A 56,216-nucleotide genomic window follows, 5' to 3' on the forward strand; every position below is an offset into this window, starting at 1 on the left:
GTCAAACCAGGTGATCACGCCCTGAAGTTTCACGCCGTTGATCAGGAAAATCGTTACCGGAACCTTGGTTTTCCGAACGTGGTTCAGGAATGCGTCCTGAAGGTTCTGTCTATCGGAAGCCATTCTTGTTACGCCTTTTTTTCGTTTATTATTTGCCGTTCGCGGCTCTTGCAGAATTAACGCATCGAGTATGGGGGCCATACGGGGAAGTTTCCACCCCCGATCTTTGGGTTTTCAATGCCCGAACGCGCGATTGCGTCAGTCCCGCCACAGGTCCGGGTTGAAAAGCGCCAGAATGGCCAGCAATTCCAGCCGCCCCATGATCATCACCGCACAAAGCGTCAGCTTGGCGGCGGTCGACAACTCCAGCAGGGCCACTGGTTCGGCGCCGCCCGTCACCGTCAGCTGCCCGGCATTGGCCAGGGCCGCGACCGACAGCACCGTGGCCTCCTCGAAGTTGATTCCGAAGAGCGCCAGCAGGGTCATCGAACTGGCCAGGACGATGGCGAAGAGCATGAAGAAGACCCAGGCCTGGAAGGCGCCGTGGCGGCGGATGCGGCGCCCGGTAATGCCGCTGCCCGAGACCGAGGAGGGGTGCACCAGCCGGTCCAACTCGCGTCGGCCCTGGAGGTAGAGCGTGTAGACCCGCAGGAGTTTGACGCCCCCTGCGGTCGTGGCCACGCCGCCACCAATCATCGACAGCCCCATCAGGACCATGCCGGGAGTCGTAAGCCCCGACCAGTCCTGCGCGGTCTGCCACTGCTGGCTTTCCCATCCGGTCGTCGTCAGGAAGGACAGCACGGTGAAGACAGCGCCCCAGAGCGCGCCGAAGCCCAGTCCCAGATCATCGGCGGCCTGGACGTCGAAGGCCCCGATCCAGTGACGCAGGAACAGCAGTAGCGGCACCACGGCGACCAGCGACAGGCCGACGCGGAACTCCGGGTCCTTGTGCAGTCCGATGCGGGCCGTGACCGTGTCCGAGGAAAACGCCACGCGCGACAGGGCGAAGAGCAGGAAGAGCGCGATGAAAACCTCGCCCAGCACGCCCGAGCCCGAGTGCGACGGTCCGCCCACAGGGCTGATGCCCGAAGTCGACATTGTGGCCATGGCATGCATCAGCGCGACCAGCGGCCGGTCGCCCGCTATCAGCAGCAGCACGCAAAGCGCGAAGGTCAGCCCGATGTAGATCGGCCCCAGCTGGATCGCACCGCGGACCACCCGGCGCATGACGCCGGCGCGCTGGAAACGGGCCATGCGGGTCGTCGTCTCGTCGCGGCCGGCGGCGGTGATCTCGAACCCGCCCAGCGACAGCGGCGCCATCACGGCGGCGGCGCAGACCCAGATCATGAAACCGCCCATCCAGGCCACTTGGGCCCGCCACAGGTGCAGCGGCGCGTTCAGCCGGCGCGGATCGTCGAAGAAGGTCATGCCGGTGGTGGTGAAGGAGGACACCATCTCCACGTAGGCGTTGATGAAATGGGTGTTGGGCAGGCTCTCGGCAAAGGGCACGGCCAGCAGCAGCGGCAGCACCAGGAAAGCCGCAAAAAGCGACAGGAGTGCCAGCAGATCGGCGCGTCCCGTCGTTTCTTCGGCGCGCGCGCCGCGCGCCAGGCCGATCATCACCGCCACTGAGGTGCCCAGAAGCGAGGTGTAGAAGAAGTGCCGCGCGGTCGAGAAATCCTCGACCCCCAGGGCCAGGGCCGCCGGCACCAGCATCGACAGCGACAGCAGCGCGAACAGGACAAGGAACAGCGGCTGCCCCTCCAGGAGGGGGCGCAGCCCGCGGGCATCGGACGGGGAGGCGGCGCGCACCGGCCCGTCCTAGAAGTAGTCGATGGAGACCTGCAGCAGGCGCTCCACCTCCGGCACGTCCGCCGACAGGGCGAAGAGGACGATGGTGTCGCCCTCGTCGATCACCAGGTCGGCCTGCGGGCGCACGACCTTTTCGCCCTTCAGCACGGCACCGACCAGCACGCCTTCGGGGAAGGCGATGTCGCGGATAGGCTTGCCGGACATGGGCGACGTCGACAGCACCTCCGCCTCGATCACCTCGGCCTCGGCGTCGCCGATGGAATAGACCCCGCGCACGCGCCCGTGGCGGATGTGGCGCAGGATCGAACTGACGGTGGTGGCGCGCGGGTTGATGTAGGCGTCGATGCCCAGGGGACCCATCAGCGGCACCAGCGTGGGGTCGTTGATCAGGGCGATGGCCATCGGGCAGCCCAGGTTCTTGGCCCGCACGGCGGCCAGCATGTTGGTCTTGTCGTCATCGGTGATGCACAGCACCGCGTCGGCGCGGGCGATACCGGCCTCGGCCAGCAACGCGCTGTCGAGCCCGTCGCCGTTCAGCACGATGGTCCGTTCCAGCACGTCGGCAGCCCGTTCGGCCACCTTGCGGCTTTTCTCGATCACCTTGGCGCGGATGCGGCGGCTCTGGCTCTCCAGCCGCTTGGCGACCGTCTGGCCGACGTTGCCGCCGCCCAGGATCACCACGCGATCCTGCTGCTTGTTCGACTTGCCGAAGACCTCAAGGCAGCGCGACACGTCCTCGGAATGGACGCAGACATAGCATTCGTCGGCGGGGAAGATCTGGTCGTCGGCCTCGGGCGCGAAGAGGCGCCCGTCGCGGCGGACGCCCACGACCACGGCGCGCAGGGTCGAGAAGAGATCGGTGAGCTGGCGCAGAGGCGTGTTCACGACGGGGCAATCGCCGTCGATCTGGATCCCCAGGAGCTGTGCGCGACCACCGAGGAACTGCTCCACGTCGAAGGCCGCGGGCGCCGCCAGCCGCTGCAATGCGGCCTCTGCCACCTCCAGCTCCGGCGAGATCACCACGTCGATCGGCATGTGGTCGCGGCGGTAGAGGTCGGAATAGATGGCGTCGAGGTAGCTGCGCGCCCGCAGGCGGGCGATCTTGCGCGGCACCGAAAAGACCGAATGCGCCACCTGGCAGGTGACCATGTTCACCTCGTCCGAGAAGGTGGCGGCGATGATCATGTCGGCGTCGCGCGCACCGGCCTGGTCCAGGATGTCGGGGTAGGAGGCAAAGCCCGCAATCCCCCGCACGTCCAGCGTATCCGTCGCGCGCCGCACCAGGTCGGGGTTGTTGTCGACGACGGTCACGTCGTTGTTTTCACCGGAAAGATGCCGCGCGATCTGCCAGCCGACCTGGCCCGCACCGCAGATGATGACTTTCATGGGTCCCGATCCCGTCTTGTCGCTCGTGTCGCCGAACGTCCGTTCTGAATGACCTGCATGGCAGGTTGCCCGAAAAGGGTCAATTCAATTCCCCCGACGCGGCGGGCGGGCGCGGCGGCGGGTCCAATGGATGGCCTGTGATGGGTCGGAAACAGGCGCAGGGCAGGGCGCTGGACGGCCAGTCGGGCGGGCGGCTAGCGCGCCGGGCGCAGGCGGGTGACACCCACGGCGGCGGCGCGCGCCAGGGCCTCGTCCAGTGACATGGGGATGTATTCCCCGCGCCGCCAGCGTTCGCCCAGGTCGTCGTAGTGGCGCGACAGGAAATGCCCCGACTGTCCCGTGGCGGTGATGAAGACCGAACTGTCGGGATCGGCGAAATCATAGACCCCGCGGTAGCCCGCGCCATGCACGTTCAGGAAGGGGTTCGGCCCGGTGCCCTTGGTCAGCCCGCGCATCAGCGTGTTGTCCCCGCCCGAGGTGCTTTGACGAATGTTGACGAAATGGCGCAGCACCGGCACCTCGCCCAGCACCGGGTGGTCGTGGGTGGCCTGGTGCAGGTCGCCCCAGCGGAGGCTTTCCAGGTTGTTGCCGTAGCGTTCCGAGATCTCCAGCAGGGCCGCATCCAGCGCCTGGCGCGAGACGTCGGCGCAGGTCTCTGTCACCGTGGATTGCAGGACATCGCACCAACGCGCCGCACCGTCGATGTCGCGGAAGACCCGTTCGATGAAGACCGGATCGACATGGGTGAAATCATCGGCCACCGGCCCCAGTTCATCGCGGATCAGCTTCTCCTGCAGGGTACGCAGCCAGGTGGCGTAAAGCAGCGGTTCGGGCAGATGTTCGTTCATCTCGCCGTTCCAGTTGGCCAGCAGAGTGAGGGCATCCTGGCGCAGCCGTTCCGGCGTGCCTTCGGGTGCCGCGTCACCGGTGAACCACAGGTCGCGGCCGATCAGCGGCAGCAGCGACCGGGCGGTGAAGGACACCGTATCCAGCTGCGCCTCGATGAAGCTGTCGCGGGTGTGCACCTGGCGCGTCTGCATCAGGCGCTGCCAGCGATGGATGCGCTGCGTGTCGCCCCAGTCGAAACTGACGTGCTCGGGGAAGGGGCGGTCGACGAACTTGTTGTTGGTATTGCCCAGCAGGCCCCCTTCGGGGTCAATGAACTCGGGGTTGTCCTCATAGGGCAGCAGCCCCTGCCAGCGGTTTTCCGGCTTCCAGCCCAGCGACGGCAGGCGGCCCTGGCTGTCGTGGCGGATATCGCGGGCGGGCATGGCGCCGATGGTCTTGAACCCGATCCCCGCGGCATCGGCCAGCGTCAGGTTCTGCGACGGAGCGACATGATAGCGCCCGGCGTCGATCGCTTCCTCGACATTGCGGGCATACATCAGCTCGACCCCGGCGGTGACCGTGGTGTCATCGGGCGACAGCGCCGTCCAGGCGACGGAGGCGACGTGGCCCGATGGCGTGACCGAGGCCAGCTTGTAGTGGCTGCCGGGCATGACGGGGCCGTTTTCCGTCCAGCGCAGGGTCAGGGTGACGGGCGCCGCGTCCTTCACGTTGATGATCGACTGTCGGGTGCGGAAGGGCGCCCAGCCGTCTGGCGTGCGGTATTCCTCCGGGTTTTCGGGGTTCACCTCTTCCATGTAGACGTCGAGATCGTCGAGGTAGGAGGAGGTCAGCCCCCAGCCCAGGAAATGCGACCGTCCCGACAGGATCGAGGGCAGGCCGGGGATGGTGGCGCCGATAACGCCGCCCTGTTGCAGCTCCATCCGCGCGAGATACCAGATCGCCGGCGCGGTGAAGCCCAGGTGCGGGTCATTGGCCAGCAGCGTGCCGCCGGTGGCCGACCGCGCGGGCGCGGCGGCAAAGGCGTTGGAGGCGCCGGCCATGTCGCGGGCCGGGAAGGGCGAGAGGCCGGTTTCCGGCAGGCCCTGGGCGGTCATCCCGGGCGCGGGGGCCTCCAGCGCGGCGAAGCGGGTCAGGCTGCCCTCGGGCATCAGCGAGGCATAGTCGGGCGCGGCGATCGCGGGCCCCGGCGCATCGGGCAGGATGTCGGCCAGCATGTCGGCGTCGGGCAGCGCCAGGGAGACGCGGGCGCGTTCCACCTCGCTGTCCAGCGCGCCCGACAGCTGCACGGCCATCAGCTTGCCGATGGCGATGGAATCGGCGGGCTGCCAGGGGGCCACGGGGGCGTTGAACAGGAACATCTCCGGCGCGCCGCGGCCTAGGGCATCCTCGTTGATCTCGGTCAGCCGGGCGTTGACGCCTGCCGCATAGGCGGTCAGGGCGGCACGGGTGCGTGCGTCCTGGTCGGGGACCGACTCGATCGCCAACCGGTAGAGGTCGAAGCGGCGCATGATGCGGTCGACGGGCAGGGTGCGCGCGCCGAAGACCTCCGACAGACGGCCCTGCACGGTACGGCGCAGGGTCATCATCTGCCACAGCCGGTCCTGTGCATGGGCGTACCCCAGGCCGAAGAAGACATCCTCGTCGCTTTGCCCGAAGATATGCGGCACGTCCGCCGTGTCGCGCACGATCTCCAGCGGCGCGGACAGCCCCTCGACGGTCAGCGTCTTGTCGTATTCCGGCAGAGACCGCGCGGCGAGATAGTAGATCCCCGCGATGGCCACGACGGAGAGAAAGACGAGGCCTCCGGCCAGGCGGAGCAGCCAGCGGAACAGGAGTGTCATGCGATCTTCAGCCCTTATGTCCTTGTCCCGTCCCGAAAACCGGTCCGGTCTGCGGCCTGCCTCGGCCCTTGCCTTCCGGCAGGCAGCCGGACAGTGTGGCGTCAGATGAGAACAGACCTGCCGGGGGATGACCCGGCGGGGGCACCAATACAGGGGAATGAGCCATGGTGAAAGTCGCCTTTCTGGGATTGGGCGTGATGGGCTATCCGATGGCGGGCCACCTGGCCGCCAAGGGCCATGACGTCACCGTCTACAACCGCACCACCGCCAAGGCGGAGGCCTGGGTGGCCGAACATGGCGGCGCCTTCGGGGCGACGCCCGCCGAGGCCGCGACGGGCGCCGAGATCGTCTTCACCTGCGTCGGCAACGACGATGACCTGCGCGCCGTCTGCGCGGGCGAGGATGGCGCCTTTGCAGGCATGGAGAAGGGCGCGGTGCTGGTCGATCACACCACGGTCTCGGCCAAGGTCACGGCCGAGCTTTACACCCTGGCCGCCGATAAGGGCCTGGGCTTCGTCGATGCGCCCATTTCCGGCGGGCAGGCGGGGGCCGAGAACGGCGCCCTGTCGGTGATGTGCGGCGGCGATACGGAGGTCTTCGAGCGGGTTGCGCCGGTGATCGACGCCTATGCCAAGATCTGCCGCCTGATGGGGCCCTCGGGCGCCGGACAGATGACCAAGATGTGCAACCAGATCGCCATTGCCGGACTGGTGCAGGGCCTCAGCGAGGCGCTGCATTTCTCCGAGAAGGCCGGGCTGGACGGCGAGAAGGTGGTCGAGGTTATCAGCCAGGGCGCGGCCGGATCCTGGCAGATGGCCAACCGCTACAAGACCATGCTGGCGGATGAATTCGAGCACGGCTTTGCCGTCGACTGGATGCGCAAGGACCTGGGGATCTGCCTGTCGACGGGTGACGAGATCGGCGCGCCGCTGCCCGTCACGGCCCTGGTCGATCAGTTCTACAAGGACGTGCAGGCCATGGGCGGTGGTCGGTGGGATACCTCCAGCCTCATCAAGCGGCTGAAGGCCTTCGAATAAGCCTTTGTCCGTAAATGAAAAAGGGGCGTTCTTCGCCCCTTTTCTGTCCGCTGAACAGGCCGCTCAGTGCGGTGAGGCGTTGGAGAAGACCTGGATCACCACGATGCCCGCGCCGATCAGCAACATGCCGAGAACCGCCGCCAGGTCGAGCTTCTGCCCGAAGACGACGAAGCCGATCAGCGCGATGAAGACGATCCCCATGCCCGACCACAGCGCATAGACCACGCCCACGGGCATGTGGCGCAGGGTCAGCGACAGGAAGTAGAAGCTGGCGCCATAGGCCACGACCGTGATGATCGCGGGCACCAGCCGGGTGAACTGCTGGCTGGCGTGCAGGGCCGAGGTGCCGATGGTTTCCAGCGCCACGGCGATGATGAGAGTGAGGTAGGCGGGCAAGGGCGTTGTCCTGGATTGGGGCGAGGCGGGCCAGCTGGCCCGTCAGGTGGCGACGTACCAGTCCTTGCGGTGGTTGATCGCGATGACGAAGTTCACCACCACGGCCCCCAGCAGGGACCAGAGGAAGGCACCGCCCTGCAGCACGAAGAAGGCGACGGTGAACAGGCACAGGTCGAAGGTCAGCTGGGTCCAGCCAGCGCGGAAGCCGGTCTTGTCCTGCAGGTAGAGCCCAAGGATACCGATCCCGCCCAGCGAGGCACCGTGCCGGAAGAGCGCCAGCAGGCCCGAGCCGGTGACGAAGCCGAAGAGGATGGCGCCGACCCAGGGCGTCAGCTCGGCGAAGAGGATCTCGGTGCCGAGGAACTTCGACAGCAGCGACAGCATGGCCACCGCGATGAAGGTCTTGATGGTGAACCGCAGGCCCATGCGCGAATAGCCCAGCCAGTAGAAGGGCAGGTTGACCACGAAGAAGACGGGGCCGAAGCTCCACCCGGTGATGTAGGAGATCAGCACGGCAAGGCCGGCGGTCTGGCCCGTCACCAGCCCGAGATGGGTCAGGATGACGATGCCGAAGCCGCACATCGTGGTGCCGTAGATCAGCCCCTGCGTATCTTCCAGAAGCGTGTGATTGCCCTTGCGCACAGCCACCTGGGCCTCGGCCTCGGTCGCGGTTTCCGTTCCGTTGCTCATGCAGATCTCCCCGTCGTCCCCTCCCGTGGGGCGCCTGTCGTCCCGTCCGTCCTAGTCCGGGGTCGGAGGCCTGTCCAGAGCCTGTCCGGCCCGCAGGCGGACGGGTCAGTCCGCGATGTAGCGGTCGCGGCGGTGGTTGAATGCGATGACGGTGTTGAGGATGACCGCCCCGAAAAGCGAGTAAAGCACGGTGCGCGTGTCGAAGAGGAAATAGGCCACCGCGAAAAGCACCGCGTCGACGATCAGCTGCACGTAGCCCGCGCGGAACCCGGTGCGATCCTGCACCATCAGCGCGATCACCCCCAGGCCGCCCAGTGACCCCTTGTGGCGAAAGACGCCCAGCAGGCCATAGCCCGTCAGCACCCCGAAGATCGCCGTGCCCAGGATCGGATTCAGGTACTCGAACTGCAGTCCCAGGGGGATGTAGTCCGCCAGGAGCGACAGCGCGGTGACGCAGAAGAAGCTTTTCAGCGTGAACTCGGCGCCGAGGCGTTTCCAGGCGAAGGCGTAGAACGGCAGGTTCACCAGGAAGAAGACCGTGCCGAAACTCCACCCCGTGACATAGGCGATGATCAGGGCCAGCCCCGCGGTCTGACCGGTGATGAAGCCCAGCGAGGAGATGAAGACGATCCCCGTGGCCGTGGTCAGAAGCGCGATGGCAAAGCCCTGCGCGTCTTCAAATGGCGTGTGGGACTGGCGATATTCGGTCGGGATCAGAAAGGGGGCCGGCATGGTCAACTCCGTGTTCGGACGGGCGAGAGGCGACAAAATAGGTCAGCAATGCTTCCTTTATATCGTGCCTTCGCCGCGAGAGACCAGAGGCCATGAGGGAGGGCCCGCCAGAACGGCGAGTCACCGGGACGATCTCTCCGGATCTGCCCAACAAACGGTCGCGAAAGCCTCGGGCGGCGGCTTTCCTCCGGCCCCGGCACGCGATGGAACCCTTACCGGGGGGCAGCGTGTTGATCTCATGAACGGGGATGAGACGCCCCAAAGACATGAGCCGAAAGGAGACATCCCGATGCCCAACATCGCACAATCCCGTATCCTGATCCTCGCGACCGATGGTTTCGAGCAATCCGAACTGGAATTCCCCCGCGACAAGCTGCGTGAGTGGGGCGCCGACGTGAAGGTGGCCAGCCTGGACGGCAAGCCGATCCGCGGCTGGGACGACAAGACCTGGGGCAACGAGGTCGAGGCCGACCTGTCGCTTTCGGATGCCCGCGCCCCTGATTTCGATGCCATCGTCCTGCCGGGCGGCCAGATCAACCCCGACGTCCTGCGCACCAAGCCCGAGGCGGTCGAGCTGGTGAAGGCGTTCCACGACGCCGGCAAGATCGTTGCCGCGATCTGTCACGGCCCCTGGATGCTGGTCGAGGCCGGCATAGTGAAGGACCTGCCGGTGACCTCCTTCCCGTCGATCCGCACCGACCTGGAAAACGCCGGTGGCATCTGGGAAGACAGCGAAGTCGTCTGCGAGAAAGGGATCGTCACCTCGCGCAACCCCGGCGATCTGGAGGCCTTCGTGTCGAAGATCGTCGAAGAAGTCCGCGAGGGGCGTCACACACGGCGGGCTGCCTGATACAGGCGCTCTCTACAGCCCGACCGTGGGGCCGGTCCTTCGGGGCCGGCCCTTCTGTCTTGCGCGGTGCCTTCAATTTTCATCATTTGAGCTGTCCGCTTAACCGCCCGGCAAGGGACGCCCCTTAGCGTCGCCCCGGTCAGCGAGCGAGAGGGCAGCATGATCCAGATTTTCGGCGGCAAGCGCAGTGAGGCGGCGGCGACCTGTGCCGATGAGATTGCGGCGATCGACGGCTCGCACCTGCTGGTGCGCTACGACATGCAGGGCACGATCCTGTCGGTCAACGACACCTTCTGCCGGGAAACCGGGCACAGGCGAGAGGAGGTCGTCGGCCAACCCTACCTGACGCTGGTGCGTCAGAAGGATCATGACCTGCCGGAGGTGCGCAACCTCTGGCGCGACATGGCCGAGGGCAAGGTCATCAACCGTATCGTGCCCCGTCTGAACGGCGAACAGGAAGAGGACTGGTTCGATGTGACCTATGCCCCCGTCGCCGCGCCCGAGGGCGGCTACAGCCACGTAATCTCCGTCGCGCGCAAGATATCGGCGCATCATTTCCGCCGCCGCGACAACCGCAGCCAGGTGGATGCGGTGAAACGCTCTATGGCCGTGGTGGAATACGATCTCGACGGCACGATCCTCGACGCGAACGAGATATTCCTGAAGCCCATGGGCTACGACCTGGGTGACGTGAAGGGCAAGCATCACCGCATCTTTATGGCCCCTGAAGAGGCCGGAGACGCCAATTACAAGGCCTTCTGGGAGCGGCTGCGCCAAGGCTCGTCCGAGAAGGGCCAGGTGCAGCGGCGCGACCGCATGGGGCGGATCCGCTGGCTGGAGGCCACTTATGAGACCCTGATCGACCCCGAAGGGCGCCCCTTCAAGGTCGTCGAATATGCCTTCGACGTGACCGAGGCCAAGAACCTGGAGGCCGATGCGGCCAGTCAGATCGACGCGATCCAGAAGGTTCAGGCGGTTATTGCCTTCGACACCACCGGCAAGATCCTCAGCGTCAATGACCGCTTCTGCGAGGCCATGGGCTACGCCCGGGAAGAACTGGTCGGTCGGCCCCACTCGATGTTCGTGCCCGCCGACTATGCCCGCTCGGATGAGTATCGTCAGTTCTGGGAAGACCTGCGCGCCGGGCGCGAGAACGCCGGCAATTTCCAGAGGATCGGCAAGGGCGGGCGGGTCGTGCATATCCGCGCCAGCTACAACCCGATCCTCAATGCCGCAGGCGAGGTGGTGAAGGTGGTGAAATACGCCATAGACACCACCGCGCTGCAACTGGCGGTGGACACGATGCAGCAAGGGCTCGACCGGCTGGCCGCCGGCGACCTGTCGGTGCGGCTGGAACAGAACCTGGGCGACTTGGACATGATCCGGCAGAAGTTCAACGAGGCGGTCGGCAAGGTCGACGAGGTGATCGGTCAGGTGCTGGCGCGGGCCAGCGATGTCTACGGCGAAACCGGCGCGATCACCGGGGCCACCACGGAATTGTCGCAGCGCACCGAACAGCAGGCGGCAACGCTGCAGACCACGGCTGCGGCACTGACGGAACTGTCGGCCTCGGTCCAGCATGCGGCCGAGGCGGCGAGCGAGGCGCAGGACAAGGCGGACCTGGCGAAAAAGAGCACCGAGGAAACGGGGCGCGTCGTCGGCGACGCCGTGGGCGCGATGACGGAAATCCAGGAAAGCTCCAACCGGATCACCTCGATCACCAATGTCATCGACGACATCGCATTCCAGACTAACTTGCTGGCGCTGAACGCGGGCGTCGAGGCGGCACGGGCGGGCGATGCCGGGCGTGGCTTCGCCGTCGTCGCGCAGGAGGTGCGGGCGCTGGCGCAACGGTCCTCGGACGCGGCGCGCGAAATCGCCGAGCTGATTGCCATGTCGACCCGTCAGGTGGGCCAGGGTGTCGACCTGGTTGGCCGCGCGGGGCGTTCGATCGAGGAGATCGACAGCCGCTTCGGAGAGATCAACCGCATCGTCGCCCAGATCGCCACCTCCTCCCGGGAGCAGGCCATGGGTATCTCCGAGATGAATTCCTCGGTCAGCGACCTTGATCACGCCACGCAGGAGAACGCCGCCATGGCGGAGGAAACCAGCGCGGCGATCCAGACCCTGGCGGAAGGCATCGCCGACGTGCAGCAGGCGGTCAGCTATTTCGCGGGTGCCGCCCAGGCCGGGGCACCGCGCGGACCGTCCCTGCGCCGCGCTGGCTAGAGGCGGGATCAGGGGCCCCCTGTGGCGCAGAGACCGCTAGGTGAAATGCGCCCTGTCGGAACCAGGATTCCCTCCCGGCCTGTCCTGCCGACCACCTTCGCGGCGACGCCGGCTGCCGGTCCGGAACGAGCCTCCTCAGGGTTGGTGCGACAAGCATGTGTATGGGGCGAGGCATCGCAGGAATGATCGCAGGACAGGCCGGGGCACCGCGGTTCAGGTGCGTGGCCCGGCGCCGGGGCGTCGACAGTGCAGGCGATGAGCAGAGCGCGTTCAGTGCGCGGCAACTCCGGTATATTCTCGCAGGGTGATGCGACGCGGCGCAATTTGCGCCAGCGCCAGTCTTCATGACGCGATTATCCATCTTCCAGAGTTTGAGATGGGTCACTTTGCCCAGTAATCTGCCATGGGACGTGCCCCGGCGGTTGCCGGACGGAGGCTGTCCATGGAGGGAGATTTATTCAATGGCATTTATTCTACGGTGGCTTTCGCCACTACGCAGTTTGCTCGGGCGCGCTGTCGCGCCGGTCTTGCTGTCCACCTGCATTGCAGGCGCCGCCGCGGCCTCCTGCGACGGCTACTGGGATGAGGGCGACCGCCTGTATGATCGCGCCGATGCCCTGTACCTGTGGGCCGAGCGGGGGATCGAGAGCTTGAGAGGCGCCTCGGTGGACGCCGCCACCTGCAATGCGATCCGCAGCTATCGGGGGATGATCGGGGAGGCCCGTGGCGCCTTCCGGGACTCGGCCGAAAGCTATCGGAAGGCAATTTTCGCCTGCGCCGATGCCTATAACTCGACCCGGGACGGCTACTACCTCCAACTCAGCGAGGATGCCCGCTTCAACCGGGATGTGTCGCTGGAGGCCGTGGATTATTCCGGCGACCTGCGGGACTGGCTGAGCCGAGAGGTCCGGCGCTGCGACTGATCAGCGGGCACCCGCACCAGCCAGGATGCGCCCCATGAACGAGAAAGGCCCGCGCGGGGCGCGGGCCTTTGCATTCGTGATGACGCGAGGCGGCTTCAGCCAGCCAGGGCCTTGTTCAGGTTCTCGTCCACCTTTTCGAGGAACTGCATGGTCGTGAGCCACCCCTGGTCGGGACCAACCAGCAGCGCCAGGTCCTTGGTCATGAAGCCGTTTTCGACGGTTTCGACCACCACTTTCTCCAGCGTGGTGGCAAAGGCCATCAGCGCGGTGTTCCCGTCGAGCTTCGCGCGGTGCTTCAGCCCGCCGGTCCAGGCGTAGATCGAGGCGATGGAGTTGGTCGAGGTGGACTTGCCTTCCTGGTGCTGGCGGTAGTGACGGGTCACCGTGCCATGCGCCGCCTCGGCCTCGATGATCTTGCCGTCCGGCGTCATCAGCTGCGAGGTCATCATGCCGAGGGAGCCGAAACCCTGGGCCACGGTGTCGGACTGCACGTCGCCGTCGTAGTTCTTCAACGCCCAGACGAATTTGCCGTTCCATTTCAGCGCGCAGGCCACCATGTCGTCGATCAGCCGGTGTTCGTACCAGATCTTCTTGGCCTTGAACTGTTCCTCGAACTCCTCCTCATAGATCTCCTGGAAGATGTCCTTGAAGCGGCCATCGTAGGCCTTGAGGATGGTGTTCTTGGTCGACAAATAGACCGGCCAGCCCAGGTTCAGACCGTAGTTGAACGAGGCCCGGGCGAAGTCGCGGATCGACTGGTCGAGGTTGTACATGCCCATGTAGACGCCGGCCGAGGGCGCGTCATAGACCACCTTCTCGATCTCGGTGCCATCCTCGCCGACGAATTTCATCGTCAGCTGGCCCTTGCCGGGGAAGGTGAAATCGGTGGCCTTGTACTGATCGCCGAAGGCATGGCGGCCCACCACGATGGGCGAGGTCCAGCCCGGCACGAGGCGCGGCACGTTGCGGCAGATGATCGGCTGGCGGAAGACGACGCCGCCCAGGATGTTGCGGATCGTCCCGTTGGGGCTGCGCCACATCTTCTTCAGCCCGAATTCCTCGACCCGGCCTTCGTCGGGGGTGATCGTGGCGCATTTCACGCCGACGCCCACTTCCTTGATCTTGTTGGCGGCGTCGATGGTGATCTGGTCGTCGGTTTCATCCCGGACCTGGATCGACAGGTCGTAATACAGCAGGTCGATGTCGAGATAGGGTTCGATCAGCTTCTTCTTGATGAAATCCCACATGATGCGGGTCATCTCGTCGCCGTCGAGTTCGACGACGGGGTTCTCCACCTTGATCTTCGTCATGGGCTGGCTCCCTGCGATATCTGGAACGGGCTGGAATCAAGCCGCGCGCGGCTTTCATCGCCTCTGTAGACTAAAGAGACGTTAGCGGAAACCCTAGGTATGCTGTTGTATACAGAAAAGTGAGCCGGGATCTGCGCCCCGCCGGAACGGGCGGGGCGGATCGGCGTCAGACGTCGCGTTTGCGCTCCAGCCGGCGCATGCGCAGCAGCATGGGCATGGCGATGCTGCACAGGACGATGGTGGTCAGAAGCTGCGGCAGGATGGTGCCGTTGAAGGCCTGGGCAACGAGGGTGGAGATCACCGCGGCGACGATGGTCGAAATGGCGCCCAGGACCGAGGCCGCCAGCCCGGCGATATGGCCGATGGGTTCCATGGCCAGTGCGTTCAGGTTGCCCATCGACAGACCCATCTGGAACATCGCTGCCCCCTGCCAGACCAGATAGGCAAAGAAATAGGGGCTGTAGCCCGGGGTGTGCGGCAGAACCATATGCGCCGCCAGAAGGGCCAGGGACAGAAGCAGGAAGATTGCCTGGGTTGTCGTGATGATCAGGCGCATCCCGAAGCGCACGACCAAGGCGGCGTTCACCATCGAGGACGTGGCGCAGAACAGGCCGATGCCGAAGAACCAGACGGGGAAAGCATCGCCCAGATCGAAAATATGTGCGAACGTCGGTTCTATCATCGAGATCGATGTGAACATCACCGAGAAGATTGCGGTCTGGACGAGCAGCGACAGCCGCACCATGGGAATGCCGAACATCTCCTGCAGGGCGTGCCACAGGGCGACGACGCGGAACTTCTGGCGGCGTTCACGGGGCAGGGGTTCCGGCAGGCGCGCCATCAGCCAGGTGGAGCCGACGATGGAGAAGAGGAAATAGGCCAGGAAGATCGAGCGCCAGCCGCCGGCGGTGATGATCCAGTCACCGATCATCGGCGCCATGGCCGGGAAGACGGTAAAGACGATGAAGACAAAGGAGATCAGCCGCGCCATTTCGCGGCCCGCGTAAAGGTCACGGATGATGGCGATGGCCACCACGCGCGGCGCCGAGGCGCCCAGGCCCTGCAGGACGCGCCCGATCACCAGCCATTGTAGCGTCGGCGCCTGCCAGGCGATCAGCGCCCCGGCGATATAGACGAAGGCACCGAAGAGGATCACCGTCTTGCGCCCGAAACTGTCCGAGAGCGGCCCGGTGAACAGGGTGCCGACGCCCATGCCCACCATGAAGGACGATAGCACCAACTGGGCATCCTTGGCGTCGCCCCCGGCCAGTTCACGCCCGATCTCCGTCAAGGCCGGCAGCATGGAGTCGATGGAGAAGGCCACTGTCGCCATCGTCATCGCCATCAGCGCCACGAATTCGACGGGATGCAGGCGTTTGGGCATGGAAATGTCTTTCGTCTGAGGAAACTGGTCTTGATGCATGCCGCTAGCACGTTTTCTGCGGGCGGGCCAGTTGCCCGCCTGCGCATTCCCGCACAGAGGCATCTGCCCGCCAAATGGGGCGGGCAGGGAGGCTATCCGGCCCTTGCGGAGGATCGTGGCGGTTGCCCTGGCGGATCAGGCCTCGGGGGCGTCGCCTTCGGCCAGCTTGCCCGTAATCTCGTCGATGACCTGCAGCCACAGCTCCACCGGCTGGGCGCCGGGCACCGCGTGCTGCTGCGCGACGATGAAGGTGGGCACGGAATTCACCCCCATCTTGCGCGAATGCGCGTCGCGGTCGCGGATCGCCTGTTCGTCGGCATCGCTTTCCAGCAGGCGGCGGACCACGGCGGCGTCCATGCCGGCGCTGTCGGCGATATCGGCCAGAACCTCGTGATCGCCGATGTCGCGCCCGTCGCGGAAGTTAGCGGCAAAGAGCGCGTCGACCACCTTGCCCTGCACCTGTTCCAGCCCCGCCCAGTGGATCAGGCGGTGCGCGTCCAGGGTGTTCGGCGTCCGGGTGATCTGGGTGAAATCGGCCTCGACCCCGTCGGCCTTCGCCCGTTCGGCGATCTGGTCATAGACCTTGTCGGCTGTTTCCTCGCCGAATTTCGACACCAGGTAGGCGCGCCGGTCCATGCCCTCACGTGGCATGTCGGGGTTCAGCTGGAAGGGATGCCATTCGATGACGAAGGGGTGGCCCGGCCGTTCCGCCAGGGCGCGGTCCAGAAGGGTCTTGCCGATGTAGCACCAGGGGCAGATGGGGTCGGACAGGATGTCGATCTTCACGGGGGTGTCGGTCATGGCGTCTTCTCCCAGAGCGCGCGAAGGGCCGGGCGCTGCAGTTTTCCGTTCGAATTTCGCGGCAGCGCGTCGCAGTGCTGCCAGATGCGGGGCTGCTTGTAGCGGGCCAACCGTTGGGCCGCCAGTGAAGACAGCGTGAGGGGATCCTGTTCGGTGCCGGTGTAGAAGGCGGCGATGACGCTGGCGTCTTCCTTGACCTCGATCTCGGTGACGGCGATCTCGGTCACGCCGGGCAGGTCCGACAGGGCGGCCTCGACCTCGGCCGGGGACACGCGGTAGCCACCGGCGTTCATCATGTCGCCCGAACGTCCGCGATAGGTGATCGCGCCGTCTTCGTCCATGCGGCCCAGGTCGCCGGTCAGGAACCAGTCGCCGGACATGCGCGCGGCAGTGGCCTCGGGTGCGTTCAGGTAGCCGCGCATCAGCCCGGGGTCGGCGAGGTCCACGGCGATGGTGCCGTCCTCGCCCAGGGGTACCGGCGCGCCGTCCTCCCCCAGGATCGCTACGCGGCGGCCCGGCTGCGGGCGGCCCAGGGTGCCGGGGGCCGCGGGGTCGGCGGGGCAGCCCGACAGGAAGGTCGAGATCTCGGACATGCCGAAGGCCTCGTGGATCTCCAGCCCGGTGGCCTCGCGCCACTCGTCCCGGATGCGATCCGACAGTTTCTCGCCCGCCGCCAGCCCGTGGCGCAGTTTCGGCAGATGCAGCACCGGATGATCTGACAAGAGTTTCCGGTAGATCCCCGGCGCGGCGGCAAACAGCGTCGCCTCATGCCGTTTCAGCAAGAGCGGCAGGGAGGTCAGCGGCACGCCCTCGGCCGGGATCAGCGCGGTGGCGCCCGCGGTCCAGGGGTCCATCAGCCCGGTGCCCAGGGTGAAGGTCCAGTTGAAGGCGCCGGCGTGCAGCAGCCGGTCGTCGGACCCCAGCCCGTACCAGCCCGTGTGCATCATCTGCCGCGCCCAGATGGCGCGGTGCGCGTGTTCCACGGCGCGCGGCGTGCCGGAGGTGCCGGAGGTGAAGACGATATAGGCGGGGCGATCCGGATCGCCCATGTGATAGTCTGCGGCGGGCAGGTCGCGCATCGCCAACAGCGCCGCCTGGTCGAGCACCGGCAGGCGGGTCTCGGGGCAGGCCACGCCGTCGCCCAGCAGGATGGAGGCGGGGCGGGTGATCTCGATCAGCCGGGCGACCTCGGGCGCGGTCAGTTGGGCAGAACTGGGCACGGGCACCAGCCCGGCGGCGATGGCGCCGAGGTAGGCCAGCGGAAACTCCACCGTATTGCCCAGGCGCATCAGCACGATGTCCCCCGGCACCAACCCGGCCTGCATGAGGCCCGTGGCCGTGCCGCGCACGGCGGCCTCCAGCCGGGCATAGGACCAGCGTTCAGCGCGGCCAAGGCCGAGGATGGCCAGCGCCACCTTGTCGGGCGTGGCCTGGCCCTTGGCCAGCACATGGGCGGCCATGTTGAACGGTTCGGGGCAGGGCGCGGCGGGGCCGCGATCACAGATCGAAAGACGCGTCATGGATCCTTGCTAGGGGGATGGGCGCGCGCTGGCAAGCGGGGGCGTTGCAAGCGGGGCCGGGCGGCCCTATAGACTGCGCCATGAGCGAGAGTGACCCCCGCAAGCTGATCCGCATCGCCCGCGAGACGGGAGAGGACATCGGTGCCGAGCCGCTGGATCTTGGCACTCGCGTGCGCGAATTGCGCCGGGAACGGGACTGGACGCTGGAACAGGCCGCCGTGAAGGCCGGCATGGCGCGTTCGACCCTGTCGAAGATCGAGAACGGGCAGATGTCGCCCACCTATGACGCGCTGAAGAAGCTGGCGACGGGGCTGGGCATTTCCGTGCCGCAGCTGTTCACCCCGCCCAAGGCGCAGCAGGTCATGGGCCGCATGGCCGTGGACCGGGAGGGCGAGGGGCAGGCCTATGCCACCGCCACCTATGAACACGATCTGCTGGCCGCCAACCTGACGCGCAAGCAGATGCTGCCCTACCGGGCCCGCATCCGCGCCCGCTCGATGGAAGAGTTCGACGGCTGGGTGCGCCACGATGGCGAGGAATTCCTCTATGTCCTCACCGGGGTCATCAAGCTTTACACCGAGTTTTACGAACCGGTGGAGATGCGTCGTGGCGACAGCGCCTATTACGACGCCTCCATGGGGCACAACGTGATCTCGGTCAGCCCGGAGGATGCGACGATCCTCTGGGTGACCTCGTTGAGCTGAGCGCGAGTGGCGATCAGCCGCTGCGCCCGATGGGCCGGTCGGCCATCTGTTCATCGCCGAAGGCCGCGTCGTCATCCGACGGATCCTCGCCCGCGGGCACGTATTTACCCGACTCCTTGATCGCCTCCATGTCCTCTGCCTCGTCCATGCGGACATCGGCGGGCATGGCGCCCTCGCGCCAGGTGGCAATCTCGTCCTGAAGGTCGTTGTAGTCCCGTCCCGTGGCCTGGGCCAGGTAGGCCGCCAGCGCGTCGCGCGAGCCGTCGAGGGCCAGCAGGTCCTCTTCCTCGGCCTCGGGCCATTGATCCATCACGGCAGGGACATAGGCGGTCCAGTTGCGGGCGATGTCGGGCCATTGCATGGGGGCACTCCTTTTGTCGTCTGTCAGAAGCAAAACGCCGGGCGATGGCCCGGCGTTCCCTTGTCGTGTGAATGTTGTCGTGTCGATGGGCCAGGCGATCAGCCCTCGGGGTCCATCCACCAGACCTCCGGCAGCCAGTAGACGCTGTCGCCGTAGATCGGGATCTCCTCGGGGTATTTCAGCGCCGCATCATGGGCCACGCGGCCCTTGTCGAACATGAAGATCGGGATCACGTAGCGGCCCGTCGTCAGGATCCGGTCCAGGGCCCGCACGGCGGCGGTGAAATCCTCGGAGCTGCGCGAGGCCAGCATCGCCTCGACCATGGCGTCGATCGCCGGGTTCTTCACCCCCATCAGGTTGCGCGATCCGGGCTGGTCGGCGGTATCGCCACCCCAGTAGATGCGCTGGTCATTGCCCGGCGACAGGGAGAACTGGCGGCGGATGTCGGTCATGTCGAAGTCGAAGCTCTCGATCCGCATGGCGTATTGCGCATTGTCCACCGTGGTCACGCCAGCCTGCACGCCCAGCCGTTCCAGGGCGTTCATGTAGATGTCGATGATCGCCTCGTTCTGCTGGTCGCCCTGGCGCAGCAGGATCTCGAACCGCAGGGGATCGCCGGCGGCGTTGCGGCGCACCCCGTCATCGCCGGTGACCCAGCCGGCCTCGTCCAGAAGACCGGCGGCGGTGCGGATGTTGGCGCGGTTGCGGGCCGAGCCGTCGCCGGCGGGCAGGGCGTAGCCGTCGAGCGCGCCGGGGGCGAGACGGTCGGCGAAGGGCGCCAGAAGCTCGCGCACGCGGCCCTCGGCCGGGCCCTCGCGCATGCCCAATTGGGAATGCGAGAAGTAGGAGGTGATCCGGGGCTGCTTGCCGCCGGTGATCGTCTCGTTGATGTATTCGAAGTTGAAGGCGTGGATCATCGCGTCGCGCACGCGGATGTCGTTGAAGGGCGCGCGGCGGGTGTTCATCACGAAGCCTGTGATGCCCGAGGGGCGTTCCGAGGGGATCTCCGCCTTCACGATGTCACCGGACCGGATGGCGGGGAAGTCGTAATCCCGGTCCCATTTCTCGGCGTTGAATTCCCGCACGAAGGAAATCTCGCCGGCCTTGAACGACTCGAACAGCGCCGCCTGGTCGCCGAAGAATTCGATCCGGATTTCGTCGAAATTGGCTATGCCCTGGCGGATCGGCAGGTCGTTGCCCCAGTAGTCGGGGTTCCGTTTCAGCACCACGTTGCGGCCCGCCTCGAAGCTGTCGATCACGTAGGGGGAGGACCCGATGGGCACCACGTCGAGGCCGGAGCGGGTGAAATCCTCATCCGCCCACTGTGCCTTCTTCAACACCGGCCAGAGGCCGATCACGAGGGCCTGTTCGCGGTCTTCGCCGCGGAAGTTGAACCGGACCGAACGCGGGCCGGTCTGTTCCATGCTGTCGATGCTCTGCCACAGGCCGAGGTAGCGGGCGTTGCCGATGGTGCCCAGGGTCTCATAGGTCCACATTACATCCTCGACCGTCACCGGCGATCCGTCGGAAAATGCCGCCTCCGGGCGCAGGGTGAATTCCACCCAGCTGCGATTCGGATCCGTTTCCACCGATTCGGCCAGCAGCCCGTAAAGGGTGAAGGGTTCATCCTGGGTGCGGTACATCAGGCTTTCATGGGTCATGAACCGCAATTGCCAGGGCACGGTGCCGCGAATGATGAAGGGATTGAGGCTGTCGAAGCCTCCGGTATTGCCGGTGACGAAGGTTCCGCCCTTGGGCGCCTCGGGATTGGTGTAGGGCAGGTGGGTGAAATCGGCGGGAAGGGCCGGTTCGCCGTACATCGCAAGCCCGTGGGAGGGCTCTGCCAAGGCGGGAATCGCTGCCGCGACGCAGAGAATCGCCCCCGCCGAAAGACGCGTGACAAGCTGTCTTGCTTGCGCTATCGGGGCCGGTTGGAGACGACGTCGGAAGGGTTTCATTTTGGCACTGCTCCCTGGAAACCTTGTTTTCTTGGGCTTCACGGTAACCGCGGACCTTCGCCTTTTCAAACTTTTAGCTTTCATGACGGCGCCGGATTGCTTATAAAGAAGCCACTGCTCGATAGGTTTCTTGCCTGTATGAAACCTGCCTCAATAACTGAACGCCGGCTTCGTGCCGGCGTTTTTTTTATTCGCAATCCGAGCAGGCGGCTGGGCGGCTTTTCCGGCTGATCCGGGCCGAAGTCCATACACGGGCCCATCAGGAAATCTCACGAGACAGAGCGCGCGCCGCGCCTTTCCCTCGCTTTTTGCAGGCGCAGCATTATTGTCAGCCTCGACCGGGTTGTCCCGGAGAGAAGAGGAGAGACCAATGAGTGTGAGCGGCAAGACGGCGATCGTGACCGGGTCGAACAGCGGGATCGGCCTGGGCGTGGCCGAGGAACTGGCGAAGGCCGGCGCCAAGGTGGTGCTGAATTCCTTCACCGACCGGGACGAGGATCACAAGCTGGCGGAGGAGCTGGCGGCGAAATACGGTACCGAGGTGCGCTACATCGCGGCGGATATGTCCAAGGGCGACGACTGTCGTGCGCTGGTCGAAAAGGCCGGGGGCTGTGACATCCTGGTGAACAACGCCGGGATCCAGCATGTCGCCGCCATCGACGAGTTCCCGACAGAGAAGTGGGACGCGATCATCGCCATCAACCTCAGCAGTTCCTTCCATACCATCGCCGCCGCTCTGCCGGGCATGCGCGAGAAGGGCTGGGGCCGCGTGGTGAACATCGCTTCGGCCCACGGTCTGACCGCCAGCCCCTACAAGTCGGCCTATGTCGCCGCCAAGCACGGCATCGTCGGGCTGACCAAGACCGTGGCGCTGGAAACGGCGGAACAGCCGATCACCTGCAACGCCATCTGCCCGGGCTACGTCCTGACGCCCCTGGTCGAGGCGCAGATCCCCGACACGATGAAGAAATACGACATGTCGCGCGAGGACGTGGTGCGCAACGTCCTGCTGGAACGCCAGCCCTCGAAGGAGTTTGCCACCACCGAACAGATCGGCGGCACCGTCGCCTTCCTCTGTTCGCCGGCGGCCGAACAGATCACAGGCACGACGATCAGCATCGACGGCGGCTGGACCGCCCTCTGATCCCCGGACAGGCCCCGCAATCGCGGGGCCTTCGCCTTTCCCCTGGCCACACCGGAGCGGACCCATGGCGCAAAAGAAACGGATCAACCTGGCCCTGCAGGGCGGCGGCGCCCACGGGGCCTTCACCTGGGGCGTGCTGGACCGGCTGTTGGAGGACGAGGACCTGGAGATCGCCGGGATCTCCGGTACCTCGGCGGGGGCGATGAACGGCGCGGCCCTGAAGGCCGGCTGGGCCAAGGGCGGGCGCGACGGTGCGCGGGAGGAGCTGAACTGGTTCTGGTCGCAGATGGGCGCGGTGGAAGAGCAGGGGTTCTGGCCCTGGTTCATGGCCGGCATCCCGGTGCCCGGCACGCGTGAAATCGGCATGGCGGTGGAATATTCCATCGCGGGACAGGTGGCCGACATGCTGTCGCTGATGTCCACGCCCTATGCCCTGGGGCCCTTCTACCGCAACCCGTTGCGCCCGGTGGTAGAACGGTTCGATTTCGACGCCGTCTGCGCGGGTGAGGGGCCAGAACTCTATATCTCCGCCACCAAGGTGCGCGATGGCAAGATCCGCGTCTTCGAGGGGCCGGAGGTGACGGCGGATGCGATCCTGGCCTCGGCCTGCCTGCCGACGGTCTTCACCGCGATCGAGTTTCACGACCCCCGGTCGGACCGGATGGAGGCCTTCTGGGATGGCGGCTATTCCGGCAACCCGGCGCTGTTCCCGCTGTTCAAGGCGCATCTGCCGGGCGACGTGCTGATCGTGGCGCTGAACCCGCTGGAACGGGACGAGCTGCCGATGCTGCCCAACCAGATCCAGAACCGGATCAACGAGATAAGCTTCAACTCTTCCCTGCTGCGCGAGTTGCGCGCGGTGGATTTCGTTCAGCGCCTGCTGTCGGAAGGGAAGGTGTCGACCGCCGAGAAGAAGGAGGTGCTGGTGCATCTGATCGCCGAGGACAGCGTGATGCAGGATCTGTCGATGGTGACCAAGATGTTTCCCAACAGCTACGTCCTGACCTCGCTGAAGGCGGCCGGGCGGGCGGCCGCGGATCGCTTCTTGGGCGAGAACCGCGACGCTTTGAACGAACGCTCCACCGTCAATCTGCAGGAAATGTTCGGCTGACGCGCCCGTTCAGGCCTTGGGCAGCTTTCGCGGGTCGATCCCGTTGGGGTAGACGAGCCCTGCCGAAATCACCAGCTTCGCCGCGTCCTCGATCGTCATGTCCAGCTTGATGACGTCCTCTTCGGGGAAGAACAGCAGGAAGCCCGAGGTCGGGTTGGGCGTCGTTGGCACGAAGACCGACAGCAGCTGCGAGCCGGTCTCTGCGCGTCGGGCAACCTCGCCCCGCGCCTCGGTGGAGACGAAGCCGATGGCCCAGATCCCCTTGCGCGGGTACTGCACCAAGCAGGCCTCCTCGAAAGAGCGCTCGGACTGGGCGAAGACCGTTTCGGCGATCTGTTTCGCGCCCGAGTAGATCGAGCGGACGAAGGGCATCCGGTCCACCACGTTCTCGCCGTAGCGGATCAGCGAGCGGCCGATCAGCCCCTTGGCGATCCAGCCGATGAGGATGGTGAACACCAGGAAGAAGATGATGCCGACGCCGCGCAGGTTGATCCCGATGTACTGCTCGGGCTGGAAGCGTTCAGGCACCAACGGCAGGACGAAGCCATCGACCCAGCCCAGCAGGGACCAGAGCAGCCAAATCGTCAGCGCGACAGGCAGGATCACCACGATGCCCGTCAGGAAGGACGAGCGCAGCCGGGCCAGGACGCCCGGACGCTGGGTGGAGGAGGAGGTCTCGGACAGGGGGTCGTTCATGGCTCGCCGCAAAAAAGGGGTTCGGCTCAGGAACGTAGGCACGAATTTGCTGGCCCGCAATGGGCCAGCGTCAATTCAGTGAGGCAAATTGCAGTGAGGGCCGGGCGCGGGGGCGATCCGCCTGCCTGCGGGCAGCGCGGCCCGCGGACAGGGGTCAGAATGCGGTTTCGCCCGAGACGTAGCGGGCGGCGGCGCGCAACGCGCGATCCAGCGCCTCCTGCCGGTCGCAGCCCTCGGCCTCGGCCACGATATGGGCCGCCATGAAGGTGTCGCCGGCGCCGGTCACCCGGGTCACCAGGACCTCGGGCGGACAGCCGGTCACCAGGCCCTCGGCGCTGCCGTCACAGGCGGGCTTGTTGCCGTTGGTCACCAGCACGCGCGCCGCGCCCCGTTCGATCAGCCCGGCGGCGGCGGCTTCGGAGGTGTCGAATTCGCGTTGGCACAGCAGCCCGGCCTCTTCGAGGTTCACGTAGAGCAAGGCGCGGCCATGGGCCAGGAAGGGGCGCAGCCGTTCGGCCTTGCCGGGCGAGGCAGGCGCCACGCGCAGGTCGGCGCGGGCGAAGGCGGGGGAGGCGGCGATCTCTTCCAGCAGCATCAGCGTCAGGTTGCCGTCCAGCGCCACCGGCCCTTCGAAAGGTGCGGCCTCGCTGGCCAGGCTGCCATCGGTCAGGGGCCGCAGGATCTTGGCGCCCGCGGCTTCAAGGGAATGGGCGTCGGCGATGGCGGCGATCAGGCCGTTGGCGCCCTCGATGGCCATGTAGCGGTCGGTCGGCAGATCCTCGGACCGGTAGACGTGGGCGGTTTCCATTCCCAGCTCGTGACAGGCATGGATCAGCTCGTCGCCCTCGGGGTCCTGGCCCACGGCGGTCAGCAGGACGGGGCGCATCCCGAAGCGGGCCAGGGTCATGGCGATGTTCATCGCCACGCCGCCGGGCAGGCGGGTGATGCGGCCGGGCACGTCCGAGCCCTGGCGCATGTGGCTGGCGGAACGGCCGATGATGTCCCAAAGGACGGAGCCGATGCAGAGGATCTCGGGCAGGGGGGCGGTCTGTCTGGTCATGCGCTCTTTTGGCGGCGTTGCGCGGGCCGCGCAAGCCTTGGCAGGGCGCGCGGGCCGGGATATTTCGTCCCTGCCGCAGACTTGCGCGATGGCCCCCGGACCGGGCCGGGACAAGCGGGCTTGCGCCCCGGAGCGTTTGCCTCTATGAGAGCGCCACTTAATCCCGCAGGCGGGGTCGGGCCTATGGGGGAGACATCCCCATGCGTCCACCGGTTGACCAGATGGTTCACACCCCCGCCAAGGCGCAAACCGGAAAGGATAGAAGCATGGCTCTTCCCGAGTTCTCCATGCGTCAGCTGCTCGAAGCTGGCGTTCACTTCGGCCACCAGACGCAGCGCTGGAACCCCCGCATGGGCGAGTTCATCTACGGCGCCCGCAACGGCATCCACATTCTCGACCTGACGCAGACCGTCCCGATGCTGGACGCCGCGCTGAACGTGATCCGTGATACCGTTGCCAAGAACGGCCGCGTGCTGTTCGTCGGCACCAAGCGCCAGGCCTCCGGCCCGATCGCCGAAGCCGCCGAGAAATGCGCGCAGTACTACATGAACCACCGCTGGCTGGGCGGCACACTGACCAACTGGAAGACCGTCTCCCAGTCGATCAACCGCCTGAAGGAAATCGACGAACGTCTGGACGGCGGCGCCGAGGGCCTGACCAAGAAAGAGCGTCTGGGCATGGAGCGCGAGCAGACCAAACTGCAGGCGTCCCTGGGCGGTATCCGTGAAATGGGCGGCGTGCCGGACCTTCTGTTCGTCATCGACGTCAAGAAAGAGCAGCTGGCCATCGCCGAAGCCAAGAAGCTGGGTATCCCGGTCGTGGCCGTGGTCGACACCAACTGCTCGCCCGAGGGCGTGGACTACATCATCCCCGGCAACGATGACGCCGCTCGCGCCATCTCCCTGTACTGCGACCTGGCCTCGCGCGCTGCCCTGGACGGCATGACCGCCCAGCTGGGCGCCGCTGGCGTCGACGTCGGCGAATTCGTCGAGGGCCTCGAAGAGGAAGCCCTGGCCGAAGAAGGTGCCGAAGCCCAGGCGTAAGCCCGCGCTTTACAGAACTGTCACCGGCCGCATGTTAACGGCGGCCGGACCCCATTTCAGACCGTAAGGAGATCTCCCGATGGCGATCACTGCTGCACAGGTTAAAGAACTGCGCGAAATGACCGGCGCAGGCATGATGGATGCCAAGAAGGCGCTGACCGAAACCGACGGCGACATGGACGCCGCCGTTGACTGGCTGCGCACCAAGGGCCTGGCGAAAGCCGCGAAGAAATCCGGCCGTACCGCCGCCGAAGGCCTCGTGGCCGTCGAAGTGTCCGGCACCACCGGCGTCGCCGTCGAGGTGAACGCCGAGACCGACTTCGTCGCCAAGAACGCCGAGTTCCAGGACATGGTCGCCGGCATCGCCAAGGTTGCCACCGGTGTCGACAGCGTCGAAGCCCTGGCCGACGCCGAGCTGGACGGCAAGAAGGTCTCCGAGGTGGTCACCGACAAGATCGCCAAGATCGGCGAGAACATGACCCTGCGCCGGATGGCCAAGATCGAAGGTGACGTCGTGGCCTCCTACGTCCACAACGCTGCCGCGCCTGGCCTCGGCCAGATCGGCGTGCTGGTCGCCCTGAAGGGCGGCGACGAAGCCTTCGGCAAGCAGGTCGCGATGCACATCGCCGCCGCGAACCCCGCCGCGCTGAACGAAGCAGAGCTGGACCCGGCCGTCGTCGAGAAAGAGCGCCAGGTGCAGATCGACATCGCGCGCGAATCCGGCAAGCCGGAGCAGGTCATCGAGAAGATGATCGTCGGCCGCATGAAGAAGTTCCTCGGCGAGGTGACCCTGCTGGGTCAGGCCTTCGTGGTGAACCCCGACCTGACCGTCGAGGAAGCCGCCAAGGAAGCCGGTGCCGAAATCCTGGGCTTCGTCCGCCTGCAGGTCGGTGAAGGCATCGAGAAGGAACAGGAAGACTTCGCAGCCGAAGTGGCCAAGGCCGCTCAGGGCTGATCGATCCGGGCGCCACGGCGTCCGCTGGTTCCGCTAAGATCCGGAAAAGGGGTCGGGGTTTCCCGGCCCCTTTTCATGCGCGCCCGGCCCGTCCTTTGCAACATATTGGAACGGCTGGGGCTTTTGCCCTTGTCCTCGACCTTGGTCGAGGCGTTACCTTCGCCCTTGTATCGTTCAAGGCCCGGGGGGAGGGGTGCAGGCATGGCAGGCAGGCAGGGGCATTTCCACCGCTTCCTCGTGGCGGGCGGGCTCACGAACCTCGGGGACGGGGTGGCGACGCTGGCCTGGACCTGGCTGGCCACGCAGCTGACCCGCGACCCCTTCCTGATCTCGCTGATGCCCGTGGCGCTGCGTCTGCCGTGGTTCCTCTTTGCTATTCCCGCCGGGTTGGTGACCGATCGCGTCAGCCGCAAGAAGCTGTTGCTGGCCATGGATGTGGCGCGCGGACTGGCCTTTGCCCTGGCGGCGGCCGCCATCTGGCAGGCCCTGCCGCTGGCAGATCCACCGGAGGACGGCGTGGCCGAGGTCGGGCTGTTCGTCACCCTGGCGCTTTGTGCGGCCGCCATCGGCCTGGCCGAAGTGTTCCGCGACACCGCTGCTCAGACGGTGCTGCCCTCGCTGGTGGACCCCGACCGCCTGGAAAGCGCCAACGCGCGCTTCTCGGCGGTGGAAATCCTGGGCAACACGTTGCTCGGTCCCGCCGTGGGGGCCTTTCTGATCGCCGCCGCGTTGCCGCTGCCCTTCCTGCTTAACGCCGCCGCCTACCTTTCGGCCACCGTATTGGTTGCCGGGGTCGGCATTCGCCAGCGCCGCCCTGCCGGCACGCGCCGGCACTGGCGGCATGAGTTCACCGAGGCGGCGGGCTTCTTGATCCAGCAGCCGACACTGCGGTTGCTGGCGCTCTTCACCGGGGTCTTCAACGGGTTGCACCAAATGGTCGTCGTGGGCCTCGTCCTTTTCGCACAGGAGGTACTGGGCCTCGGCGCTGGCGCCTATGGCCTGGTCTTGTCCGCCGGGGCCTCGGGTGGCTTGGTCGCCGGGCTGGTCGCCGCGCCCCTGATCGCACGCGTCGGCGGGGCACGGTTGGCGCAGCTGTCGTCGGCGGTCATTGCCCTGGCTTTCCTGGCCGTGCCGCTGGCGGGCGGTGGCGTGGGGGTGGCGGCCTGCCTGATGGTGTTCTCCTTCCTAGGGCTGTTGTGGGACACCGTGTCGATCTCCTATCGACAGCGCGCCGTCCCGGACGAGATGCGCGGGCGGGTCAATGCGCTTTACCGGATGGCGTCCTGGGGCATGATGCCCGTGGGGCTAATGGTGTCGGGGCTGGTCGTGGACCTGGGCGAACGGATCATGCCCCGCGAGGTCGCGCTGACGCTTCCCTTCCTCGTTGCCGGGGGCGGGGTCGCCGTGATGACGTTGCTGGCCTGGCGCGGGATCGGTCGCGGCTTCGGCCGCCCGCCCGGCGTTCCCTCGGCCTGAAGGAAAGGCGAGCGCCCAAAACGGTGTCGGTCGGGACAACCGACACCGCCTTTGGCAGGTGCTCGTCTAATGGGGATGGCACGAGATCCTTGCCAGACTGCCGGATGGGAGGGCGGATCAATACGCCCCCCAACCGACTCCGGTTTCCCGGCCAACCCGCAGGGCCCTGAAATCACAGGGGTGCAGGCCGGATGCTCCATGGCTCAAAGCCACCACTCACGGAACATCTGGACAATGCGTTTTTTACCGCGTGATCGAAAGTAAGGGAAACCTTACCCGATCACAGAGACTTAGCGAAAATGGCCTAAAAGACTGGTATTCCATACCTTTGCCGCAAGACGCCAAGCGGCGTCAAGCGTCCAGGATGAACATCTGGTTCAGGAAGGCGGCTTTGAGCACAGCCTGTGCCGTGGTTTCCACGTTTAGGTTCTCGCGGGCCAGGCGCAGGTGCTTTTCCACGGTGGCCGTGGTCAGCCCCATGAGCAGGGCGATGTCCTGTGTCGTCTTACCGTCGCCGACCCATTGCAGCGCCTCGCGCTGGCGTCGGGTCAATTCCCGCGCGGGGCCGGAATAGGGCAGGGTCAGGATCTTCAGGTGGGCGACGTTGTTCATGATGACAATGTCGCGACCATGTTCGGCCCAGACTGCATCCACCTCGTCCTGACTCATGTCGGCGCGCGCGGTCAGGGCGATGGCGCCCTTTGTGCGCGGCGAGATGCTCTTGAACGAGATCGAGTAGCCGGCGCGGACGCCCATGGAACGGTTGAACTCGATCACCTTCCGCTCACTCTCGGTCAGCACGCCCGAGGCCGTCATTTCCCCGAGCAGGCGCCAGGAACAGGCGCCTTCGTTGTCCAATGCCCAGCGGACCATGGGCGCATGGAAGTAAAGCCCCTTGCCGAGGAAGGCGTCGCGGTAGGTCGCGGAATGGTTAGTCAGGATGACGAAATCTTCGGGGTCGCCCAGCGAGGTGGCGGTACGGTAGCGCGTGAAACCATAAAGCAGACGGTCGAAGCCGAACTCTCCCATGCGCTTGCAATGCAGATCCCACAGCGCCTCGATTGATGGCGCGTTGGTGAGTTGTTCCAAGTATTCGCGGCGCATCATTCTGGTCCTTTCCCCCCGGTAGACCTGGCCTGTGAATGCGGGGTGTCGGACATGCGGGACGGCGTGACAGAGGCCCGGCATGTCCGACAGCACCCAGCGGGTTTAGCCCGAGAGATGCTGGTTTGTCGAGCGCGGTATCAACGCGTTGGCCGCTTGGACAGTTGGCTGGTGTCACCTGCCTGCGCAACGGGCGTCGCGCCGTGGCCTACAATTCCCGCGCCGTGAAGCGCGGCGTCCCAGCCGTAAACCGATCTCGGGTCCAGAGGCCCTGCGACGCCTTGCGGCCGCGCGCTGCTGTCTGCCGCAGCATCGCAGCCCTGGGGCGGGTCACGCCAGCTTGGCGCCGTCACCAGAGGTCGAGGTCGCCGGCGCCGTGGGAAGGCGGATGTTCCTTAGCCCCGGTCTGTCTTATGCTTCTCTTCGATGCCGTCAGGATGGGCGCGATGGATTCCTGCATGTCGACCGTTTCCTGCAGCGCGGAGTGGGTCATCCGCTGCCCTTCCGCCCAGCCCAGGGCCGGGCCGAAGCGCAGCAGGATCCCCTCCAGATCCTTCAGCGCCTGACGCATGTAGTCGATCCGCTGCAGGTTCAGAAAAGCGTCCTCAGCCAGGGGCTTGCAAGTGCAGAGACTGGCGGACAGCGCCTCCTCCAGGCCGGTGGTCAGGGCCCGCAGTCCGGCGACCTGTCCCGCAAGGATCTCGGCCAGTTCCGGGGCCTCGATCTCGACATGGTCGGTCGGAGGATCGCCGGGTCGGTCGGGGGCGCCGGTCTGCATCACAGGCGTCCGACGACAGCCTCGATACAGGCGCGCAGGTCATTGGGCTCAAACGGCTTCTTGAGGAAGTTGTTCATTCCGAGTTGCTTGCCCTTGTCGATGATTGCCTTGTCCGCCTTGCCGGTGATCAGGATGAAACCGACGCCCTTGGTCTTGGCGCCGCTGCGCAGGTGCTGCAGCAGTTGCAGGCCGTCCATCCCCGGCATGTTGAAGTCAGAGATCACCAGGTGCACCGGCTTGGCTTCCAAGGTCTTGAGCGCCGAGGGGCCGTCCGACGTGCTGGCGACGTTGGTAATGCCGAAGGCGTCCAGGGCCTGGGTGATGAGCCCGCGGCTGGTCGACATATCATCCACCACCATGATTCTGATCTGGTCTCTCAGGGCCATTCAAGCATTCCTTCCCGGCTTAGCGTGTCGCGGAGGCGGCCGCGCGGTAGGCCGTCATCCCGTTGGGGTCAAAGAGGGTCATGGCCGAATCCGAGATTCGCTCGGAATGGCCAAGGAAGATCCAGCCGCCGTCGCCAAGGCGCTGACGGAAGCGGGGCCAGAGCGAGGCCTGGGTGTCCGCATCGAAGTAGATCACCACGTTGCGGCAGAAGATGGCGTCGAATTGCCCCTTCATCGGCCAGTCGCGCAGCAGGTTAAGTTCGCGAAAGCGGACGACCCGCCTGATCTGCTCACTGACCCGGTACTGGCCGGATGTGCCCGCGCGTTCAAGATAGCTTTTCCGCATCTCCGCGGGGATCCCGCTGATCTGCTGTTCCGAGTAAGTTGCCGCCTGAGCCTTGTCGAGGATCACCGGATCGATGTCCGTGCCGAGGATCAGTATATCGCGGGTGAACAGATCCGGTGCCGCCTGGTGGAGGCACATGGAGATCGAATACGGCTCCTGCCCGGAGGAACAGCCGGCCGACCAGATGCGTACCCTTTGCCCATTGCGTGCCTTCTGTAGCAGGACCGGCAGAACCTTTTCGCGCAGGATGTCGAAGTGATGGGACTCCCGAAAGAAATGAGAGACGTTGGTGGTCAGGGCCGAGATCATCTGACGCCGTTCCTCGTCTCCGGCCGCAGAGACAACGAAGCGGCAGTAGCTTTCGTAGTTCGGCTGGCCGGTCGCCATCAGGCGTTTGCGCAGGCGCGACTGAACCATGGTCATCTTGCCTTCCGGCAGGACAAGCCCGGCCTCTTTCTTGGCCATCTCGGCTATGGTGGCGAACGACTTGCCGTCCATCACCGTTCCCGAACTATCCGAGGCGGTGCGCGTCATGCGACCTCGTCACTTGCGGCGGGCACGACGGCCCGAAGGTCCAGAACCCGGATCATCCGATCATCGATCACGGTCAGCGAGCGGACCACCGACATTTGTGGATCGGTGGACATGTCGGGGGGCAGTTGCAGGTCATCTTCGGTGATGGCGACGATGTCGGAGACCGCGTCGACCAGCAGGCCGGTGAGTGTGCCGTTCAGGTTGACCACGATGATCACGTTGCGGTCATTGGTTTCCTGGGATGGCAGATGCAGGCGCCGCGCCAGGTCCATCACCGGCAGGACCGTGCCCCGCAGATTGATCACGCCCCGCATGTAGTCGGGCGCATGGGGCATCGGTGTCGTGCGCGTCCAGCCGCGGATTTCCCGGACCGACATGATGTCGAGCGAGTATTCCTGATCCGCGACTCGAAAGGTCAACAGCTCAAGATCGTTGTTCTGGCCCTGTTCACTCATTGGCGATCATCCTTTCCGAAAGCATGAGATCTGCGCCGCGCATGTGGCCCATCCCGGCAATGACATCGGCGGGGTCGAGGATCAGTGCGATCTGCCCGTCCCCGAGGATCGTTGCCGCGGCGATGCCCGGCGCGCGATAGAAACTATCATCCAGGCCCTTGATGACGACCTGACGCTGGTCCTGGATACCGTCGATCACCAGGGCAGCCCGCGTGCTATCCTCCAGGACGATCAACAGGACGATGGCACCGGCCTCGGTCTTGCGCTGCTGGCGGTAGCCCAGCATCACGCCGAGATCGTAAAGCGGCACGAACCCTCCACGGACCCGAACGACATAGTGCCCCGGGCGCAGCATCTGCACATCGTCGGGGCCCAGGGACAAGGTCTCGACAACCACGTTCAGGGGCAAAACCAGCGTTTCTCCCGCGACGTTCACCACCATCCCGTCGAGGACAGCCAGCGTCAGCGGCAGGCTGATCGAGAATGTCGTTCCCTTGTTCGGTTCCGAATTGATGGTGATACGCCCGCCGAGGCTCTGGATCGCGGTCTTGACGACATCCATGCCGACGCCGCGGCCGGAGAGGTTGGATACGGTCTTGGCGGTCGAGAAGCCCGGCAGGAAGAGCAGATTGTCGATCTCGCTGTCGCTGAGTTGGATTTCGGGAGGGATCAACCCCTTGCTGACCGCGATTTCCTGCACGCGTTTGCGATTGATGCCAGCGCCGTCGTCAGCGACTTCGATGATGACGCGGCCCGAGCGGTGGGCCGCGGTCAGTTTCACGGTGCCAGCGCGAGGTTTCCCGGCCTTTTCCCGGTCCGCTGCGCCTTCCAGCCCGTGATCCACCGCGTTGCGGATCATGTGCGTCAGCGGGTCCGACAGCCGTTCGATGACCGTCTTGTCGACCTCGGTGCCCTCGCCCTCGGTGATCAGGCGGACGTCCTTGTCGACGGCGGCGGAGGCCTCACGCACGATCCGCGACATGCGCTGGAACAGCGACTTGACCGGCTGGGCACGGATCATCATCACGCTGTCCTGGATGTCGCGGGTCAGCCGCTGAAACTCTTCCAGGCCGTTCATCGCGTCGGAATGAGGGGAGAGGCCTGCCTCGTCCAGGCTTTGCGACAGCATGGCCTGATTGATCACCAGTTCCCCGACCAGGTTCACTAGCCGCTCGATGCGCTCCAGGTCGACCCGCACGACGGACTTCGCCGCGGCCGCGCCACCCTTGCGGGCCTCGCCGGTGTCCTTCGCGGACTCTCTCTCCTCGGATTTCCCAGCCGTCGTCGGGGGGGGAGCGACTTGCGGTTCCAGCGTTTCGGGAAGGGCTGCCTCAGGCTCTGCCTCCTCGGGCAGCGCCTTGGACAGTTCCTCCGGCAGGGGGGCAATTTCAGTGGGGCCTTGCTCCGGGGCCGCGCCGGTGATCTCGATCTCGCACAGCCCGTCGACGAACTCGAAAACGTCACGGATCTCCGGTTCGGCAGCTTCGGTTTCCAGCTCGATCAGCCATTCGATATAGGGTGTCTCGGGCGCCAGATCCTCCAGCGCGGGCAGGTCGGCCAGGTTGCAGCGAACGCTCGACGTGCCCAGATCGCAAAGGTTGCGCAGCAGCATCAATGGCTCATTGCCTGTCGCGAACAGCTCTTGCTCGGGCTTGAACCGGATGGTGAAGTGATTGGCCGTCGGCGCGTCGAGATCGGGCAGATCAAGGCCCAGGCTCAGCCCCATTGGCTGGAAGTCCTCCGGAGCGACTTCCTCCGCGCCGCCCTCGTCCCCCAGCAGGGCGTCGAGCCGGGTCAGAAGCTCTTCGCTGGTCTCCTCTGGCAGGGGGGTCTCATCCCGGCAGGCCCGAACGAGATCCGACAGGTGGTCCGCGGCCAGGAAGAACAGTTTCATAGCGTCGCTGTCGGGATGCAGGACACCGTTGCGCACCTCGTCCAGAACGGTCTCGTAGCGGTGCGCGAAGCGGACCAGGGCTTCCAGGCCGAATGCCCCGGCGCCGCCCTTGATGGAATGGACCGCCCGGAAGACGACGTTGATGGTCTCGGGGTCCTCGCTGCCGTCCTCGGCCTCTTCCATCTCCTGCAGGCCATCCTGCAGGGCTTCGAGCAACTCCTCGCATTCGATGAAGAAGGAGGCGCGGATTTCCGCCATCGGGTCGTTCTGATCGGACATTCCAGGCTCTCCTCTTATCCGGCGACCATCTGCAGGGCTTTGACCAGCTTGGCAGGATCGAAGGGTTTGACGATCCAACCCGTGGCTCCAGCCTCCCGCGCCCGCATCTTCAGTTCCGGTGCACTTTCGGTGGTCAGAACCAGGATCGGCGTGGCGCGGTGCTCTTCCTGGTCGCGGACGGCGTCGATGAAGCCGAAGCCGTCCATGCGCGGCATGTTGATGTCGGTGATGATCGCGTCGGGGCTGAGCCCGTCGAGCACCTCGATCCCATGCACGCCATCTTCGGCCAGGTGCACCTCGATCCCGGCGGGCATAAGCGCCATGCGGATCATGTCGCGCATCGTGCGGCTGTCATCCACCGCGAGAACTTTCATGCTCATCCGCGCCCCTCCGCGAGGGTTTCCGGGGAGAACCCCATCTGGGCGAGCTGTTCGACCACCTTGTCGCTGAGGTTGGTCAGCGACATCGCGTGTCCCTTGCTGCGCAGGGAGGTGGCGGCGGAGAGCAGGACCTGGAGGCAAAGCGCGCCGATCTGGGTGACCTGGCTGCCGTCGAGCACCACATCGCCGTCGAGCCGCCCTCGCAGCGCCTCGGCCAGAGGGGCCGCCGCCGGCAGATCCAGCTTGGGTTGAAGGACCAGCGGCTCAGTCATGGCCACCTGCCGGGGTTCAGAAGGCGGAGCGATTGCATGCCGGTCTCCCATCATTCCATTGCGTCGGGACGGTGATAGGGTCTGCCCCGTTAAGACGAAGTTACGCGGCATGGGCTTTGACGGGCTTTTTGGCTCCGGCGCCTGTCAGGGCCGCCGGTGAACAGCAACAAATCTCTGAAAATAGGTCTGAAAAGAGAAAACCCCACGTCGGATTCAATCGACGCGGGGCAGTCATCTGGGCCGGATTGCCGGTCTGGTGTCAGCGGTCAGTCACGACGGCGACGGCGCGATCCGCGACCCGTGCCGGCGCTGGCGGAGGCGCGGGCGGCCTCGGCGAAGGTGCTGCCTTCGGCCACGGCATCGACCACGCGCGAGAAGCGGATCCAGTCGCCCCCGTTGGGGTCGGCGTTCATCAGCAGGTTGGCGGCCTTCACCGCCTCCATCTCGACCTGGCGGACCGGGTTCATGATGGCCGAGGTCATGCCGGAGGCGATGGCCATCGGCAGGAAGGCGGCGTTGACCCCGTGGCGATGCGGCAGGCCGAAGGAGATGTTGGAGGCGCCGCAGGTGGTATTCACCCCAAGTTCGTCGCGCAGTTTGCGCACCAGTTCGAACACCTGGCGCCCGGCGGTGGCCATGGCGCCCACGGGCATGACCAGCGGGTCGACGACGATGTCATGGGCCGGGATGCCGTAGTCTGCGGCCCGTTCGACGATCTTCTTGGCCACCGCAAAGCGCACCTCCGGGTCCTCGGAAATGCCGGTGTCATCGTTGGAGATGGCCACCACCGGCACGTTGTATTTCTTGATCAGCGGTAGCACCAGCTCCAGCCGGTCCTCTTCCCCGGTGACGGAATTGACCAGCGGCCGGCCCGTCGCGGCCTCCAGACCCGCCTCCAGCGCCCCGGGGACCGAGCTGTCGATGCACAGCGGCACATCGACCAGCCCCTGCACCAGCTCGACGATGGAGCGCATCAGAGGCGGTTCGGTCTCATTCGGGTTGGGGTTCGAGTTGTAGACCACGCCCGCGTTGATATCGAGAACGGCCGCCCCGCAGGCCACCTGTTCCAGCGCGTCCTTCTCGACGGTAGAGTAGTCGCCCGCCTCCAGCTCAGCCGCCAGCTTCTTCCGGCCGGTGGGATTGATGCGCTCTCCGATCACGCAGAAGGGTTCGTCGAAGCCGATGGTGACGGTCTTGGTGGCCGATTCCAGTGTCGTGCGGGTCATGTGGTGTCCCCTTTGAAAAGACGCGAGAGTGAAAACGTCGGACTGCGCGGCCCGGGCGCCCCAAGGGACCAGCGCAGGTCTCTGTGTAGGGCCCCCGGGGGGGGCGGTGTTCAGGCCTCGGCCTGGACAGGGGCGAGGACGCCGGCACCATGGCGGGCGGCGAACTCGGCGGAGGCGCGGATGCCGCCCAGGGGGAAGACGTGGATCTGCTCGATCAGGCCCAGGTCGTCGGCGCTGGCAAGATCCGACAGGATCTCCACCGGCTCGTAGGGCATCATCAGCTTGGTCACATCCATGGCGCGTTTCTGCAGCACCTTCAGCGAGGGGCCGACGCCGCAGGCGATGGCGAACTTGATCAGCGTCTGCAGCTTTGCCGGGCCGGCGATGCCGAGGTGGACGGGCAGGGTGATCCCCTCGTCGCGCAGACGGCGCGACCAGGCCAGAACCGGCGCGGCGTCGAAGGCGAATTGCGTCGCCATGGCCATCTGCGCATCGGTGCGTTCCGAAAATGCCTGCTTCCAGCGCAGCGCCTCCATCACGGTGGCGTCGGATCCATCCGGGTCGATGTCCAGGTTGCCTTCGGGATGGCCGGCCACGTGCAGACGGGTGAAGCCGGCGCGATCGAACAGCCCGGTTTCCAGCAGCTGCATGGAGCAGTGAAAATCGCCATGGGGGGCCTTCACCCCGCCCGCCAGAAGCAACGCCTGGCGGACGCCGGCCTCGCCCTGATAGCGGGCGATCCAGTCTTCCAGCACCTGGGCATCGGCGATGATGCGCGCCGGGAAATGGGGCATCACGTCGAAGCCGTCATCGGACAGCCGCGCGGCGGTCTCGACCATTTCCTCGATCGGCGTGCCCTCGATATGGGCGATGTAGACGCGGGTGCCTTGCGGAAGCAGCGCCTTGAAATCGTCGATCTTGGCGGCGGTGCGGGGCATCACCTCGATCGAGTAGCCCGCCAGCAGACCGGAGATGTCGGTGGGCTGACCGGCGCCACCACCGGCGGCTTGTTTGCGGCGGAAGGGAAGGAGGGCCATGGGCGGCTCCGCATCTGGGCGCCGGGGCGCCGGGTTGGCATCAGGCGGGCGCGCGGCCGCCGTTGGCGATAAGCGTCTTGAGTCTGTCCTGATCGTAGTCGGCGTCGAGCCGGGCGATTGCGTCATCTGCGACCTGTTGTGGATCGCCATCGACCTCCTGCGGGTCACCCTTGCGCCATTCGGCCAGATAATCGTCGGTGCCGGCCGCGCCGGAGGCCATGGCGGCGCGGTCGATCGCCTGTTCGAACCGTTCCGGCAGCGGTGCCTTGGCCGCGCGCCGTCCCTTGCCGACGATGACCTGGGCGGGGATATCGCGCCAGTAGAGGATGGTAAGCTGGGGCATCGGGTCCTCCTGTCTTTGTCCGACCCTGCGCGCAGACGGGCCGTGCGGCGTGCCGGGGCGCGACCTGCCCGCGCGGGAATGCGACCTGGGCGGCGGTTGTGCGCCAGGCGTCCAGGCTGGCCGGTTCCGGCACTGTGCTGGGCCCGCTGTGCAAACGTGACTGGCGTATGGTGCGCTGAAGCACGGTTTCCGCAGGGTGCCTTGGCTGACGTGCAAAAAGGTTGAAATCACGGCCGCACCTGTAAATTCAGGGTCCTGCGGCCCGCGACATGGCTGAACGGGCGTTTCGCGATCACGGCATGGTGAGCAACCATCTTGCGCCTCAGCCCCCGACACACTACCTTCGATCCCAACACGATATAGGAGGGCGCAAAGATGGCGCCCAGGCGTCCCAAAGGTGCGGGCGCATTCCCGAAACCGGTCGAAGGCCCCGCATCCAACGCCCCAGACCCGGCGGAGCTCTATGCTGCGCTGGACCTGGGCACAAATAGCTGTCGCATGCTGATCGCCCAACCCAAGGGCTCTCAGTTCCATGTGGTCGACAGTTTCTCGAAATCCGTTCAGCTCGGTTCCGGGCTCGAACGCTCTGGTCGGCTGTCCAGGTCTTCGATGGCGCGGACGGTGCAGGCCATGCGGATCTGCAAGCAGAAGCTTCAGCGCCACAAGGTGTCGCACATGCGGCTGGTGGCCACCGAAGCCTGTCGGCGGGCCTGCAATGCGAAGAACTTCATCCAGCAGGTGCGTCGGGAGACCGGTTTGCGGCTCGAGATCATCGAGCCGGAGGAAGAAGCACGGCTTGCCGTGATTTCCTGCGCGCCGCTTGTCAGCACGCGCACGGAGCAGCTTCTGGTGGTCGACATCGGGGGCGGGTCCACCGAGCTGGTCTGGATCGACCTGACCTCTGTGCCGCATCGCGACCGGCCGAAGGCGATCATGCGGCTGCACGCAGGGTTCCACCCGCCCGAAAGCCCGTTTCCGGCGGCCAAGGTCGTCGACTGGATCTCCGTGCCCCTGGGCGTGGCGACCCTGCGCGACCAGTTCCGCGACGTGGAGGACGACAGCGCGCGCTTCGCGCTGATGTCCTGGTTCTTCGAGGAAAGCCTGGCGGAGTTCGCGCCCTACAAGGACGAACAGGCGCGGGAGGGTTTCCAGATCATCGGGACCTCCGGCACGGTGACCACGGTCGCGGCCAGCCACCTCGGGCTGAAACGCTATGACCGGACCAAGGTTGATGGCTTGCGGATGACCTCCGACCAGATCGATCGGGTGATCCGCGGCTATCTGGATGCCGGTCCCGAAGGGCGCCGGCGCGATCCGCGCATCGGTCAGGACCGTCAGGCCCTGATCATGTCGGGGGCCGCGATCCTGCAGGCGCTGCTGCGCTGCTGGCCGACGGACCGGCTCAGCGTGGCGGACCGTGGCCTGCGCGAAGGGTTGCTCTATGCTCAGATGAGCGCCGACGGCGTGCTGGAAGACGGTCCGTTCTAAGGCCGGATCAGACCTTTGCGAAACCGCCCCCTTTGACAGCGGGGCGGTTTTGCTATTCTAAGCGGGGCTTCCGTGCGAACGGGGAAGGGGGCGCTGCCCTCGTCGCGGCAGGCCGTGGCTCCCCCCGGGATACATTTGGCAAAGAGAAGAGGTGGGCCGTGGCCAAGAAACCGACCGGCAAGAATACATCGGGGCGTGGCCAGCGGGATCTGACCGTGAAGGTGAAGACCGCGCGGGGCCGAAAGCTGTCGTCGACGCGCTGGTTGCAGCGGCAGCTGAACGATCCCTACGTGGCCCGCGCCCGGGCCGAGGGCTATCGCGGGCGCGCGGCCTTCAAGATCATGGAGCTGGACGACAAGTTCCGCTTTCTCGTGCCCGGTGCGCGAGTGGTCGATCTGGGCTGTGCCCCCGGTGGCTGGATCCAGGTGGCCGTGCCCCGGATCAATGCCCTGGGTGAGAAGAAGGGCAAGGCCGTGGGCACCATCCTGGGCGTTGACCTGCAGGAGGTCGATCCGATCCCCGGCGCCGAAATCCACCAGCTTGATTTCATGGCCGATGGCGCCGACGAGCAGGTGAAGGCCTGGCTGGGGGGCGAGGCCGATGTGGTCATGTCCGACATGGCGGCCTCTTCTTCTGGGCACAAGCAGACCGATCACCTGCGGATCATCGCGCTTTGCGAGGCGGCGGCCTATCTGTCCTTCGACGTACTGGCCGCCGGGGGCACCTTCGTGGCCAAGGTCCTGGCCGGCGGCGCCGAAGGGGATCTGCAGCAGTTGCTGAAGCAGAAGTTCACCAAGGTGCACCACATGAAGCCGCCCTCGTCCCGGTCCGACAGCTCTGAAAAGTTCGTCGTCGCCACAGGCTTCCGTGGCGGGCGCGTGGCGGAGCCCAAGGAGGACGAGGATCCCGAGGCCGGTCCGCTCGGCTGACCCGGCAGGAGGAGCCTACGCCGTCGGTGTCCCCCTGGTGCCGCTGCAGAACGGGCAAGGGAGAGACCAGATCACCTTGCAGAACAGGGGGGCTTACGGTGCGATCCGCGCTGTGCCCAGGGTTGGCCAGTTGACGGCGAACCGATGCATCCTGCTCGACGAACGAGGTGTCGTGCAGTGCAGCCAAGCCCACGAGGCTTGGGTTGCCTGCGCGTGAGCGACAAGGGCGGGACCGCAAGCCGCTGGCGCGGCGCGGCTGGTACGCAGAACTATTCTTGCCTGATGAAGCGATAGCCCTGGCCACCGGACAGCGTCCCTGGACCACCTGTCGCCGCGATCGGTTCAAGGCGTTCATCGCGGTCTTGGTGGGCGTGCACGATGGTCCGGCAGAGGGGCGCAGTCTGCCGCAGACGATTGACCGCAGTTGCTCCGGGCGCGGATCGGGCGCGACGGCACGACGGGGGCCGCCGATCTGCCCGACGGGACGATCATCGCCCGGGAGCGGGAACGCCTTCCTGATTATGAAGGAGGCCATGCACCGCTGGGGGGGGCGAGGGGGGACGGCGAGGCCTTTCCCCTGAACGAGTGGTCTGTCACTGTGCTGACCCCGACGCCGCCGCTGGATGTCTTTCGGCGGGACTTCCAGCCCGAAATGCGCGCAAGCGTCCCCGGGGGCGCCTGACGCCAGGCCCCGGCGCGCCACTTTCGCCCTTTCGGTCAATCACCAGCGAGCTATGGTGCCGACGCAGGCCCCGTGCCGATCCCGTGCACACCCCGCGGAAGGAGCAGACCATGACCCCCCTTGCCATCACTCTCGGCGACCCTGCCGGAATCGGTCCCGAGATCGCGCTGAAAGCCCTGGCGGGCGCGGGGACGCAGGCCGGTGTCCTGCTGGGTCAACGCGCGGCGGCTGAGCGCGCCCTGACGCTGCTCCCCGACGACTGGATACTGCAAGAGGTTGAAAGCGCGGCGGAGGCCACTTCGGCCCCGAACGCCTTGCGCCTGATCGACACCGGCCCGTCGGTCGCGGCCCCGGCGCCCTATGGTGCCATTGCTGCCGAGGCCGGACAGGCGGCCTATGCCGCGATCCGCCGTGCCATCGCACTGGCCATGTCGGGGGAGGTTTCGGGCATCGTCACCGCGCCCATCCACAAGGAAGCCCTGAGCGCCGCCGGTGTTCCCTTTCCGGGTCATACGGAGATGCTGGCCCATCACGCGGGCGGGGTGCAGGTGGCCATGATGCTGGCCAACGACGAGATCCGTACGGTGCTGGTGACGATCCATGTGGCCCTGCGCGACGCCGTGGCGCTGGCGGATTTCGACGCCAACCTGCGGGCGATCCGGCTGGCTCATGAGGGCTGTCTTGCCTTCGGCATCGCTCAACCGCGCATCGCGGTTGCCGGCCTGAATCCCCATGCGGGGGAGGGCGGATTGTTTGGCCGAGAAGAGATCGAGATCATCGCCCCCGCCATTGCCGCAGCGCGCGACGAGGGGATGGAGGTCTCCGGCCCCTGGCCCGGGGATACCGTCTTCATGCAGGCCCGCAAGGGGCAGTTCGACGTCGTTGTCGCGCAATACCATGATCAGGGCCTGATCCCGGTGAAGTACATGGGGCTGGAGGAGGGCGTCAACATCACGCTGGGTCTGCCCTTCGTGCGGACCTCCCCCGACCATGGGACCGCCTTCGACATCGCCGGTACCGGCAAGGCTGATCCACGCTCCATGTCCCTGGCCCTGTCGCAGGCGCTTCGGATGGCAGAGGCCCGGTGCCAAGGGGCGTAATTGCAGCGGATTTGCAAACCCGATTGGAGGGTATGCAAATGCAGGTCTGCGAAGTGTCGTTTGCATAAAGCGATATGCAAATCTCAACTTTGCATTTTGCAAAGCGGTTCGGCGCCATCACGACTTTCCTTGAGCCTTGAGCCTTGAGCCTTGAGCCTTGAGCCTTGAGCCTTGAGCCTTGAGCCTTGAGCCTTGAGCCTTGAGCCTTGAGCCTTGAGCCTTGAGCCTTGAGCCTTGAGCCTTGAGCCTTGAGCCTTGAGCCTTGAGCCTTGAGCCTTGAGCCTTGAGCCTTGAGCCCTCGATGGCCGGACAGATTACCGCACCTGTCGGCGCGCAGCGTTTAACGGCGATTTAACCAACCTATGCCGAGAGTGACACCACCGGGCGGTCCCCAGTGCGCTGGCCTGCGCCCTCCGGTCCTGCGGTCGGATCGGCCTGTGGGATAGGCCCAAGTGCCATGGCCCGGCGATGCCAAGGTGGGCCGGTGGCGTGTCCCCGTGCGTGATGTCACCGGGGCGCATGCTGGGGAGAGGGCCCTCGGGCCGCGGCGATAGAGGAGAGACAGATGGATCTAGAGACGAGCCTGGGGCGCATTCGGGCCCAACTGAGCGGGATGGAACGGATGACGCGCATCCTGCGGGCCGAGATCGAGAGCCAGATCAGCGGCTTTGCCCCCGGCACGATGGAGCATGAGGATGAGGTTTCCTCGGGCCTCGGCTCGCTGTTTCGTGCCGCTGCACCGCTCGCCTCGTTGGCCGTCGACCCCTACGGCCACTTCGCGCCCGACGTTTGGATCGGGCTGGACCATGAGGTCACCGATGCCGGGGCTACGGTCGCCATGAAGGCCCTGCGGCGTCCAGGGCCGGGCGGCGAGGGCCGGGGGGTGGCTCGTCTCAGTGTCAATCCCGTGTTCCCGCTGGCGCGCAAGCCGCGCTGGGTTACGCTTGAAACCGCCGTCTCGGTCGAGGCCCTGCGCCAGGCCCGGGCGCTGCGGATCGATACCATCAGCTTCTTCCAGATCGGCCCTGGCAACACCGCCGAAATCCCGCGCAGCGTCACCATGAATCTGCGACTGCATCGCCCTGGCGGCAAGACCAGCGACCACCTGGGCCACCGCATCCCGGTCTCCACCATGCCGTTCGAGCATGCCGCGCGGGTCTCACGCGACACTCTGGCGGAGATTGACCTGAAGGACGTCAGCGAGGCCACGATCATCCTAGAACTGCCTCTCGCCGGGAACTACACGCTGCACCTCGATCACTTCGCGCTGCTCGCGATCGACGAGGGCTAAGCGATGCGCATCCTCTACGTCTCCCGCGAGACGCCGCTGGCGCCGGCCGGCGGCATCGCGACCTACCTGGAGTATATGGTGCCGGCCATGGAGGCCGCGGGACATGAGGTCTTCCTCTTCTCCTGGACCGAGGCCGAACGTCCGGCCCGGCCCCTGCGCCATGCGCCCTTCAGGGCCGACCGGGTGCATATCGAGGCGGTGGATCCGCGAGAGGTCTGGCGCATTTGCCCGGTGCCGGCGCATAATCTCTTCCTGTCCACCTGGCTGTCCGACCGCATCGCCGAAAAGGTCCGGGACTGGGACATCGACGTGGTCGAGGCCACGGATTTTCTCGCCCCCTGCCTGACCGCCTTCCAGGCGATGCAGGCGCGGCGCGGTGCGGCTGACCGGCTTTTCGTCACCTACAATCACGGCCTGATCGAGGATTTCTACGAGGCCGACCAGCTGTCCCTGACTGCGGCGGCACGGCTCAACAACCTGTGCGAACGACAGCAGCTGCGCGGCTCCGACCTGGTGGTGGCGCCGTCCCATGCGGCGGCGGCGCGGCTGGCCAGCTACGGCATATCGGACCGGGTCGAAGTGATCCGCGAACCCTACATCTTTCGCAACGACGCCGCCGCGCCATGGCCGGGACTGCGGGACGAGATCCAGTACATGGGGCGCCTGGCCCTGTCGAAGGGTATCGACAAGCTGATCTATCTCGCCAACCTGCTGCAGGATGTGCACCCGCTGCGCCAGATCCGCCTGGTGGGCCGGGTGATCGACACGCCGTTCCGCCAGTCCGACATGCGCGCCTACGTGCGCGCCCGCCTGCGACCGGAGCTGCGCGATGCGGTCTTCTTCAGTGACTACCTGCCGCGCGAGAAGGCGCTGGACCTGTTGGAGCCGGGGGCGATCTGCCCGCAGCTCGGCTCGGCCGAGACCTTCTCCTACGCCTGTGTCGAGAGCATCGACGCCGGCCTTCTGCCGGTGGTGCGCGACGGGACCCCGATGGCGGAGTTCTTCCCCGAGGACATGCTGCACCACCTGCTCGACCCGCGCATGCGGTCGGTCAGGGGCATGCAGCAGCAGATGGAACGGATGCTGACCGAGGCTGGAGAGGTCTCCGGGCGGGTGCGAGCCCATTGCCGCGAAACCCTGGATCCGGCACGGATCGCCGAGGAGATGGGGTGCTGCTACGACCGGACGCTGGGAGAGAAGCGGGGGCGGAGGCTCTACGGGGCGCCACGTCGCCCGGCCACGCGGCGGGACGTGACGGTGCTGATCCCGGCCTACAGGCCCGATGCGGAGTTCATGGAAACGGTCGACAGCCTGACGTGGCAACGGGGCGGCCCACCCCGGGTCCTGATTTGCGATGACGGCAGCCCCGAGGCCTCCCGTCCCTGGTTCGACTACGCCCGCGCCTTGCTGCCCGAATGCCGGGTGATCGAGCAGCCGAACGGCGGTCTCCTGGCGGCGCGCAACACCCTGGCGGAGGCCTGTGAAACCGAGCTGGCGCTGTTTCTGGACACCGACGATGTACTGGCACCGGATCTGCTGGAGCATCTGCTGGAGGCCTGGAACAGTCACCCCGCTCGCCCCGATGCGATCCTGCCGCAAAGACGCAACTTCGGCGAAAGCGCCGAGCTGGTGCTGAACCACCTGCTGGGGGATCATCTGCACCTGCTGGAAAACGACTACCGCATGACCGCGCTGATCCCGACGCGCCTCCTGCGCGAGATCGGCTTCGACGCGACGCGCCGCAACGGCGAAGGGGACGACTGGGCCTTCTGGTTGGAGTTCACCGCGCGCGGTCTGACCGGCGCGCTGCTGCCGGAACAGGGGTTCCTCTACCGCTTCCGCAAGGGGTCCATGTCCTGGCCCTGGTCGCAGGGGCAGAACGCGGGCAGTCGGCAGATGGTGCGGGACGCTGCGTTGGAGATGTGTCGCAACGATCCGCAACAGGCAATGACACTGGCGCGGGCGCTCTATGTCGCCGGGGTCAGCCGGTGAAGGGCAGGGCGCAGCAGAGGAAAGGACGACGCAGATGGATCTGACGAGAAAGGGCAGAGCCGGGGGAAGTGAGGCCGGGCGGGCGGATGGGATGACGCCTGCGCGCCCGTCCGGGTCTCCGGCGCAGCACTGGGTCGCGCCGGGGGAGAGCGCGGCGACGCAGGCCCAGGCCACCCTGTCGCAGGCGCAGCCGGCGGTCGCGGTACAGACGGCGGGTGTTGTGGCCCCGGAGGTCCAGCCAGCACGGGACGGCGGGGCGGGCCGCGATCTTGTCTTCATCATCGGGCGTCAGCGCAGCGGCACCACCGTCTTTCGCAACCTTCTGGTGCGGGCCGGCGCAATGAATGCCGACGAGATCTTTCATGGCGACCTGGCGCCGAAGCACCGGTTCTACGCCTACCTGCGCGACCGGATCGCCGAGGAGGCGCGTTTCGTCCATCCACAGACCCATCCCACCGTCTTTCGCCAGTTCGTCGGTGAACTGCGGCGCGTCGCAGGAGGGCGGCCGATCGCGCTTGACGTGAAATACTTCGGCCTGAACCTCATTCCCGCGCGCGAAGACGTCGATGCGCAGTCGCCCTTCCTCATGCGCTTCATGCGCGAGCAGGGCGCGCATGTGGTCCATATCGTGCGGCGCAACAAGCTGCGGGTGCATGTGTCGGAGCAGATCTCCATCGCCACCGGCCGCTGGTCGGCCGAGAAGGACCATCAGCTGCTGTCGGAAAAGCCCCGACTGGAGCTGGACCCGGAGGAGGTTCTGCGGGTCATCGCCCGGTTGGAGGCGCAGGATACCCGCGTGGCCCGGATGTTGGCGGCGGGGCCCGGCGCTGCGCGGCTGGACTACGAGGAGATGTTCACGCCCGAAGGCCTCTTTGCCCCCGCGGTCACGGAACTGGCAGGGCGGATCGTGGCACCTTTGCCGGTGGATTCGCGGCCCGGGAACCTCAAGATGAACCCGGAGCCCTTGTCATCGCTGATCGGCAATTTCGACGCCGTGGCGGCGGCCCTGCGCGGCGGCCCGCATGAGTGGATGCTGACCGGACCGGGCTGAGCGGACCGGGGCCCGGCGGCACGGCCCACGACCGAAGCGGCCGTCCGGGCGCGTTGCGCGCGCTCTCGGGCGGGCCAGGGTGATCGTCGGATTGGTCGGGATGCCCGGTGCCTTGGCCCGGCGGGCCAGACCGAAAAGAACGTGCCGACGCCCCCTTTCGGGGGCTTTGGGCACTGTTCTCTTGGGAATAGTGGCGGAGAGACAGGGATTCGAACCCTGGGACCCCGTGAAGGGTCAACGGTTTTCGAGACCGCCCCGTTCGACCACTCCGGCACCTCTCCGCGGGGGTCGTGGAGGGCCGTCTAAAGAGAAATTCCGGGGGGTTCAAGAGGGGTTTTCATCGCTGGAGGGCAGAAATGTCATAAGCTTGGCCGCGAGCGCGCGCAGACGGCCGGTGCCGGGGCGTGCCGGTTCCCGCCGCCCATGCCTTCGGCGCCTTGTCCTGTGGGACATCGGCGGATCCCGTCGCGCGCGGGGACGTGACCGCCCCGGCCCTTGAAATTCCGCTCGGTCGGGCCTCATTCTGAAGAAGACCATATGAGGAGTGACCGGATGACCTATCCCGAGAGAGATCGCGCCCCGCGCTCGCGTGCCGTGGCCGCGACGCGGAAGATGCCGGATCTGCGTGCCCCGATCCTGAGCCTTCTGCTGGCCGTAGCGCTGCTGCTGAGCCTGGCTCTGCCGGGACGGGCCGCCAGCCGCGAGGAGGTGCGTGATTTCCTGAACGTGACGGGATTCGATGCGGCCATCGATTCGATCTCGCTGTCGTCGGACCGCGGCCCCGCGATGCTGGGGCTCGACGATCCGGGATTTGCCACCGTCTGGAACCTGATGGCCGCCCCGGTCTTCGATCCGGCGCAGATGCAGGAGATGGCGGTGACCATGCTTCAGGACACGCTGGACGAGGAGGCGATCCAGACCGCCCATGCGTTCTACGGCAGCGAGTTGGGCCGCCGCCTGGTCGAGGTGGAGAACGCCTCGCACATGGATGAGAGCGAGGACCGGCCGGAGCTGTCGGAGGCGCTGCTGGCGCATTTGATCGAGGAACGCGAGGTCGACCGCATCGCCGCGCTGGATCGGCTGGTGTCGGCGCTGGACGATACCTCGGACGGAGTTGCCGCCATGGCCGAGGTGCAGACCCGATTCATGATCGCTGCCCGCGACGCCGGGGTGATCGAGCTGCGCGTCGATGATGAGGCGCTGCGCGACCTGATCATCCAGCAGTTCCGTGAGATGCAATCGGACAACGGATCTCAGGACGCCGTGGCCCATGCGGCCTGGACCTATCGCGATTTCACCACAGAGGAGATCGACGCCTATGCCGAGGCGCTGGAGGATCCGGCGATGCAGCGCGTCTACGAGTTGATGAACGCGGTGCAATATGAGGTGATGGCGGACCGTTTTGAAACCGCCGCAGGCCTGCTGGAAGGTGCGCAGCCGGGCCAGGAGCTCTGAGGGATGCGGGCGCGCGCCCTCCTGGCGCCGCTGCTCTGCGGTCTCTGGCCGTGGGCCGCGGGCGCCGGGACGGGCGTGCCTGTTGCGCCGCCGGCGCCGGAAGGCGCGGATGTGGCCGAGGACGCCCGGGTGCTGGCACCGGGCCGTGCCGAGGCCAACCGCATCTATGACCTGATGGGCCTGCCGCGCCTGGTCGAGACCATGCGGGCAGAGGGCCTGCGGATGAGCGCGCAGCTGGCCGAGGATTACCTCGACGCGCCCTCCACGCCCGCCTTTCACGACATGGCAGCCCGGATCTACGACACGGAGCGCATGGACCGCGTGATGCGGCGTGCCTTCGTCCGGCGTCTGGGCGAGGCGGCGCCCTGGGAGCTGGATCATCTGGTCGCCTTTTACGGCAGCCCGCCGGCGCAGCGCATCGTGCGCGCCGAGCTGGGCGCGCGGCGCGATTTCCTGGACCCCGAGGTCGAGACGGAGGCCGGGCGTGAGGCGGAGATCGCGCGGGTGGAGGATCCCGACCTCTACGCGGCGGTCGGCGCCTACGTCGAGGCCGGCGACCTGATCGAGATGAACCTCGGCGGCGTGCTGACCGCGAATTACCATTTCTACCTCGGCCTAATGGACGGCGGCGCCTACAGCATGACCGAGGAGGAGATCCTGGCCGATGTCTGGCAACAGGAGGAGGCGGCGCGGCTGGACATTGAGCTGTGGCTGCGCGCCTTCCTGACCCATGCCTACCAGGATGTGCCCGATGCGGCGCTGGACGACTACCTGGCCCTTGTCCGCAGCCCCGAGGGTCAGCGGCTGAACGCGGCCCTGTTCGAAGCCTACGGGGTGCTCTACAATGATCTCTACCGCGCCCTCGGTCGCGGGGTGTCGACCCTGTTGAGTGGCGAGGAGCTTTGATCCGCGTGATCTGCCTGACCCGTCGACGGGTGCCCGCGTGATCCGATTTCCCCATGGCGAGGGGACGCAAGGCTTGACAAGCAGGACACTTGCCTTGATATAGCGCCCATCCCGGCGGGTCTCGTACCCTGCCGGGCGTTTCAATTTCGCCCAAGAGAGGGCGCGCAGTTCGAAGGCGAGCGGGCAGGGCCCGGTCAGGAACACCCGATTGAGGGGGCCGCAGGACGCGACAGAAAAAGGAAGAGCACATGTTTGCGGTTCTGAAAACCGGCGGCAAGCAATACAAGGTCCAGTCCGGCGACCTGCTGCGCGTCGAGAAGCTGGCGGCTGACGCTGGCGAGAAAATCCAGTTCAACGACGTTCTGATGCTCGGTGGCGACAAGGTCACCGTGGGCGCGCCCTTCGTGGCCGGCGCCGCCGTCCAGGCCGAGGTCATCGACCAGATCAAGGGCGACAAGGTCATCAACTTCGTCAAACGCCGCCGGAAGCACTCTTCCAAGCGCACCAAGGGTCACCGTCAGCAGCTGACCCTGCTGAAGATCACCGAGATCCTGGCCGAAGGCGCGGACAAGTCCGGCGTGAAAGCCGCTGTCGGTGCCGGCTCGATCGACGGCGTCGCCGCAGCTCCGGCCCCCAAGGCCGAGAAGAAGGCCGCAGCTCCGAAGGCCGAAGCGGCCGCCGGCGCTGACGACCTGAAGAAGCTCTCGGGCGTGGGCCCCGCACTGGAGAAGAAGCTGGTTGCCGCCGGCATCACCTCCTTCGCCCAGATCGCTGCCTGGACCGACGCCGACATCGAAGCCCTCGATGACGCGTTCAAGGGCAAGGCTCAGTCGAACAACTGGATCGCCGAAGCCAAGGAACTGGCCCAGTAAGGGCCCCGTTAACAGGAGACACGCAAGATGGCACACAAGAAAGCTGGCGGTTCTTCCCGCAACGGTCGCGACTCCGCGGGCCGCCGCCTCGGGATCAAGAAGTTCGGCGGCGAAGCCGTTCTGGCCGGTAACATCATCGCACGTCAGCGCGGCACCAAATGGTACCCCGGTGAAGGCGTCGGCATGGGCAAGGATCACACGATCTTCGCCACGGTTGAAGGCGCCGTGAAGTTCCACAAGGGCCTGAAGGGCCGGACCTTCATTTCGGTTATGCCAGTGGCCGAGGCCGCCGAGTAAGCCGACTGCCCTCGCGACAGACAAAAAGGGGATCGGCAACCAGCCGGTCCCCTTTGCCGTTTCGGTGGTGAAAGGGGCCCGACCCCGAGAGGAGCACCCCATGGACGACGCAGATATCAAGGATCCGTTGAAATCGCGCAGTGGCGCGATGATCGCCGCGGCGGACCGCAAGGCCGCGGGCGACGCGGAGGCATTCGACCAGCCGGTCATCGAGGCCGATGGCATGGTGCTGCGTCCGCTGACCTACGCCGATGCGGGGATGATCGAATTCTACGCCAGCGATGCGCGGGTGGCCGAGATGACCACCTCGGTCCCGCACCCGCTGCCGCCGGGCACGACGGACAGTTTCGTTGCCCGGGCCTTGAAACCCTCGCCGCGCGAGGTGATCTGGGCGATGGATGCCTCTGCCGAGGGCGGGGCGGACTTCAAGGGCGTCATCAGCCTGAAACGCATGGACGGCGGGCAGAGTGAGATCGGCTACTGGGTCGCGCCAAGCTGGTGGAACGGCAATGCGGCCTCGGCCGCGGTCGAGGCACTGGTGGCGGCGAACCCGCTTGGCGACCGGACCTATTTCGCCACCGTTTTTCAAGACAATCCCGGTGCAGCCCGCGTGCTGACCAAGACCGGGTTCGAATACGTGGGAGACGCCGAGGCCTTCTCGGTGGCACGGGGCGCCAAGGTGGCGACCTGGACCTATATCAGAAAACTCGATTGAGCCGCCGGCCCGCCTGAGATAGAGCGACCTTTGCGGCAGGGAAAGAACCATGAAATTCCTCGATCTCGCAAAGGTCTACATTCGCTCGGGCGCAGGCGGGAACGGGTGCATCTCGTTCCGGCGTGAGAAGTTCATCGAATACGGTGGCCCCGACGGTGGCAATGGCGGACGTGGCGGTGACGTGATCGCCGAGGCGGTCGAAGGGCTGAACACCCTGATCGACTTCCGCTACCAGCAGCATTTCTTCGCCCAGAACGGGCAGGGCGGCATGGGCCGCCTGTCGACGGGCCGGGATGGGGACGACATCATCCTGCGCGTGCCCGTGGGCACCGAAATCCTGGAAGACGACGAAGAGACGGTGATCGCCGACCTGACCGAGGTCGGCCAGCGCGTCGTGCTGGCCAAGGGCGGCAACGGTGGCTTCGGCAACGCGCATTTCAAGACCTCGACCAACCAGGCGCCGCGCCGCGCCAACCCCGGCCAGGACTGCGTGGAACGGACCATCTGGCTGCGGCTGAAGCTGTTGGCGGACGTCGGCCTGCTGGGCCTGCCCAATGCCGGCAAGTCGACCTTCCTCGCCGCGACGTCCAACGCCCGGCCCAAGGTCGCGGACTATCCCTTCACCACGCTGCACCCCAACCTGGGTGTCGTCGGCGTCGACGGGGTGGAATTCGTCGTGGCCGACATCCCCGGGTTGATCGAGGGCGCCAGCGAAGGCCGCGGCCTGGGCGACCTGTTCCTGGGCCATGTGGAGCGCTGCGCCGTGCTGCTGCACCTGATCGACGCCACCGCCAACGAGGTGGCCGAAGACTACCAGACCATCGTCAACGAGATCGAGGCCTATGGCGAAGGCCTGGCCGACAAGCCGCGGGTAACCGTGCTGAACAAGGTCGATGCGCTGGATGAAGAGCTGCGCGAGATGCAGCGCGAGTTCCTGGAAGAGGTCACCGGCGGACTGGTGATGTTCATGTCCGGCGCCTCGGGCGAAGGGGTGACCGAGGTGCTGCGCGCCCTGCGGGCCCAGATCGACGAGGACCGCCTGCGCCGCAAGAAGGAAGAGGGCGGCGACGAGGAGGATGCGCCGTGGCATCCCTGACGCCCCCTTCGATGGCAGGCGCGCGCCGCCTGGTGGTGAAGATCGGCTCGGCCCTGCTGGTCGATGCCGCCACCGGAGAGCTGAAGGCGCGCTGGCTGCAATCGCTCTGCGATGATGTGGCAGCGCTGAAGGCGCAGGGAACCGAGGTCGTGCTGGTCTCCTCGGGTTCCATTGCGCTTGGGCGCGGGGTGCTGGGGCTGGGCCTTGGCAATCTGGCGCTGGAACAGGCGCAGGCCGCTGCGGCCGTCGGCCAGATCGGCCTGGCCGCGGCCTATGACCGGGCGCTGCGCAGCCACGGGATCACCGTGGCGCAGGTGCTGGTGACGCTGGAAGACAGCGCCAACCGCCGCCGCTACCTGAACTCCCGCAACACGCTGGAAACCTTGCTGGGCTTCGGTGCCGTGCCGATCGTGAACGAAAACGACACGATCGCCACCGACGAGATCCGCTATGGCGACAACGACCGCCTGGCGGCGCAGGTCGCCGTGACCGTGGGCGCGGACCACCTGGTGCTTCTGTCGGATGTGGATGGTCTCTACACCGCCAATCCGAACGAGGACGAGACCGCCCGCCGCTTCGACGTGGTCGAGCGCATCACGCCCGAGATCGAGGCGATGGCGGGCGACGCGGGCTCCGGCCTGTCGAAGGGCGGCATGAAGACCAAGCTGATGGCCGCCAAGACCGCGACCGGCGCGGGCTGCGCCATGGCGATCACCCTGGGCACGCGGATGCACCCTCTGGCGCGGCTGGCCGAAGGCGAGACCGCCACCTGGTTCACCGCCGAAGGCGATCCGGCCCATGCCCGCAAGGGCTGGATCGGGTCGATGAAACCGCAGGGGCGGGTCATCGTGGATGCGGGCGCGGTCAGCGCGCTGGAAAGAGGTCGGTCCCTGCTGCCTGCGGGTGTCACCGGCGTGGAGGGTGTCTTCGGCCGGGGCGAGCCGGTCGAAATCCTCGGCCCAGGCGGGATCTTCCTGGGCCAGGGCCTGACCCGCTACACGGCGGAGGAAGCCCGCGCGCTGGCCGGCCACCAAAGCGGAGAGATCGAGGAGATCCTCGGCTATCCGGGCCGCGCCGCGCTGGTCCATCGCGACGACATGACTTTGTTTGCAAGGGCAGGGTGATCGCCGCAGGCGCCGCCGCCCAAGGAGGATGGGATGAACGACACCCTGACGATCGAAGAAGTGATGACCGGGATCGGTCGGGCCGCCAAGGACGCCGCCGCCGAGCTGGCCTTCGCCCCCGCCGAGGCCAAGGCTCGCGCGCTGGAAGCCGCCGCCGACGCGGTCTGGGCCGCGCGCGCCGATATCATCGCCGCCAATGCCGAGGACCTGAAGTTTGGGGAGGACAAGGGCCTGACGCCGGCCATGATGGACCGGCTGAAGCTGGACGAGACCCGCATCAAGGGCATCGTCGACAGCCTGCGCGCCATTGCTGCCCAGAAAGACCCTGTGGGCGAGGTGATCGCCGAGTGGGAACAGCCCACGGGGCTGAAGATCCGCCGCGTGCGCACCCCCCTGGGCGTTGTCGGCGTGATCTACGAAAGCCGCCCCAACGTCACGGCGGATGCGGGTGCGCTCTGCCTGAAGGCCGGTAATGCGGTGATCCTGCGCGGTGGTTCGGAGAGCTTTCACAGCTCGCGCGCCATCCATGCCTGTCTGCTGGAGGGCCTGCGCGCCGCGGGCCTGCCTGAGGCCGCGATCCAGCTGGTGCCGACCCGCGATCGCGCGGCGGTGAGCGAGATGCTGACGGCGACCGACTACATCGACGTGATCGTGCCCCGGGGTGGCAAAGGCCTTGTGGGGCTGGTGCAGCGCGAGGCGCGGGTGCCGGTCTTCGCCCACCTGGAAGGCATCGTGCATATCTACATCGACAAGGCCGCCGACCCGGTGAAGGCGCTGGACGTGGTGCTGAACGCCAAGACCCGGCGCACCGGCATCTGCGGCGCCGTGGAATGCCTGCTGATCCACCGCGACGTCGTGGCAACCATCGGGCAGGGCGTGCTGCGCGCGCTGGCCGAAAAGGGCGTCGAGGTGCGCGGCGATGCCGAGCTATCGAAACTGCCGGGCATTTCCGCCGCGGAGGAGGATGACTGGGGCCGGGAATACCTCGACAGCATCGTCGCGGCCCGTGTGGTCGATGACGTCGACGACGCCATCGCCTATATCCGCAAGCATTCGTCGAGCCACACCGAGGGTGTCATCACCGAGGATCCGGAGGTCGCGGAGCGCTTCTTCCAGCGCGTCGACAGTGCCATCCTGATGTGGAACGCCTCGACCCAGTTCGCCGATGGCGGCGAGTTCGGCATGGGCGCGGAGATCGGCATCGCCACCGGCAAGATGCACGCCCGTGGCCCCGTGGGGGCCGAACAGCTGACCTCGTTCAAGTACCTGGTGACCGGAGACGGCACGACCCGCGCCTAGGCGCGGGCCGGCCTCGGAGGGTGGCCCGGAAAGAGACGGGCCGCCGGAGGCAAGGTTCGGGTAGGGGCCTCGCCGTGGCGGGGCCCTTGTCGTGTCGCGCGGTCAAAACCGCAGGGTCAGGCTGCCGTCCTGTTCTGTGACGGCGATCTGGCCGTGCCGTTCGGCCACCAGAGAGGGCAGCAGGGCGAACTGCACATGGGCGGGCATGACCGTCTCGGTGCCTTCGCCACTGGCCAGGATCTGCCACAACCCCGGATCGGGATGCGTCCCGCGCGCCGGGCCCGAAACCTCCCACCCCGTGGGGTCGTCATCGGGCCGGGTGACCGAGATGACGCCGCCATGGGGCATGGCGCTTTCCAGGCAGAGCAGCGCCAGGAAGACCTCCTGGATGCGGCGGCGCTGGAGATCGCCGGTCGGTGTCCAATCGTAGGTCTGGCGCCCCGACCGGCTGAGATCGTCGAGCAGGTCCGACACCTCCCGCGAGCCGATGCGCTGTCCCTCGCCGGCCAGGCCGAAGGCGATCCGCATGAAACGGATCTTGGCGGAGGCGGCGGAGACCGAGTCGGAGATCAGGCCCATTTCCGGCCCCTGCGCCGCGCCTTCCAGCGACAGCAGTTCCAGACCGTTCTGGATCGCGCCGACCGGAGAAATCAGGTCGTGACAGATCCGCGACCCTATGAGCGAGGCGAGAAGGTGCGTAGACTGCAATGTGACTTACCCTTTACCCTGACTGTCGAAAGCCCCGCGATGTCCGATCTGAACGCCCTGCTGGAACCTGGCATGCTCGTGCGCCATCCCATGGAGCCCGACTGGGGCACGGGGCAGGTGCAATCGAACATCGGCGGCCGGATCACGGTGAACTTCCCCGAGGCCGGCAAGATCGTCATCGACGGGTCCAGAATCGCGTTGATCCCGGTCTTCGACCACTGAAACCGTTAAGTGGTATACAGGAGGTTAATACAGGCCAGGGTTGCGCCGAAAGACCAAAGAGCTACGTGCCCACGCTTGCCTGTATCGCGCCTCTTGCCTACAACGCCGCAAGGTCGGGACATGCCCGGCCGGACAGGATGATCGCAGGACCCAAGCGCCCCTCATGACCCAGACCGCCGCCCCGCAGTTCGAGACCCGCCTGGCCGCGAGCGAAGAGGAACTGCGCGCGGCGCAGCACCTGCGCTACAAGGTCTTCGTCGAGGAACTGGGCGGCAGTGGCGCCATGGTCGACCACGAGGCGGAGCTGGAGCGGGATCGCTTCGATCCGCATTTCGATCACCTGCTGCTGATCGACCACGCCCGTGCAGGTGCGCTGCGCGAGCAGGTCGTGGGCGTCTATCGCCTGCTGACCGATGACGCCGCGGCAAGGATCGGCCAGTTCTATTCCGCCGATGAATACGACCTGTCGAAGCTGACCGGCTCGGGGCGCAAGCTGCTGGAACTGGGGCGCTCCTGCCTGCACGCCGACTATCGCGGCGGGGCGGCGATGATGCATATGTGGGCCGCGCTGGCCGACTACGTGACCGAGCGCGGGATCGAGGTGCTTTTCGGTGTGGCGTCGTTCCACGGCACGGATGTCGAAGCGCTGGCCGGGCCCTTGTCGGCCCTGCATGCCCGCCACCTGGCGCCCGAAGCCCTGCGCGTGCGTGCGCTGGAGGATTCCTTCCAGCGGATGGACCTGATCCCCGAGGCCGAGCTGGATCGCGTAGCGGCCATGCGCGCCGTGCCGGCGCTGATCAAGGGTTACCTGAAGCTGGGCGGCTTTGTCGGCGAAGGCGCCTACATCGACTATGCCTTCAACACCGTGGACGTCTGCCTGGTGCTGGACACGCAGCTGCTGAACGAAAAGCAGAGCCGCCTGTTCCGGCGCGAGGGCTGAGGGCATGAGCAGCACCTGGTATGCGCCCGAGCCGCCCGCGCCGCCACCGCCGCTGGACGGCGCCGCGAAGTGGCGCATCGCGCGCCGCGCCGGGCCGCTGGCGCTGTTCCTTCTGCTGTGCCTCGTCCTGCTGCTGCTGGTGCGCCTGGTCGAGCGTCTGCTGTGCGGGCTGCGCCGCCCGGTCACGCCGATCTTCCAGCGCCAGGTCTGCCGGGCCTTCTTTCGCCTCTCCGGTATCCGGCTGAAGGTCACCGGCACGCCGATGCGCGATCGCGGCGCGATGGTGTCGAACCACGTCAGCTGGCTGGACATCTTCACCCTGTCGGCGCCGCGCCCGGTCTTCTTTGTGTCGAAATCCGAGGTCCGCAGCTGGCCCGGCATCGGCTTTCTCGCTCGGGCCGCCGGCACCGTGTTCATCACCCGCAAGCGCGGCGATGCGAAGGCCCAGCAGGACGTGTTCCTGAACCGCCTGCGCGCCGGTCAGAGGCTGATGTTCTTCCCCGAGGGAACCTCGACCGACGGCAAGCGGGTGCTGCCCTTCAAGACCACGCTGTTCGCCGCCTTCTTCGCACCTGAACTGCGTGACTTCTGCCACGTGCAGCCGGTCACGCTGCTTTACCGCGCGCCCGAAGGAGAGGAGCCGCGGTTCTACGGATGGTGGGGCGACATGGACTTTGGCGCGAGCTTCCTGAAGGTCTTCGGGGCGAA

General features: G+C 66.3%; 54 protein-coding genes and 1 tRNA gene (2 of these 55 running past the window's edge). 27 read left to right on the top strand and 28 right to left on the bottom strand.

All coding sequences use genetic code 11. The annotated features are described in order from the left end of the window. The 4 genes from hfq to CVM50_RS00790 all read right to left on the bottom strand — a co-directional run. Positions 1-123, bottom strand: the 5' portion of a protein-coding gene (gene hfq, locus CVM50_RS00775) for an RNA chaperone Hfq (RefSeq protein WP_085890017.1). 117 nt of this gene lie to the left of the window's left edge; only the first 123 of its 240 coding nucleotides appear in the window; it begins with the start codon at positions 121-123; the stop codon falls past the left edge of the window. 135 nt (positions 124-258) lie between these two features. Next, positions 259-1,812 (bottom strand): TrkH family potassium uptake protein, encoded by a 1,554-nt coding sequence (locus CVM50_RS00780; protein WP_306372326.1) that lies wholly within the window; start codon positions 1,810-1,812, stop codon positions 259-261. A 9-nt stretch (positions 1,813-1,821) separates the two neighbouring features. Beyond that, on the bottom strand, positions 1,822-3,198 hold the full coding sequence (gene trkA / locus CVM50_RS00785; RefSeq protein WP_085890016.1) for a Trk system potassium transporter TrkA: 1,377 nt from the start codon (positions 3,196-3,198) through the stop codon (positions 1,822-1,824). A 194-nt stretch (positions 3,199-3,392) separates the two neighbouring features. Further along, positions 3,393-5,888 carry a penicillin acylase family protein gene (locus CVM50_RS00790; protein WP_085890015.1) on the bottom strand — a complete coding sequence of 832 codons (2,496 nt, stop codon included), beginning with the start codon at positions 5,886-5,888 and terminating at the stop codon, positions 3,393-3,395. Between the two features lie 164 nt (positions 5,889-6,052). Here CVM50_RS00790 and CVM50_RS00795 point away from each other — a divergent pair, with 164 nt between their 5' ends. Further along, positions 6,053-6,925, top strand: coding sequence for an NAD(P)-dependent oxidoreductase (locus CVM50_RS00795; RefSeq protein ID WP_085890014.1), 873 nt, complete (start codon positions 6,053-6,055; stop codon positions 6,923-6,925). Between the two features lie 63 nt (positions 6,926-6,988). On the opposite strand, the gene CVM50_RS00800 is transcribed toward CVM50_RS00795, so the two are convergent. From CVM50_RS00800 to CVM50_RS00810, 3 genes are all read right to left on the bottom strand, one after another. Continuing rightward, entirely contained in the window at positions 6,989-7,321 is a 333-nt protein-coding gene (locus tag CVM50_RS00800; protein WP_085890013.1) for a DMT family transporter, read from the bottom strand. 42 nt (positions 7,322-7,363) lie between these two features. Next, complete coding sequence (locus tag CVM50_RS00805; RefSeq protein WP_085890012.1) at positions 7,364-8,011, bottom strand: YitT family protein; 648 nt, start codon at positions 8,009-8,011, stop codon at positions 7,364-7,366. 105 nt (positions 8,012-8,116) lie between these two features. Then, a complete protein-coding gene (locus CVM50_RS00810) occupies positions 8,117-8,743 on the bottom strand; it encodes a YitT family protein (RefSeq protein ID WP_085890011.1) in 627 nt (208 codons plus the stop codon). A gap of 289 nt (positions 8,744-9,032) precedes the next feature. Between CVM50_RS00810 and CVM50_RS00815 the strand changes: the two genes are divergently transcribed. From CVM50_RS00815 to CVM50_RS00825, 3 genes are all read left to right on the top strand, one after another. After that, on the top strand, positions 9,033-9,593 hold the full coding sequence (locus tag CVM50_RS00815) for a type 1 glutamine amidotransferase domain-containing protein (protein ID WP_085890010.1): 561 nt from the start codon (positions 9,033-9,035) through the stop codon (positions 9,591-9,593). Between the two features lie 159 nt (positions 9,594-9,752). After that, positions 9,753-11,822, top strand: a complete 2,070-nt coding sequence (locus tag CVM50_RS00820; protein ID WP_085890009.1) for a methyl-accepting chemotaxis protein — start codon at positions 9,753-9,755, stop codon at positions 11,820-11,822. Positions 11,823-12,283: 461 nt separating this feature from the next. Beyond that, positions 12,284-12,745 carry a hypothetical protein gene (locus tag CVM50_RS00825; RefSeq protein WP_143515660.1) on the top strand — a complete coding sequence of 154 codons (462 nt, stop codon included), beginning with the start codon at positions 12,284-12,286 and terminating at the stop codon, positions 12,743-12,745. Between the two features lie 95 nt (positions 12,746-12,840). Here CVM50_RS00825 and CVM50_RS00830 read toward each other — a convergent pair whose 3' ends face one another. From CVM50_RS00830 to CVM50_RS00845, 4 genes are all read right to left on the bottom strand, one after another. Next, entirely contained in the window at positions 12,841-14,055 is a 1,215-nt protein-coding gene (locus tag CVM50_RS00830) for an NADP-dependent isocitrate dehydrogenase (RefSeq protein WP_085890007.1), read from the bottom strand. A gap of 166 nt (positions 14,056-14,221) precedes the next feature. After that, positions 14,222-15,439: a multidrug effflux MFS transporter gene (locus CVM50_RS00835; protein WP_085890006.1), complete on the bottom strand. Its 1,218-nt coding sequence runs from the start codon at positions 15,437-15,439 to the stop codon at positions 14,222-14,224. 174 nt (positions 15,440-15,613) lie between these two features. Then, positions 15,614-16,279 (bottom strand): DsbA family oxidoreductase, encoded by a 666-nt coding sequence (locus CVM50_RS00840; RefSeq protein ID WP_085890005.1) that lies wholly within the window; start codon positions 16,277-16,279, stop codon positions 15,614-15,616. Then, positions 16,276-17,799 (bottom strand): class I adenylate-forming enzyme family protein, encoded by a 1,524-nt coding sequence (locus CVM50_RS00845; RefSeq protein ID WP_085890004.1) that lies wholly within the window; start codon positions 17,797-17,799, stop codon positions 16,276-16,278. Before CVM50_RS00845 ends, CVM50_RS00840 begins: the two co-directional genes overlap by 4 nt. A gap of 80 nt (positions 17,800-17,879) precedes the next feature. On the opposite strand from CVM50_RS00845, the gene CVM50_RS00850 reads away from it, so the two are divergent. Then, on the top strand, positions 17,880-18,503 hold the full coding sequence (locus CVM50_RS00850) for a helix-turn-helix domain-containing protein (RefSeq protein WP_085890003.1): 624 nt from the start codon (positions 17,880-17,882) through the stop codon (positions 18,501-18,503). A 13-nt stretch (positions 18,504-18,516) separates the two neighbouring features. Here the strand turns inward: CVM50_RS00850 and CVM50_RS00855 are convergent, their stop codons facing one another. After that, complete coding sequence (locus CVM50_RS00855; RefSeq protein ID WP_085890002.1) at positions 18,517-18,864, bottom strand: hypothetical protein; 348 nt, start codon at positions 18,862-18,864, stop codon at positions 18,517-18,519. A gap of 98 nt (positions 18,865-18,962) precedes the next feature. Then, the gene (locus CVM50_RS00860) at positions 18,963-20,684 is read right to left on the bottom strand and encodes an extracellular solute-binding protein (protein WP_232618116.1); all 1,722 of its coding nucleotides are present in this window, start codon (positions 20,682-20,684) and stop codon (positions 18,963-18,965) included. Between the two features lie 508 nt (positions 20,685-21,192). Between CVM50_RS00860 and CVM50_RS00865 the strand changes: the two genes are divergently transcribed. Next, complete coding sequence (locus CVM50_RS00865) at positions 21,193-21,966, top strand: 3-hydroxybutyrate dehydrogenase (RefSeq protein WP_085890000.1); 774 nt, start codon at positions 21,193-21,195, stop codon at positions 21,964-21,966. Positions 21,967-22,030: 64 nt separating this feature from the next. Beyond that, positions 22,031-23,077, top strand: a complete 1,047-nt coding sequence (locus CVM50_RS00870; RefSeq protein ID WP_085889999.1) for a patatin-like phospholipase family protein — start codon at positions 22,031-22,033, stop codon at positions 23,075-23,077. A 9-nt stretch (positions 23,078-23,086) separates the two neighbouring features. Here the strand turns inward: CVM50_RS00870 and CVM50_RS00875 are convergent, their stop codons facing one another. Both CVM50_RS00875 and CVM50_RS00880 read right to left on the bottom strand, forming a co-directional pair. After that, the gene (locus CVM50_RS00875) at positions 23,087-23,773 is read right to left on the bottom strand and encodes a DUF502 domain-containing protein (RefSeq protein ID WP_085889998.1); all 687 of its coding nucleotides are present in this window, start codon (positions 23,771-23,773) and stop codon (positions 23,087-23,089) included. 154 nt (positions 23,774-23,927) lie between these two features. Beyond that, positions 23,928-24,833, bottom strand: coding sequence for a PfkB family carbohydrate kinase (locus tag CVM50_RS00880; RefSeq protein ID WP_085889997.1), 906 nt, complete (start codon positions 24,831-24,833; stop codon positions 23,928-23,930). Positions 24,834-25,099: 266 nt separating this feature from the next. Between CVM50_RS00880 and rpsB the strand changes: the two genes are divergently transcribed. From rpsB to CVM50_RS00895, 3 genes are all read left to right on the top strand, one after another. After that, on the top strand, positions 25,100-25,876 hold the full coding sequence (rpsB, locus tag CVM50_RS00885; protein WP_085889996.1) for a 30S ribosomal protein S2: 777 nt from the start codon (positions 25,100-25,102) through the stop codon (positions 25,874-25,876). A 79-nt stretch (positions 25,877-25,955) separates the two neighbouring features. Then, the gene (gene tsf / locus CVM50_RS00890) at positions 25,956-26,831 is read left to right on the top strand and encodes a translation elongation factor Ts (RefSeq protein WP_085889995.1); all 876 of its coding nucleotides are present in this window, start codon (positions 25,956-25,958) and stop codon (positions 26,829-26,831) included. 201 nt (positions 26,832-27,032) lie between these two features. Further along, positions 27,033-28,307, top strand: coding sequence for an MFS transporter (locus tag CVM50_RS00895; RefSeq protein WP_085889994.1), 1,275 nt, complete (start codon positions 27,033-27,035; stop codon positions 28,305-28,307). Between the two features lie 351 nt (positions 28,308-28,658). Here CVM50_RS00895 and CVM50_RS00900 read toward each other — a convergent pair whose 3' ends face one another. The 11 genes from CVM50_RS00900 to CVM50_RS00950 form a co-directional block, all read right to left on the bottom strand. Further along, positions 28,659-29,414 carry a LuxR family transcriptional regulator gene (locus CVM50_RS00900; RefSeq protein WP_085889993.1) on the bottom strand — a complete coding sequence of 252 codons (756 nt, stop codon included), beginning with the start codon at positions 29,412-29,414 and terminating at the stop codon, positions 28,659-28,661. A gap of 346 nt (positions 29,415-29,760) precedes the next feature. Beyond that, a complete protein-coding gene (locus tag CVM50_RS00905; RefSeq protein ID WP_085889992.1) occupies positions 29,761-30,189 on the bottom strand; it encodes a hypothetical protein in 429 nt (142 codons plus the stop codon). Then, positions 30,189-30,575 (bottom strand): response regulator, encoded by a 387-nt coding sequence (locus CVM50_RS00910; protein WP_085889991.1) that lies wholly within the window; start codon positions 30,573-30,575, stop codon positions 30,189-30,191. Before CVM50_RS00910 ends, CVM50_RS00905 begins: the two co-directional genes overlap by 1 nt. Before the next feature lie 19 nt (positions 30,576-30,594). Beyond that, on the bottom strand, positions 30,595-31,455 hold the full coding sequence (locus CVM50_RS00915; RefSeq protein ID WP_085889990.1) for a CheR family methyltransferase: 861 nt from the start codon (positions 31,453-31,455) through the stop codon (positions 30,595-30,597). Then, positions 31,452-31,910, bottom strand: coding sequence for a chemotaxis protein CheW (locus CVM50_RS00920; protein ID WP_085889989.1), 459 nt, complete (start codon positions 31,908-31,910; stop codon positions 31,452-31,454). Before CVM50_RS00920 ends, CVM50_RS00915 begins: the two co-directional genes overlap by 4 nt. Next, a complete protein-coding gene (locus CVM50_RS00925) occupies positions 31,903-34,083 on the bottom strand; it encodes a chemotaxis protein CheA (protein ID WP_085889988.1) in 2,181 nt (726 codons plus the stop codon). The genes CVM50_RS00920 and CVM50_RS00925 overlap by 8 nt, the downstream gene beginning before the upstream one ends. Positions 34,084-34,097: 14 nt before the next feature. After that, positions 34,098-34,463: a response regulator gene (locus tag CVM50_RS00930; RefSeq protein ID WP_085889987.1), complete on the bottom strand. Its 366-nt coding sequence runs from the start codon at positions 34,461-34,463 to the stop codon at positions 34,098-34,100. Beyond that, positions 34,460-34,735, bottom strand: coding sequence for an STAS domain-containing protein (locus tag CVM50_RS00935; protein WP_100148405.1), 276 nt, complete (start codon positions 34,733-34,735; stop codon positions 34,460-34,462). Before CVM50_RS00935 ends, CVM50_RS00930 begins: the two co-directional genes overlap by 4 nt. A 266-nt stretch (positions 34,736-35,001) precedes the next feature. Then, positions 35,002-35,961, bottom strand: a complete 960-nt coding sequence (locus tag CVM50_RS00940) for a methyltetrahydrofolate cobalamin methyltransferase (RefSeq protein WP_085889985.1) — start codon at positions 35,959-35,961, stop codon at positions 35,002-35,004. 110 nt (positions 35,962-36,071) lie between these two features. Next, positions 36,072-36,998 (bottom strand): methylenetetrahydrofolate reductase, encoded by a 927-nt coding sequence (locus CVM50_RS00945; protein ID WP_085889984.1) that lies wholly within the window; start codon positions 36,996-36,998, stop codon positions 36,072-36,074. Between the two features lie 40 nt (positions 36,999-37,038). Next, positions 37,039-37,341, bottom strand: a complete 303-nt coding sequence (locus tag CVM50_RS00950) for a virulence factor (protein ID WP_085889983.1) — start codon at positions 37,339-37,341, stop codon at positions 37,039-37,041. Between the two features lie 375 nt (positions 37,342-37,716). Between CVM50_RS00950 and CVM50_RS00955 the strand changes: the two genes are divergently transcribed. The 6 genes from CVM50_RS00955 to CVM50_RS00995 all read left to right on the top strand — a co-directional run bounded on the left by CVM50_RS00955 (position 37,717) and on the right by CVM50_RS00995 (position 45,874). Then, positions 37,717-38,829, top strand: a complete 1,113-nt coding sequence (locus CVM50_RS00955; protein WP_085889982.1) for a Ppx/GppA phosphatase family protein — start codon at positions 37,717-37,719, stop codon at positions 38,827-38,829. Positions 38,830-38,987: 158 nt separating this feature from the next. After that, a complete protein-coding gene (locus CVM50_RS00960) occupies positions 38,988-39,758 on the top strand; it encodes an RlmE family RNA methyltransferase (protein WP_085889981.1) in 771 nt (256 codons plus the stop codon). A gap of 792 nt (positions 39,759-40,550) precedes the next feature. Beyond that, positions 40,551-41,540 carry a 4-hydroxythreonine-4-phosphate dehydrogenase PdxA gene (gene pdxA, locus CVM50_RS00975; protein ID WP_085889978.1) on the top strand — a complete coding sequence of 330 codons (990 nt, stop codon included), beginning with the start codon at positions 40,551-40,553 and terminating at the stop codon, positions 41,538-41,540. 565 nt (positions 41,541-42,105) lie between these two features. Then, positions 42,106-42,831: a hypothetical protein gene (locus CVM50_RS00985; protein ID WP_085889977.1), complete on the top strand. Its 726-nt coding sequence runs from the start codon at positions 42,106-42,108 to the stop codon at positions 42,829-42,831. A 3-nt stretch (positions 42,832-42,834) separates the two neighbouring features. Continuing rightward, positions 42,835-44,823, top strand: coding sequence for a glycosyltransferase (locus CVM50_RS00990; protein WP_085889976.1), 1,989 nt, complete (start codon positions 42,835-42,837; stop codon positions 44,821-44,823). A gap of 34 nt (positions 44,824-44,857) precedes the next feature. Next, entirely contained in the window at positions 44,858-45,874 is a 1,017-nt protein-coding gene (locus CVM50_RS00995; RefSeq protein WP_143515659.1) for a hypothetical protein, read from the top strand. Positions 45,875-46,065: 191 nt separating this feature from the next. Here CVM50_RS00995 and CVM50_RS01000 read toward each other — a convergent pair. Next, positions 46,066-46,155: transfer RNA gene (locus CVM50_RS01000), tRNA-Ser, on the bottom strand. A 271-nt stretch (positions 46,156-46,426) separates the two neighbouring features. Between CVM50_RS01000 and CVM50_RS01005 the strand changes: the two genes are divergently transcribed. From CVM50_RS01005 to CVM50_RS01040, 8 genes are all read left to right on the top strand, one after another. Next, positions 46,427-47,329, top strand: a complete 903-nt coding sequence (locus CVM50_RS01005) for a DUF2059 domain-containing protein (protein ID WP_157792110.1) — start codon at positions 46,427-46,429, stop codon at positions 47,327-47,329. Between the two features lie 3 nt (positions 47,330-47,332). After that, positions 47,333-48,235, top strand: coding sequence for a DUF2059 domain-containing protein (locus tag CVM50_RS01010; RefSeq protein WP_085889973.1), 903 nt, complete (start codon positions 47,333-47,335; stop codon positions 48,233-48,235). Between the two features lie 248 nt (positions 48,236-48,483). Then, positions 48,484-49,107 carry a 50S ribosomal protein L21 gene (locus tag CVM50_RS01015; protein WP_085889972.1) on the top strand — a complete coding sequence of 208 codons (624 nt, stop codon included), beginning with the start codon at positions 48,484-48,486 and terminating at the stop codon, positions 49,105-49,107. Positions 49,108-49,134: 27 nt separating this feature from the next. Continuing rightward, on the top strand, positions 49,135-49,404 hold the full coding sequence (gene rpmA, locus CVM50_RS01020; RefSeq protein WP_085889971.1) for a 50S ribosomal protein L27: 270 nt from the start codon (positions 49,135-49,137) through the stop codon (positions 49,402-49,404). A 100-nt stretch (positions 49,405-49,504) separates the two neighbouring features. Next, positions 49,505-50,119, top strand: a complete 615-nt coding sequence (locus CVM50_RS01025) for a GNAT family N-acetyltransferase (RefSeq protein ID WP_085889970.1) — start codon at positions 49,505-49,507, stop codon at positions 50,117-50,119. 49 nt (positions 50,120-50,168) lie between these two features. Then, on the top strand, positions 50,169-51,215 hold the full coding sequence (gene obgE, locus CVM50_RS01030) for a GTPase ObgE (protein ID WP_085889969.1): 1,047 nt from the start codon (positions 50,169-50,171) through the stop codon (positions 51,213-51,215). 11 nt (positions 51,216-51,226) lie between these two features. Further along, complete coding sequence (gene proB, locus CVM50_RS01035; RefSeq protein WP_100148406.1) at positions 51,227-52,339, top strand: glutamate 5-kinase; 1,113 nt, start codon at positions 51,227-51,229, stop codon at positions 52,337-52,339. 33 nt (positions 52,340-52,372) lie between these two features. Next, positions 52,373-53,638, top strand: coding sequence for a glutamate-5-semialdehyde dehydrogenase (locus CVM50_RS01040; RefSeq protein WP_085889967.1), 1,266 nt, complete (start codon positions 52,373-52,375; stop codon positions 53,636-53,638). A gap of 102 nt (positions 53,639-53,740) precedes the next feature. Here CVM50_RS01040 and CVM50_RS01045 read toward each other — a convergent pair whose 3' ends face one another. Continuing rightward, complete coding sequence (locus CVM50_RS01045; protein WP_085889966.1) at positions 53,741-54,346, bottom strand: histidine phosphotransferase family protein; 606 nt, start codon at positions 54,344-54,346, stop codon at positions 53,741-53,743. Between the two features lie 39 nt (positions 54,347-54,385). Here CVM50_RS01045 and CVM50_RS01050 point away from each other — a divergent pair, with 39 nt between their 5' ends. The 3 genes from CVM50_RS01050 to CVM50_RS01060 form a co-directional block, all read left to right on the top strand. After that, positions 54,386-54,568, top strand: a complete 183-nt coding sequence (locus CVM50_RS01050) for a DUF3553 domain-containing protein (protein WP_085889965.1) — start codon at positions 54,386-54,388, stop codon at positions 54,566-54,568. Positions 54,569-54,731: 163 nt separating this feature from the next. Further along, a complete protein-coding gene (locus tag CVM50_RS01055; protein ID WP_085889964.1) occupies positions 54,732-55,508 on the top strand; it encodes a GNAT family N-acetyltransferase in 777 nt (258 codons plus the stop codon). Between the two features lie 4 nt (positions 55,509-55,512). Beyond that, positions 55,513-56,216, top strand: the 5' portion of a protein-coding gene (locus tag CVM50_RS01060; protein ID WP_085889963.1) for a lysophospholipid acyltransferase family protein. 136 nt of this gene lie beyond the right edge of the window; only the first 704 of its 840 coding nucleotides appear in the window; the start codon lies at positions 55,513-55,515; its stop codon lies off the right edge, out of view.

The sequence above is a fragment of the Pseudooceanicola marinus genome (genome assembly GCF_002786295.1).
In the GTDB taxonomy this organism is placed as follows: Bacteria; Pseudomonadota; Alphaproteobacteria; order Rhodobacterales; family Rhodobacteraceae; genus Pseudooceanicola; species Pseudooceanicola marinus.

Bases quoted from the DNA above. Each gene is read 5' to 3' on its own strand.
- CVM50_RS00835 (WP_085890006.1), bottom strand. From the start codon at position 15,439: ATGCCCAAACGCCTGCATCCCGTCGAATTCGTGGCGCTGATGGCGATG.
- CVM50_RS00920 (WP_085889989.1), bottom strand. From the start codon at position 31,910: ATGAGTGAACAGGGCCAGAACAACGATCTTGAGCTGTTGACCTTTCGA.
- CVM50_RS00805 (WP_085890012.1), bottom strand. From the start codon at position 8,011: ATGAGCAACGGAACGGAAACCGCGACCGAGGCCGAGGCCCAGGTGGCT.
- CVM50_RS00990 (WP_085889976.1), top strand. From the start codon at position 42,835: ATGCGCATCCTCTACGTCTCCCGCGAGACGCCGCTGGCGCCGGCCGGC.
- CVM50_RS00855 (WP_085890002.1), bottom strand. From the start codon at position 18,864: ATGCAATGGCCCGACATCGCCCGCAACTGGACCGCCTATGTCCCTGCC.
- CVM50_RS01050 (WP_085889965.1), top strand. From the start codon at position 54,386: ATGTCCGATCTGAACGCCCTGCTGGAACCTGGCATGCTCGTGCGCCAT.
- CVM50_RS00795 (WP_085890014.1), top strand. From the start codon at position 6,053: ATGGTGAAAGTCGCCTTTCTGGGATTGGGCGTGATGGGCTATCCGATG.
- CVM50_RS01005 (WP_157792110.1), top strand. From the start codon at position 46,427: ATGACCTATCCCGAGAGAGATCGCGCCCCGCGCTCGCGTGCCGTGGCC.
- CVM50_RS00955 (WP_085889982.1), top strand. From the start codon at position 37,717: ATGGCGCCCAGGCGTCCCAAAGGTGCGGGCGCATTCCCGAAACCGGTC.
- CVM50_RS00880 (WP_085889997.1), bottom strand. From the start codon at position 24,833: ATGACCAGACAGACCGCCCCCCTGCCCGAGATCCTCTGCATCGGCTCC.
- CVM50_RS00995 (WP_143515659.1), top strand. From the start codon at position 44,858: ATGGATCTGACGAGAAAGGGCAGAGCCGGGGGAAGTGAGGCCGGGCGG.
- CVM50_RS00945 (WP_085889984.1), bottom strand. From the start codon at position 36,998: ATGGCCCTCCTTCCCTTCCGCCGCAAACAAGCCGCCGGTGGTGGCGCC.
- CVM50_RS00830 (WP_085890007.1), bottom strand. From the start codon at position 14,055: ATGACGAAGATCAAGGTGGAGAACCCCGTCGTCGAACTCGACGGCGAC.
- CVM50_RS00905 (WP_085889992.1), bottom strand. From the start codon at position 30,189: ATGCAGACCGGCGCCCCCGACCGACCCGGCGATCCTCCGACCGACCAT.
- CVM50_RS00845 (WP_085890004.1), bottom strand. From the start codon at position 17,799: ATGACGCGTCTTTCGATCTGTGATCGCGGCCCCGCCGCGCCCTGCCCC.
- CVM50_RS00840 (WP_085890005.1), bottom strand. From the start codon at position 16,279: ATGACCGACACCCCCGTGAAGATCGACATCCTGTCCGACCCCATCTGC.
- CVM50_RS00860 (WP_232618116.1), bottom strand. From the start codon at position 20,684: ATGTACGGCGAACCGGCCCTTCCCGCCGATTTCACCCACCTGCCCTAC.
- CVM50_RS00790 (WP_085890015.1), bottom strand. From the start codon at position 5,888: ATGACACTCCTGTTCCGCTGGCTGCTCCGCCTGGCCGGAGGCCTCGTC.
- CVM50_RS00910 (WP_085889991.1), bottom strand. From the start codon at position 30,575: ATGGCCCTGAGAGACCAGATCAGAATCATGGTGGTGGATGATATGTCG.
- trkA (WP_085890016.1), bottom strand. From the start codon at position 3,198: ATGAAAGTCATCATCTGCGGTGCGGGCCAGGTCGGCTGGCAGATCGCG.
- CVM50_RS00820 (WP_085890009.1), top strand. From the start codon at position 9,753: ATGATCCAGATTTTCGGCGGCAAGCGCAGTGAGGCGGCGGCGACCTGT.
- CVM50_RS01015 (WP_085889972.1), top strand. From the start codon at position 48,484: ATGTTTGCGGTTCTGAAAACCGGCGGCAAGCAATACAAGGTCCAGTCC.
- tsf (WP_085889995.1), top strand. From the start codon at position 25,956: ATGGCGATCACTGCTGCACAGGTTAAAGAACTGCGCGAAATGACCGGC.
- CVM50_RS01010 (WP_085889973.1), top strand. From the start codon at position 47,333: ATGCGGGCGCGCGCCCTCCTGGCGCCGCTGCTCTGCGGTCTCTGGCCG.
- CVM50_RS00825 (WP_143515660.1), top strand. From the start codon at position 12,284: ATGGCATTTATTCTACGGTGGCTTTCGCCACTACGCAGTTTGCTCGGG.
- CVM50_RS00935 (WP_100148405.1), bottom strand. From the start codon at position 34,735: ATGACTGAGCCGCTGGTCCTTCAACCCAAGCTGGATCTGCCGGCGGCG.
- CVM50_RS00865 (WP_085890000.1), top strand. From the start codon at position 21,193: ATGAGTGTGAGCGGCAAGACGGCGATCGTGACCGGGTCGAACAGCGGG.
- CVM50_RS00915 (WP_085889990.1), bottom strand. From the start codon at position 31,455: ATGACGCGCACCGCCTCGGATAGTTCGGGAACGGTGATGGACGGCAAG.
- pdxA (WP_085889978.1), top strand. From the start codon at position 40,551: ATGACCCCCCTTGCCATCACTCTCGGCGACCCTGCCGGAATCGGTCCC.
- CVM50_RS00925 (WP_085889988.1), bottom strand. From the start codon at position 34,083: ATGTCCGATCAGAACGACCCGATGGCGGAAATCCGCGCCTCCTTCTTC.
- rpsB (WP_085889996.1), top strand. From the start codon at position 25,100: ATGGCTCTTCCCGAGTTCTCCATGCGTCAGCTGCTCGAAGCTGGCGTT.
- CVM50_RS01025 (WP_085889970.1), top strand. From the start codon at position 49,505: ATGGACGACGCAGATATCAAGGATCCGTTGAAATCGCGCAGTGGCGCG.
- CVM50_RS00815 (WP_085890010.1), top strand. From the start codon at position 9,033: ATGCCCAACATCGCACAATCCCGTATCCTGATCCTCGCGACCGATGGT.
- CVM50_RS00870 (WP_085889999.1), top strand. From the start codon at position 22,031: ATGGCGCAAAAGAAACGGATCAACCTGGCCCTGCAGGGCGGCGGCGCC.
- rpmA (WP_085889971.1), top strand. From the start codon at position 49,135: ATGGCACACAAGAAAGCTGGCGGTTCTTCCCGCAACGGTCGCGACTCC.
- CVM50_RS01055 (WP_085889964.1), top strand. From the start codon at position 54,732: ATGACCCAGACCGCCGCCCCGCAGTTCGAGACCCGCCTGGCCGCGAGC.
- CVM50_RS01040 (WP_085889967.1), top strand. From the start codon at position 52,373: ATGAACGACACCCTGACGATCGAAGAAGTGATGACCGGGATCGGTCGG.
- obgE (WP_085889969.1), top strand. From the start codon at position 50,169: ATGAAATTCCTCGATCTCGCAAAGGTCTACATTCGCTCGGGCGCAGGC.
- CVM50_RS00810 (WP_085890011.1), bottom strand. From the start codon at position 8,743: ATGCCGGCCCCCTTTCTGATCCCGACCGAATATCGCCAGTCCCACACG.
- CVM50_RS00950 (WP_085889983.1), bottom strand. From the start codon at position 37,341: ATGCCCCAGCTTACCATCCTCTACTGGCGCGATATCCCCGCCCAGGTC.
- CVM50_RS00875 (WP_085889998.1), bottom strand. From the start codon at position 23,773: ATGAACGACCCCCTGTCCGAGACCTCCTCCTCCACCCAGCGTCCGGGC.
- CVM50_RS00900 (WP_085889993.1), bottom strand. From the start codon at position 29,414: ATGATGCGCCGCGAATACTTGGAACAACTCACCAACGCGCCATCAATC.
- CVM50_RS00850 (WP_085890003.1), top strand. From the start codon at position 17,880: ATGAGCGAGAGTGACCCCCGCAAGCTGATCCGCATCGCCCGCGAGACG.
- CVM50_RS00985 (WP_085889977.1), top strand. From the start codon at position 42,106: ATGGATCTAGAGACGAGCCTGGGGCGCATTCGGGCCCAACTGAGCGGG.
- CVM50_RS00940 (WP_085889985.1), bottom strand. From the start codon at position 35,961: ATGACCCGCACGACACTGGAATCGGCCACCAAGACCGTCACCATCGGC.
- proB (WP_100148406.1), top strand. From the start codon at position 51,227: ATGGCAGGCGCGCGCCGCCTGGTGGTGAAGATCGGCTCGGCCCTGCTG.
- CVM50_RS00895 (WP_085889994.1), top strand. From the start codon at position 27,033: ATGGCAGGCAGGCAGGGGCATTTCCACCGCTTCCTCGTGGCGGGCGGG.
- CVM50_RS00930 (WP_085889987.1), bottom strand. From the start codon at position 34,463: ATGAGCATGAAAGTTCTCGCGGTGGATGACAGCCGCACGATGCGCGAC.